Origin of the sequence: Mesorhizobium sp. M2D.F.Ca.ET.226.01.1.1, assembly GCF_004022705.2 — a bacterium.
GTDB lineage: Bacteria > Pseudomonadota > Alphaproteobacteria > Rhizobiales > Rhizobiaceae > Mesorhizobium.
The window spans coordinates 1-53,435 of the sequence record NZ_RZOY02000023.1 but is presented as its reverse complement, the minus strand read 5'-3'; the positions used below and the strand labels follow the sequence as shown (position 1 = coordinate 53,435).

63 protein-coding genes and 1 pseudogene (1 of these 64 running past the window's edge) are annotated in these 53,435 nt (G+C 63.3%); 12 read left to right on the top strand and 52 right to left on the bottom strand.

The annotated features are described in order from the left end of the window. Nucleotides 1–362: the 5' end (the start) of an NAD(P)/FAD-dependent oxidoreductase gene (locus tag EN869_RS32285; protein ID WP_127230276.1), read on the bottom strand. 901 nt of this gene lie to the left of the window's left edge; only the first 362 of its 1,263 coding nucleotides appear in the window; its start codon is at nt 360–362; its stop codon lies off the left edge, out of view. Nucleotides 363–536: 174 nt separating this feature from the next. Between EN869_RS32285 and EN869_RS32280 the strand changes: the two genes are divergently transcribed. Then, nucleotides 537–1,196: a 5-formyltetrahydrofolate cyclo-ligase gene (locus EN869_RS32280; RefSeq protein WP_127230277.1), complete on the top strand. Its 660-nt coding sequence runs from the start codon at nt 537–539 to the stop codon at nt 1,194–1,196. A gap of 12 nt (nt 1,197–1,208) precedes the next feature. On the opposite strand, the gene EN869_RS32275 is transcribed toward EN869_RS32280, so the two are convergent. Both EN869_RS32275 and EN869_RS32270 read right to left on the bottom strand, forming a co-directional pair. Then, nucleotides 1,209–1,559 (bottom strand): hypothetical protein, encoded by a 351-nt coding sequence (locus EN869_RS32275; RefSeq protein ID WP_127230278.1) that lies wholly within the window; start codon nt 1,557–1,559, stop codon nt 1,209–1,211. Between the two features lie 31 nt (nt 1,560–1,590). Further along, nucleotides 1,591–2,064, bottom strand: a complete 474-nt coding sequence (locus EN869_RS32270; RefSeq protein WP_040994689.1) for an Lrp/AsnC family transcriptional regulator — start codon at nt 2,062–2,064, stop codon at nt 1,591–1,593. A 202-nt stretch (nt 2,065–2,266) separates the two neighbouring features. Here EN869_RS32270 and ald point away from each other — a divergent pair, with 202 nt between their 5' ends. Beyond that, nucleotides 2,267–3,382, top strand: a complete 1,116-nt coding sequence (gene ald, locus EN869_RS32265; RefSeq protein ID WP_127230279.1) for an alanine dehydrogenase — start codon at nt 2,267–2,269, stop codon at nt 3,380–3,382. Here ald and EN869_RS32260 read toward each other — a convergent pair. The 6 genes from EN869_RS32260 to EN869_RS32235 form a co-directional block, all read right to left on the bottom strand. Then, the gene (locus EN869_RS32260; RefSeq protein ID WP_127230280.1) at nt 3,343–3,597 is read right to left on the bottom strand and encodes a hypothetical protein; all 255 of its coding nucleotides are present in this window, start codon (nt 3,595–3,597) and stop codon (nt 3,343–3,345) included. The genes ald and EN869_RS32260 overlap by 40 nt on opposite strands. A 268-nt stretch (nt 3,598–3,865) precedes the next feature. Continuing rightward, nucleotides 3,866–4,333 carry a DUF1203 domain-containing protein gene (locus EN869_RS32255; RefSeq protein ID WP_127230281.1) on the bottom strand — a complete coding sequence of 156 codons (468 nt, stop codon included), beginning with the start codon at nt 4,331–4,333 and terminating at the stop codon, nt 3,866–3,868. A gap of 133 nt (nt 4,334–4,466) precedes the next feature. Then, the gene (locus EN869_RS32250) at nt 4,467–5,030 is read right to left on the bottom strand and encodes a GNAT family N-acetyltransferase (RefSeq protein WP_127230282.1); all 564 of its coding nucleotides are present in this window, start codon (nt 5,028–5,030) and stop codon (nt 4,467–4,469) included. Beyond that, complete coding sequence (sseA, locus tag EN869_RS32245) at nt 5,030–5,881, bottom strand: 3-mercaptopyruvate sulfurtransferase (protein WP_127230283.1); 852 nt, start codon at nt 5,879–5,881, stop codon at nt 5,030–5,032. Before sseA ends, EN869_RS32250 begins: the two co-directional genes overlap by 1 nt. A gap of 30 nt (nt 5,882–5,911) precedes the next feature. Then, on the bottom strand, nt 5,912–6,655 hold the full coding sequence (locus EN869_RS32240; RefSeq protein ID WP_127230328.1) for an alanyl-tRNA editing protein: 744 nt from the start codon (nt 6,653–6,655) through the stop codon (nt 5,912–5,914). Next, nucleotides 6,655–7,689 carry a cysteine synthase A gene (locus tag EN869_RS32235; protein ID WP_127230284.1) on the bottom strand — a complete coding sequence of 345 codons (1,035 nt, stop codon included), beginning with the start codon at nt 7,687–7,689 and terminating at the stop codon, nt 6,655–6,657. The genes EN869_RS32240 and EN869_RS32235 overlap by 1 nt, the downstream gene beginning before the upstream one ends. 192 nt (nt 7,690–7,881) lie before the next feature. On the opposite strand from EN869_RS32235, the gene EN869_RS32230 reads away from it, so the two are divergent. Continuing rightward, the gene (locus EN869_RS32230) at nt 7,882–8,730 is read left to right on the top strand and encodes an SDR family oxidoreductase (RefSeq protein ID WP_127230285.1); all 849 of its coding nucleotides are present in this window, start codon (nt 7,882–7,884) and stop codon (nt 8,728–8,730) included. A gap of 68 nt (nt 8,731–8,798) precedes the next feature. Then, nucleotides 8,799–9,788, top strand: a complete 990-nt coding sequence (locus EN869_RS32225) for an alpha/beta fold hydrolase (protein WP_127230286.1) — start codon at nt 8,799–8,801, stop codon at nt 9,786–9,788. Between the two features lie 60 nt (nt 9,789–9,848). Here EN869_RS32225 and EN869_RS32220 read toward each other — a convergent pair whose 3' ends face one another. Continuing rightward, nucleotides 9,849–11,309, bottom strand: coding sequence for a DEAD/DEAH box helicase (locus tag EN869_RS32220; protein WP_127230287.1), 1,461 nt, complete (start codon nt 11,307–11,309; stop codon nt 9,849–9,851). A gap of 385 nt (nt 11,310–11,694) precedes the next feature. Here EN869_RS32220 and EN869_RS32215 point away from each other — a divergent pair, with 385 nt between their 5' ends. The 3 genes from EN869_RS32215 to waaF are packed head-to-tail and all read left to right on the top strand — an operon-like array spanning nt 11,695 to nt 15,273. Next, on the top strand, nt 11,695–13,227 hold the full coding sequence (locus EN869_RS32215) for an acyl-CoA carboxylase subunit beta (RefSeq protein ID WP_127230288.1): 1,533 nt from the start codon (nt 11,695–11,697) through the stop codon (nt 13,225–13,227). Between the two features lie 19 nt (nt 13,228–13,246). After that, nucleotides 13,247–14,188, top strand: coding sequence for a glycosyltransferase (locus tag EN869_RS32210; protein WP_127230289.1), 942 nt, complete (start codon nt 13,247–13,249; stop codon nt 14,186–14,188). A gap of 59 nt (nt 14,189–14,247) precedes the next feature. After that, entirely contained in the window at nt 14,248–15,273 is a 1,026-nt protein-coding gene (gene waaF, locus EN869_RS32205) for a lipopolysaccharide heptosyltransferase II (protein ID WP_127230290.1), read from the top strand. A gap of 1 nt (nt 15,274) precedes the next feature. Here waaF and EN869_RS32200 read toward each other — a convergent pair whose 3' ends face one another. Both EN869_RS32200 and EN869_RS32195 read right to left on the bottom strand, forming a co-directional pair. After that, nucleotides 15,275–17,278, bottom strand: coding sequence for a hypothetical protein (locus tag EN869_RS32200; RefSeq protein ID WP_245489627.1), 2,004 nt, complete (start codon nt 17,276–17,278; stop codon nt 15,275–15,277). Continuing rightward, complete coding sequence (locus EN869_RS32195; RefSeq protein WP_245514661.1) at nt 17,275–18,831, bottom strand: NAD(P)H-hydrate dehydratase; 1,557 nt, start codon at nt 18,829–18,831, stop codon at nt 17,275–17,277. Before EN869_RS32195 ends, EN869_RS32200 begins: the two co-directional genes overlap by 4 nt. 330 nt (nt 18,832–19,161) lie before the next feature. Here EN869_RS32195 and EN869_RS32190 point away from each other — a divergent pair, with 330 nt between their 5' ends. Both EN869_RS32190 and glnA read left to right on the top strand, forming a co-directional pair. Then, a complete protein-coding gene (locus EN869_RS32190; protein WP_018428041.1) occupies nt 19,162–19,500 on the top strand; it encodes a P-II family nitrogen regulator in 339 nt (112 codons plus the stop codon). A 61-nt stretch (nt 19,501–19,561) separates the two neighbouring features. Next, complete coding sequence (glnA, locus tag EN869_RS32185) at nt 19,562–20,971, top strand: type I glutamate--ammonia ligase (protein ID WP_127230292.1); 1,410 nt, start codon at nt 19,562–19,564, stop codon at nt 20,969–20,971. Between the two features lie 136 nt (nt 20,972–21,107). On the opposite strand, the gene EN869_RS32180 is transcribed toward glnA, so the two are convergent. After that, nucleotides 21,108–22,532, bottom strand: coding sequence for an APC family permease (locus EN869_RS32180; protein WP_127230308.1), 1,425 nt, complete (start codon nt 22,530–22,532; stop codon nt 21,108–21,110). 148 nt (nt 22,533–22,680) lie between these two features. Between EN869_RS32180 and EN869_RS32175 the strand changes: the two genes are divergently transcribed. Together EN869_RS32175 and EN869_RS32170 are read left to right on the top strand one after the other, a co-directional pair. Continuing rightward, nucleotides 22,681–23,283, top strand: coding sequence for a TetR/AcrR family transcriptional regulator (locus EN869_RS32175; protein WP_127230309.1), 603 nt, complete (start codon nt 22,681–22,683; stop codon nt 23,281–23,283). Between the two features lie 32 nt (nt 23,284–23,315). Next, on the top strand, nt 23,316–24,482 hold the full coding sequence (locus EN869_RS32170) for a P1 family peptidase (RefSeq protein ID WP_210213861.1): 1,167 nt from the start codon (nt 23,316–23,318) through the stop codon (nt 24,480–24,482). Between the two features lie 117 nt (nt 24,483–24,599). Here the strand turns inward: EN869_RS32170 and EN869_RS32165 are convergent, their stop codons facing one another. Beyond that, nucleotides 24,600–25,637 carry a glutamine synthetase beta-grasp domain-containing protein gene (locus tag EN869_RS32165; RefSeq protein WP_127230310.1) on the bottom strand — a complete coding sequence of 346 codons (1,038 nt, stop codon included), beginning with the start codon at nt 25,635–25,637 and terminating at the stop codon, nt 24,600–24,602. Between the two features lie 308 nt (nt 25,638–25,945). Here EN869_RS32165 and EN869_RS32160 point away from each other — a divergent pair, with 308 nt between their 5' ends. Further along, complete coding sequence (locus tag EN869_RS32160; protein WP_127230311.1) at nt 25,946–26,140, top strand: DUF2735 domain-containing protein; 195 nt, start codon at nt 25,946–25,948, stop codon at nt 26,138–26,140. 72 nt (nt 26,141–26,212) lie between these two features. On the opposite strand, the gene EN869_RS32155 is transcribed toward EN869_RS32160, so the two are convergent. From EN869_RS32155 to tuf, 38 genes and pseudogenes are all read right to left on the bottom strand, one after another. Next, entirely contained in the window at nt 26,213–28,102 is a 1,890-nt protein-coding gene (locus EN869_RS32155; RefSeq protein ID WP_127230312.1) for an MFS transporter, read from the bottom strand. A 187-nt stretch (nt 28,103–28,289) separates the two neighbouring features. Continuing rightward, nucleotides 28,290–29,081 carry an ATP12 family chaperone protein gene (locus tag EN869_RS32150; protein WP_127230313.1) on the bottom strand — a complete coding sequence of 264 codons (792 nt, stop codon included), beginning with the start codon at nt 29,079–29,081 and terminating at the stop codon, nt 28,290–28,292. 10 nt (nt 29,082–29,091) lie between these two features. Further along, on the bottom strand, nt 29,092–29,967 hold the full coding sequence (locus EN869_RS32145; RefSeq protein WP_127230331.1) for a DMT family transporter: 876 nt from the start codon (nt 29,965–29,967) through the stop codon (nt 29,092–29,094). A 44-nt stretch (nt 29,968–30,011) separates the two neighbouring features. Beyond that, nucleotides 30,012–30,992 carry an RluA family pseudouridine synthase gene (locus EN869_RS32140; protein WP_127230314.1) on the bottom strand — a complete coding sequence of 327 codons (981 nt, stop codon included), beginning with the start codon at nt 30,990–30,992 and terminating at the stop codon, nt 30,012–30,014. 107 nt (nt 30,993–31,099) lie between these two features. Next, nucleotides 31,100–31,462, bottom strand: coding sequence for a DUF779 domain-containing protein (locus EN869_RS32135; RefSeq protein WP_127230315.1), 363 nt, complete (start codon nt 31,460–31,462; stop codon nt 31,100–31,102). A gap of 65 nt (nt 31,463–31,527) precedes the next feature. After that, a complete protein-coding gene (adh, locus tag EN869_RS32130; protein ID WP_127230316.1) occupies nt 31,528–33,045 on the bottom strand; it encodes an aldehyde dehydrogenase in 1,518 nt (505 codons plus the stop codon). Between the two features lie 139 nt (nt 33,046–33,184). Beyond that, on the bottom strand, nt 33,185–34,150 hold the full coding sequence (locus EN869_RS32125; protein ID WP_245489629.1) for a helix-turn-helix domain-containing protein: 966 nt from the start codon (nt 34,148–34,150) through the stop codon (nt 33,185–33,187). A gap of 244 nt (nt 34,151–34,394) precedes the next feature. Continuing rightward, on the bottom strand, nt 34,395–35,219 hold the full coding sequence (locus tag EN869_RS32120; RefSeq protein ID WP_127230317.1) for an aspartyl/asparaginyl beta-hydroxylase domain-containing protein: 825 nt from the start codon (nt 35,217–35,219) through the stop codon (nt 34,395–34,397). Between the two features lie 220 nt (nt 35,220–35,439). Next, on the bottom strand, nt 35,440–36,750 hold the full coding sequence (locus EN869_RS32115; protein WP_071073410.1) for a replication-associated recombination protein A: 1,311 nt from the start codon (nt 36,748–36,750) through the stop codon (nt 35,440–35,442). Nucleotides 36,751–36,893: 143 nt separating this feature from the next. Next, nucleotides 36,894–38,381, bottom strand: coding sequence for a DegQ family serine endoprotease (locus EN869_RS32110; RefSeq protein ID WP_127230318.1), 1,488 nt, complete (start codon nt 38,379–38,381; stop codon nt 36,894–36,896). Between the two features lie 193 nt (nt 38,382–38,574). Continuing rightward, a complete protein-coding gene (gene rplQ, locus EN869_RS32105) occupies nt 38,575–39,006 on the bottom strand; it encodes a 50S ribosomal protein L17 (RefSeq protein WP_127230319.1) in 432 nt (143 codons plus the stop codon). A gap of 104 nt (nt 39,007–39,110) precedes the next feature. Beyond that, complete coding sequence (locus EN869_RS32100; protein ID WP_040994640.1) at nt 39,111–40,121, bottom strand: DNA-directed RNA polymerase subunit alpha; 1,011 nt, start codon at nt 40,119–40,121, stop codon at nt 39,111–39,113. Nucleotides 40,122–40,218: 97 nt separating this feature from the next. Further along, nucleotides 40,219–40,608 carry a 30S ribosomal protein S11 gene (gene rpsK / locus EN869_RS32095; protein WP_006205444.1) on the bottom strand — a complete coding sequence of 130 codons (390 nt, stop codon included), beginning with the start codon at nt 40,606–40,608 and terminating at the stop codon, nt 40,219–40,221. Nucleotides 40,609–40,767: 159 nt separating this feature from the next. Beyond that, nucleotides 40,768–41,136 (bottom strand): 30S ribosomal protein S13, encoded by a 369-nt coding sequence (gene rpsM, locus EN869_RS32090; RefSeq protein ID WP_027170351.1) that lies wholly within the window; start codon nt 41,134–41,136, stop codon nt 40,768–40,770. Nucleotides 41,137–41,343: 207 nt separating this feature from the next. After that, complete coding sequence (locus EN869_RS32085) at nt 41,344–41,934, bottom strand: adenylate kinase (RefSeq protein ID WP_127230320.1); 591 nt, start codon at nt 41,932–41,934, stop codon at nt 41,344–41,346. Beyond that, nucleotides 41,931–43,271 carry a preprotein translocase subunit SecY gene (gene secY, locus EN869_RS32080; RefSeq protein ID WP_127230321.1) on the bottom strand — a complete coding sequence of 447 codons (1,341 nt, stop codon included), beginning with the start codon at nt 43,269–43,271 and terminating at the stop codon, nt 41,931–41,933. The genes EN869_RS32085 and secY overlap by 4 nt, the downstream gene beginning before the upstream one ends. Before the next feature lie 258 nt (nt 43,272–43,529). Continuing rightward, entirely contained in the window at nt 43,530–44,003 is a 474-nt protein-coding gene (rplO, locus tag EN869_RS32075) for a 50S ribosomal protein L15 (RefSeq protein ID WP_042642210.1), read from the bottom strand. A 22-nt stretch (nt 44,004–44,025) separates the two neighbouring features. Continuing rightward, nucleotides 44,026–44,223, bottom strand: coding sequence for a 50S ribosomal protein L30 (rpmD, locus tag EN869_RS32070; protein WP_027170355.1), 198 nt, complete (start codon nt 44,221–44,223; stop codon nt 44,026–44,028). A gap of 25 nt (nt 44,224–44,248) precedes the next feature. Then, nucleotides 44,249–44,818: a 30S ribosomal protein S5 gene (rpsE, locus tag EN869_RS32065; protein ID WP_027046810.1), complete on the bottom strand. Its 570-nt coding sequence runs from the start codon at nt 44,816–44,818 to the stop codon at nt 44,249–44,251. 74 nt (nt 44,819–44,892) lie between these two features. Beyond that, entirely contained in the window at nt 44,893–45,252 is a 360-nt protein-coding gene (gene rplR, locus EN869_RS32060) for a 50S ribosomal protein L18 (RefSeq protein WP_040994632.1), read from the bottom strand. A gap of 88 nt (nt 45,253–45,340) precedes the next feature. Further along, nucleotides 45,341–45,874, bottom strand: a complete 534-nt coding sequence (gene rplF, locus EN869_RS32055; RefSeq protein WP_127230322.1) for a 50S ribosomal protein L6 — start codon at nt 45,872–45,874, stop codon at nt 45,341–45,343. Nucleotides 45,875–45,964: 90 nt separating this feature from the next. Next, nucleotides 45,965–46,363, bottom strand: coding sequence for a 30S ribosomal protein S8 (rpsH, locus tag EN869_RS32050; protein ID WP_040994628.1), 399 nt, complete (start codon nt 46,361–46,363; stop codon nt 45,965–45,967). Between the two features lie 12 nt (nt 46,364–46,375). After that, entirely contained in the window at nt 46,376–46,681 is a 306-nt protein-coding gene (rpsN, locus tag EN869_RS32045) for a 30S ribosomal protein S14 (RefSeq protein ID WP_095818136.1), read from the bottom strand. Between the two features lie 26 nt (nt 46,682–46,707). Next, nucleotides 46,708–47,286: a 50S ribosomal protein L5 gene (gene rplE, locus EN869_RS32040; RefSeq protein ID WP_127230323.1), complete on the bottom strand. Its 579-nt coding sequence runs from the start codon at nt 47,284–47,286 to the stop codon at nt 46,708–46,710. Then, on the bottom strand, nt 47,279–47,593 hold the full coding sequence (gene rplX / locus EN869_RS32035; protein WP_042642195.1) for a 50S ribosomal protein L24: 315 nt from the start codon (nt 47,591–47,593) through the stop codon (nt 47,279–47,281). The genes rplE and rplX overlap by 8 nt, the downstream gene beginning before the upstream one ends. 12 nt (nt 47,594–47,605) lie before the next feature. Continuing rightward, nucleotides 47,606–47,974, bottom strand: a complete 369-nt coding sequence (gene rplN, locus EN869_RS32030) for a 50S ribosomal protein L14 (RefSeq protein WP_006205457.1) — start codon at nt 47,972–47,974, stop codon at nt 47,606–47,608. An 83-nt stretch (nt 47,975–48,057) separates the two neighbouring features. Further along, nucleotides 48,058–48,297 (bottom strand): 30S ribosomal protein S17, encoded by a 240-nt coding sequence (gene rpsQ, locus EN869_RS32025; protein ID WP_023675136.1) that lies wholly within the window; start codon nt 48,295–48,297, stop codon nt 48,058–48,060. Nucleotides 48,298–48,308: 11 nt separating this feature from the next. Continuing rightward, on the bottom strand, nt 48,309–48,509 hold the full coding sequence (rpmC, locus tag EN869_RS32020; protein ID WP_127230324.1) for a 50S ribosomal protein L29: 201 nt from the start codon (nt 48,507–48,509) through the stop codon (nt 48,309–48,311). Nucleotides 48,510–48,521: 12 nt separating this feature from the next. After that, a complete protein-coding gene (gene rplP / locus EN869_RS32015; protein WP_127230325.1) occupies nt 48,522–48,935 on the bottom strand; it encodes a 50S ribosomal protein L16 in 414 nt (137 codons plus the stop codon). Nucleotides 48,936–48,962: 27 nt separating this feature from the next. Further along, nucleotides 48,963–49,694: a 30S ribosomal protein S3 gene (rpsC, locus tag EN869_RS32010; protein ID WP_040983028.1), complete on the bottom strand. Its 732-nt coding sequence runs from the start codon at nt 49,692–49,694 to the stop codon at nt 48,963–48,965. Further along, nucleotides 49,694–50,083 (bottom strand): 50S ribosomal protein L22, encoded by a 390-nt coding sequence (gene rplV / locus EN869_RS32005; RefSeq protein WP_010909277.1) that lies wholly within the window; start codon nt 50,081–50,083, stop codon nt 49,694–49,696. Before rplV ends, rpsC begins: the two co-directional genes overlap by 1 nt. 2 nt (nt 50,084–50,085) lie before the next feature. After that, the gene (gene rpsS, locus EN869_RS32000) at nt 50,086–50,364 is read right to left on the bottom strand and encodes a 30S ribosomal protein S19 (RefSeq protein ID WP_006205463.1); all 279 of its coding nucleotides are present in this window, start codon (nt 50,362–50,364) and stop codon (nt 50,086–50,088) included. 16 nt (nt 50,365–50,380) lie between these two features. Then, a complete protein-coding gene (gene rplB / locus EN869_RS31995) occupies nt 50,381–51,214 on the bottom strand; it encodes a 50S ribosomal protein L2 (RefSeq protein WP_126084116.1) in 834 nt (277 codons plus the stop codon). A gap of 22 nt (nt 51,215–51,236) precedes the next feature. Further along, nucleotides 51,237–51,530, bottom strand: a complete 294-nt coding sequence (locus EN869_RS31990) for a 50S ribosomal protein L23 (protein WP_040983033.1) — start codon at nt 51,528–51,530, stop codon at nt 51,237–51,239. Then, nucleotides 51,527–52,147 carry a 50S ribosomal protein L4 gene (rplD, locus tag EN869_RS31985; protein ID WP_127230326.1) on the bottom strand — a complete coding sequence of 207 codons (621 nt, stop codon included), beginning with the start codon at nt 52,145–52,147 and terminating at the stop codon, nt 51,527–51,529. The genes EN869_RS31990 and rplD overlap by 4 nt, the downstream gene beginning before the upstream one ends. Further along, the gene (gene rplC / locus EN869_RS31980) at nt 52,147–52,863 is read right to left on the bottom strand and encodes a 50S ribosomal protein L3 (RefSeq protein ID WP_127230327.1); all 717 of its coding nucleotides are present in this window, start codon (nt 52,861–52,863) and stop codon (nt 52,147–52,149) included. Before rplC ends, rplD begins: the two co-directional genes overlap by 1 nt. A gap of 61 nt (nt 52,864–52,924) precedes the next feature. Further along, complete coding sequence (gene rpsJ / locus EN869_RS31975) at nt 52,925–53,233, bottom strand: 30S ribosomal protein S10 (protein ID WP_006205468.1); 309 nt, start codon at nt 53,231–53,233, stop codon at nt 52,925–52,927. Between the two features lie 68 nt (nt 53,234–53,301). Beyond that, nucleotides 53,302–53,435, bottom strand: a pseudogene (gene tuf, locus EN869_RS31970) (elongation factor Tu); the annotation flags it as partial.

The following is a 53,435-nucleotide window of genomic DNA, read 5'->3' as shown; positions in this document are numbered from 1 at the left end:
GGCTCCCATTCGTCATGGCCGAAATAGGCGTGGCGCGCGCCGGTGGCGAGAACCAGAGTGTCGTAGGCAATAGAGCTGCCGTCCTCGATCAGCACGCGCTTGCCGGCGCGGTCGACGCCAGTGACATTGCCCAGAAGCGTCGTCACGTCCTTGCGCCTGCGCAGCAGATGACGGATCGGCCAGGCGACTTCGGAGGTTGCCAGCGACGTCGTCGCCACCTGGTACAGCAGCGGCTGGAAAAGATGGTGGTTGCGCTTGTCGATCATGGTGATGCGCACCGGTGCGCCGGCCAGCGCGCGGGTGAGCTCGAGGCCGCCGAACCCGGCGCCGACGACAACGACGTGATGCGTGCTTTCGCTCATTTTCATGCCACCTCGCGAAGGTAAAACCGCACCACAGATGTAGGTATTTTTGTGCGCTGCAACAACGTCCTGCCGGGCGGGCAACATGCCCAGAGTCGTCGGGCGGCGTCGTGAATGCACATGTAACGCGCACTGCCGCAGGTATAGCGTGAAGCACCACGACAGGAGCCAAGCATGGCTGACGACCGCGACGATGAAGGACCGGCGCAATACGCCTCACCGCCCTGCTTCCTGCACGAACTCGGCCCGGAATACCGCGAGCCGCTCTCCGACTGGACGGATGTGAAGCGATGGCGCAAGGCCGAGCGTGAGCGGCTTATCAATGCCCGCCTTGCCGTTTCGGCCGATATTCGCTCCGCCATGTCGGCGCGGATCGCCGATGGTCTCGATGCGCTGATCGGCGACATAGCCGGCCGGATGGTCAGCCTTTACTGGCCTTTTCGCGGCGAGCCGGATTTGCGCGGCTGGATGGCTTCGATTAATGAGCGCGGCGGCCGCACCGCGCTGCCCGTCGTCGTCGAGAAGCGGCACCCGCTGGTGTTCCGCGCCTATAGGCCGGGCGACCGGCTGGAAAAAGGCGTCTGGAACATTCCGATCCCGGCCGCGGGCGAACCGGTCCTGCCCGACATCGTGATCTCGCCGATCGTCGGCATCGATCCCGGCAAATACCGGCTGGGCTACGGTGGCGGCTTCTTCGACCGCACGCTGGCGGCGATGCCGTTTCGGCCGCTCGTCATCGGCGTCGGCTATGAGTTGCAGCGGATTGCCACTATCTACCCACAGCCGCACGACATTCCGATGAGCGAGGTGGTGACGGAGGCCGCGACTACCTAGCGCCGCCTCAGGTCAGACGGTCCAAGTCCAGTCGATCGGATAGTTGAAAATCGGGGTAAACGTCACGCCGACCGCCTCCATGTCCCTGCGGCCGTCGACGACCATCTCCTTCAGCGTGTCGAGCTGCGCCGCATGCTCTTCGGTGTCCCAGACACTGACCTGCACGATCGAGCCCTTCGGCGAGACGCCGGCATAAAAGTGAAGGAGCCCAGGTAGCCGTCTGATGGCCGGGATTATGTACTGCGCGGTCTTTTTGCTCGCGGCGTCGACCTCCGCGAACCGGCTCGGGTCATAGCTGGCGCGCGAGACGCGGACGACGGCGGTTGCCGGCAACGACTCGGGCAAGGTAGCTCTTTCTGTCATATCGTCGCTGGCTCCTGCTGGTTATGAGTTCCTAGGCCATTTCCGGTCGCAAGCCGACCGCCGTGCGATCGACGATCTCGCGCAGCGCGAAGGACGAGTTGATCTTCGTCACATGCGGCATGGCCGACAGCCATTCCTTGTGGATGCGTTCATAGTCGACGAGGTCCTTTGCCGCGATGCGCAGGATGTAGTCGTATTCGCCCGACATCAGATGGCAGGAGAGCACGTTCGGGCAACGCTTGATCGCCGCCTCGAAATCCGACAGCGTCTTTTCGAATTGCCCCGACAGCGATATGTGCACGATCGCCGTCATCTGGTGGCCGAGCGCGCTGTTCGAAAGCCGCGCGTGATAGCCGCGGATGGTTCCGGACTTTTCGAGATTGTCGAGCCGGCGCGAACAGGCGGATTGCGAAAGGCCGACCTTCTCGGCAAGCGCCGCGTTAGGTATCCGGCCATCCTTCTGCAAAGTCTCCAGAATGGCGATATCAATCCTGTCGAGCGGCATTTTTCGTGATTCCTGCGAACTTCTTCGTATTTCGCGCAACGATTATCGAAGAGTAGCCATCGCCGCAAGCGCATTCGCAAACACATACGGAACGATTCGTGGTTGACTGCCATTACTGCATGTCGCCTCCGCGTCTGGAGGCTGATGGCATGCACGAGTGACAGGGAGAGCGCCCTTCAAAGGGCGCGCACAGGAGAAGAAAATGCGTGTCGGCTGCCCCAAGGAAATCAAGAACCATGAATATCGCGTCGGCCTGACGCCCGGCTCGGTCCGCGAATATGTCGCGCATGGCCACGAAGTGTTGGTCGAGACGGGTGCTGGCGCCGGCATCGGCGCCGACGACAATGCCTACCGCGCCGCTGGCGCGACCATCGCCAAGACGGCCGCCGACGTGTTCGCCAAGTCGGACATGATCGTCAAGGTCAAGGAACCGCAGCCCAATGAATGGGTCCAGCTGCGCGATGGCCAGATCCTCTATACCTATCTCCACCTGGCCCCGGATCCGGATCAGACCAAGGGCCTGCTCGCTTCGGGCGTCACCGCCGTCGCCTACGAGACCGTGACCGACGACCGCGGCGGCCTGCCGCTGCTGGCGCCGATGTCGGAAGTAGCCGGCCGCTTGTCGATCCAGGCCGGCGCCACCGCGCTTCAGAAGGCCAATGGCGGCCGCGGCGTGCTGCTTGGCGGCGTGCCCGGCGTGCTGCCCGGCAAGGTCACCGTGCTCGGCGGCGGCGTCGTCGGCCTGCATGCGGCCAAGATGGCGGCCGGCCTCGGCGCCGACGTCACCATCATCGACCGTTCGATCCCGCGCCTGCGCCAGCTCGACGACATTTTTGGCGGCCGCGTCCACACCCGTTACTCGACCGTCGAGGCGCTGGAAGAAGAATGCTTCTCGGCCGACGTCGTCATCGGCGCAGTGCTGATTCCGGGCGCGGCGGCGCCCAAGCTCGTGACCCGCGAAATGCTGTCCGGCATGAAGAAGGGCTCGGTGCTGGTCGACGTCGCGATCGACCAGGGCGGCTGCTTCGAGACCTCGCACGCCACGACGCACGCCGATCCGACCTATGAGGTCGATGGCGTGATCCACTATTGCGTCGCCAACATGCCGGGCGCCGTGCCGGTCACTTCGGCGCACGCGCTCAACAATGCGACGCTGCATTACGGCCTGCAGCTTGCCGACAAAGGCCTGAAGGCGCTGGTCGACGACCACCATTTGCGCAACGGCCTCAATGTCCACAAGGGCAAGATCACCAACCGCGCGGTCGCCGAAGCGCTCGGCTACGAAATGGTCGAGCCGAAGGCGGTGCTTGCCGCCTGATATCCGGCAAGAATTCCTCCTGTCACGCCCGCCGGGTCATTCCGGCGGGCTTTTTCTTGGCCAGGAGCAATGTCAGAAAGAACGCGGAGCGGCTTCTGCGGCATTGCGCGCTCAATGGCCTGGAGGCCAAAAACAAAAAAGCGGAGCAAAAGCCTCGCTTCCTCGATGTTGCGATCTGTCGCCGGTCCATCCGCGGTCGACAAATCATCAACCATTACTTTTTAACGCGGTAGTACGACGAGAATACGACAGTGTTGAGGGGGCCTAGATTCTGTCTTTCGACCGTTATGCGTCCCTATGTGAAACGCTTCACATTCGCCCGGCGGGAAAGATGCCTAGACACGCAGTGCTACTGGCGGTCCGTGCTGCTTGCCGGGTTCGGACAATCCCGGCCTGGCAGCACTTGCCGACAGCTTCTGTCACAGACTCCAACGGCCCGCCTGACCATCGGCGGGCTTCTTTTTGGGTCATGCCGGTCTGGGATCATGCCCGCTCGATGCGGCATTGATAGCAATTGTTCCGGGCCGAGCGGACGTGGATGTAGGCGATGTCATCGCGCCCGAACAACATCTCGGCACGGGCGGCGATATCGCCAGTCGGCGTGACGGCGCCGCTGCCGTAGACGATGCGGTCATCCTTGCCATAACCACGCACGATATAGTCGCTGCTTTCGAGCATCTCCGGCAGCGCATCCCCTTCCGCGGCGCGCTCACATTCCTGCGCATGCAGGAAGAGCGGGCCGGTTTCGGCATAAGGCTGCAGTTCCGGAAACGGCCGGTAGGCCACGATCAGGTAGCCCTCACCCGCGGCGACGTTCTTCATGCAGTGTCTGCAGGGCACGCCGTCGCCGTCGGATATCCTGTGCTCGGGAGCGCGGCCATAGGCGTCGGGCCCTCCCCGCTGCAAGGCGCGCACGGCTTCGGTCGGCAAGGCTTTGAACTGGATGCTCATGGCAAAATCTCCGGTGGCGATGTCCGGAAATTATGCCTCGATGCTAGCCTCGCCCACCCGATTCCTGACAGACGGCATCTGCATACGAAAGAGCCCGGCTGTCATGGACACAACCACCGAGCAACTCGAGGCCCTAGGCCCGCATGACGCTGGCCGAGCGCTCGGCGAAGGTCAGCGGATGCACCACTTCCTTCTTCTGCGCCACCGGCGTGAAGCCGAGCTTCTGGTAAAGCGGAAGAGCCGCCGGATGGTCGAGCGTGCAGGTCTGCACGGTGACGCGCCGTGGCCCATGCGCCCAGGCCGCCGAGATCGCTGCGCCGAGGAACCAGCGGCCGATGCCCTGGCCGTGCGCATGCTCCATCATACCGAAATAGGCGAGCTCGACTTCGTCCGGCAGATGCGGCTTGAGGTCGAAGAAGCCGGCCGGCGCGCCGTCGAGATAGAGCACCCTGATGTCGCGGTCCTCGCGATGCAAGCCGGCCGCCAGCTCCTCGTCGCTAAGCCTCAGCACGTTGACCCAGTGCCATTTGCGGCCGACGCGATCGATCAGGTAGCGGTAGAAATGGAGCGGGATATCCTTGGTCTTCAACAGCGCGATCTGGCGGTTGTAGGGGATTGGCGGAGAAACCGCCGGAGCGGCATGCATCTCCAGGAACGTGACCGTGACGTCGATATCTTGCAGCGTGCCGTTTTCCATCATTCTTTCCCCGTCACCACCGGCGTGTCGCCGAGACCGCCCCATTCTGTCCAGGAGCCGTCGTAAAGCCGGTTGTCGGTATGACCAAGCGTCTCCAGCGCCAGCGTGATCGCCGCCGCCGTGATGCCCGAGCCGCAGGAGGTGACGACCGGTTTCGACAGATCGATGCCGGCATCCTCGATCACCTTGCGCAGGCGGTCCTTGGGCAGCAGCTCGCCATTTTCGGCAAGCGAGGTGATCGGGACATTGTGCGCGCCCGGCATATGACCCGAACGGACACCCGGGCGCGGCTCCGGATCGGTTCCGGCAAAGCGGCCGGCCGAGCGCGCGTCGGCGATCTGGCTCTCATGGCTGTCGACGATCCGGCGCATCTCGTCGAGGCTGACGACCCGACCCGCGTCGAAATCGGCGTAGAAGACGCTCGGCGCGATCTTGGTCGGTTCAGAAGTCACCGGCCGCCCCTCGGCCTTCCAGCGGTCGAAGCCACCGTTCAGGATGTAGACCTGGAAGACACCCATGACCCGGAACATCCACCAGGCGCGCGGTGCCGAGAACAGGCCGGGCCCGTCATAGACGACGATGGTGTCGTCGGCCGAAACGCCCATCGAGCCGACATACTGCGCAAAATGCTGCGGCGAAGCCAAGGTGTGCGGCAGCTTGGAGTCGGGATCGGAGACGGCATCCTGATCGAGGAAACGCGCGCCCGGAATATGAGCGGCGTCGTACTCGGCGCGGGCGTCGCGTTTTTGCGCCGGCAGATACCAGGAGGCGTCGATGATGGTAAGACCCGGCTCGCCGAGCCGCTTTTCCAGCCAGTCGGCGTCGACGATGAAAGGACTGTCCTGCGCCATTGTTTTCTCCTGCTCCGCCCCGCTTTAGCGTCAGTTCGCCGGCATCGGCCCGAAGCGGATACGGAAGCGCCGGTTCTCACGGCCTTTCTTCTCGATCTTGCCGATATGGATCTCGCCAACCTCGCCGGTCGACTTCACATGCGTGCCGCCGCAGGGCTGGCTGTCGATCCAACCGTTGTCGCCGATGCAGACCAGACGGATCTTGCCGGTGCCGACGGGCGGGCGGACGTTTTTCGATTTGACCAGGCCGGGATTGGCGGCGAGTTCCTCATCGGTGATCAGCCGGGTGAAAATCGGATGGTCGGCGCGCACCAGCTCCATCAGCCGAGCCGTCACATCTTCCTTGCTGAAACCGGCATCGGGGATGTCGAAGTCGACGCGGCTGTCGTCCTCGGCGACCGCCGCCCCGGTGATCGGGAACGGGCAGACGACGGTGAGCAAGTGACAGGCGGAATGCATGCGCATCAGAAGGTGCCGCCGCTCCCAGTCGATGAGAAGCTTCAGCTTTTCGCCGACCGCAGGCATCGGCTGCTCCGGCGCCGGGACGTGGATGATCTCGTCCTTAGTCTCGCCAGTGATCGTCGCGGCAATCGCCATGCGGCTGCCGTCGGCGCGCTCGAATATCCCGGTATCGCCCGGCTGCCCGCCGGAGGTGGCATAGAAGATCGTGCGGTCGAGCAGGATGCCGCCGCGATCGTTGATGGCGACGACCTCGGCCTCCGCCGCCCTCTGATAGGCATCGTCGCGAAACAGCGCCTCGGTCTTTCCCGCCATCATGCCACCTTTTCAAACGGCACCGAAATGTCGGCCTTCTCTTCCATCCAACCCGGCACCGGAAGGTTCTTGCCTCGTAAAAATTCCGGATTGAAGAGCTTGGACTGGTAGCGCGTGCCGTAGTCGGCAAGGATCGTCACGATGGTGTGGCCGGGTCCGAGCTCGCGCGCCAGCCGGATGGCGCCGGCAATGTTGATGCCGGTCGAGCCGCCGACACAGAGCCCCTCTTCCTGGATCAAGTCGAAGATGATCGGCAAGGCTTCCTCGTCCGGTATCTGGTAGGAGAAGTCCGGCGCGAAGCCTTCTAGATTGGCGGTGATGCGGCCCTGACCGATGCCTTCGGTGATCGAGTTGCCGTCGGATTTCAACTCGCCGCTGGTGTAAAAGCTGTAGAGCGCGGCGCCCAGCGGATCGGCGAGCGCGATCTTGACGTCCTTGCTCTTGCCCTTGAGCCCGAGCGCGACACCGGCGAGCGTGCCGCCGGAGCCGACCGCCGAGACGAAGCCATCGACTTTGCCGCCGGTCTGCGCCCAGATCTCCTGCGCGGTCGTGCGGATATGACCGTCGCGATTGGCGACATTGTCGAACTGGTTGGCCCAGATCGCGCCGTTCGGCTCCGAGCGCGCCAGCTGCCCGGCAAGGCGTCCTGAAAGCTTCACGTAATTGTTGGGATTCTTGTAGGGGACCGCCGGCACTTCGATCAGCTCGGCGCCGAGCAGCTTGATCGTGTCCTTCTTTTCCTGGCTCTGCGTGTCGGGGATGACGATGACGGTGCGGTATCCGAGCGCCTTGGCGACCAGCGTCAAACCGATGCCGGTGTTGCCGGCGGTGCCTTCGACGATGAGCCCCCCGGCCTTGAGCAGGCCGCGCTGTTCGGCATCGCGGATGATGAACAGGCCGGCCCGATCTTTCACCGACTGCCCCGGATTCATGAACTCGGCCTTACCGAGGATCTCACAGCCGGTCGCCTCCGAGGCCTTGTTGAGCCGGATCAGGGGCGTGTTGCCGATGGCTTCGATCACAGAACGAGGCATGCAGGATTCCTTTGTGTGTGCGGCGAGACCCTAAAAACCGGACGCAGCGGTTTCAAGGCAAGATTTTGCCTGGTCCAGTCGCATTCCGGGCACTGCAGTGTTTGCGATGATTTCAACACCGGGCGCAAGAACCGCTCTTTTCATTCGATTTCTTCACCGCTAGAGCAGGCCCGAACATTCACAGGACATCGCATGACACTCTACCGGGCCAATCCGAAGGACGGTGTCGCCTGGATCACGGGCGGCGGCAGCGGCCTTGGCCGCGCGCTGGCCAAGGATCTGGCCAATCAAGGCTATGCCGTCGCGGTGACTTCCCTGCCGGAAGATCCGGTCGACACGCTGATCGTCGAAACGGCGCAAATGCCCGGACATGTGAAGTCCTTTCCCTGCGACGTGACCGACGAGCCCGGCATGGCACGCACGGTCGCCGCGATAGAAGAGCAGATGGGCCCGATCGTGCTCGCCGTGTTCAACGCCGGCAACTACATCGCCACCCCCGGCGAGAAGCTGGTGGTGCGCGATTTCCATCGTTCCTTCGCCGTGAACTATTTCGGCATCGTCAACGGCGTGGTGCCTGTCGTCGAGCATATGCGCGTGCGCGGGCGCGGCCATGTGGTCCTGGTCGGATCTGTCACTGCCTATTCCGGCTGGCCGACCACTGCAGCCTATGGCGGCACCAAGGCTGCGATCAACATCCTGGCGGAGTCGCTCAAATACGACTTCGACAAGCTCAACATCCGCGTCCAGGTGATCAATCCGGGCTTCATCGACACGCCACTGACGGAGAAGAACAAGCTGCCGATGCCAGGGCTCATGCCCGTGCACCGCGCGTCGCGCCGCATGGCGCGCGGCATCAGGAAAGGTGGCTTCGAAGTCACCTTCCCGTACCACATAAGCTGGCCCTTGAAATTGCTTGGCCTGCTGCCGCGGCCGATCTGCCGCTTTGTCATCGGGCTCACCACCCACTGGTGGGGGCGGCCACTGCATTTCGATCGCAGACCGCCTGGCGAAAAAAATCCGTCCCGCGACAAGGCGACATAAGCCGGCGAACAGCGATTGCCTGCCGGTGGGGACGGCCATAGGTTGAGAATCATTGCCTGGAGATTGTAATGGGGCGGCGGATTGTGCTTGCGGTGCTTGGCTTTGCCGTCATCCTCGTCTCCGGCTTCTTCCTCGGCCCGCGCGTGCGGGTCGACACCACGATCCGTTTCGATCCGTCGGTGATCGGCGACGATCCGCAAGCCTATCTGGCGCGTGAAGAGGCGGCCGTGCCCAACATTCGCGACGGGCTCGACAAGGAGATCATCTGGGCGAACCCGATGGTCCATGCCAAGACGCCCTTGGCCATCGTCTACATCCATGGCTTTTCAGCTTCGAAGGGCGAGGTCCGCCCCTTGCCGGACGATGTCGCGGATGAGCTCAACGCCAACCTCTTCTACACGCGCTTGACCGGTCACGGCCAGGACGGCGCGGCAATGGCGCAAGGCAGCGTCAATGCCTGGATCAACGACTATGAGGAGGCCTTGGCCATTGGCCGCGCCATCGGCGACAAGGTCATCGTCATCGGAACCTCGACCGGCGGCTCGCTGGCGGCATGGGCAGCGACGCAGCCTGGCGCTTCCGACGGCGTCGCGGCAATCGCGTTCATATCCCCCAACTTCGGCGTCAAGGCGTCCGGCGCCGAGCTGCTGACCATGCACTGGGGCGGCCAGCTCGCCGAGCTTATCGGCGGCAAGGAGCGCAGTTTTCCCGCGCGCAACGCGCTTCACGAAAGATTCTGGACCACCAAATATCCGATGAAGGCGGTGCTGCCGATGGCCGGGCTCACCGAACTCGCTTACGCCGCGCCGGTCGAGAAGGCAAAGATCCCTGCTTTGTTCATCTTCTCGGATTCCGACAAAGTGGTGCGGCCCGATCGTACTCGCGAGATCGACGGGCGCTGGGGCGGCGCGCATGAACTGGTGCCGGTCGACGACAATGGCGATCCGGACGACCACGTGATCGCGGGCGACGTGCTGTCGCCGCAGACCACACGCTTTCTTACGGAGCGCATCGTGGTCTGGGTGAAGGCGCTGATGCAGCAGCAATCAGGCCAGTGAAACGAGAAACGGCCGGAGCATCGCTCCGGCCGTTTCTTCTTCGATCAGCCTTGGGCGGGCTCAGGCTGCCCGGTTCGCCGGACGCTTGCCGCCGAAACGGCGCTTGTTATTGCCCTTGAAGCGCTTGAAACCGTCGGGCTTGCTCGAGCTATTCGGCTTGGCGGCCGCCGGGCGTTCGCCCTGCGGCTTCGGGCCGCGCTCACCATGAGGCTTGCCGCCGAAACGCTGCTTGCCGCCACCGTTGCCGGGGCGACGACCATCGCGACGGGGGCCGTGATGCTCGCGGTCGTTGGCCGGCTCGAAGTGACGCTCGGTCTTTTCCCTGGGGTCGCGCTGCGGATCAGGGCTACCAAGATGATCGGCGACGACCGGCAGCTTCATGCGGATGATGCGCTCGACCTGCCGCAGCTTGGCGTTCTCCGAAGGATCGCACAGCGTGATCGCGATGCCGTCCCTGCCGTTGCGGCCGGTGCGGCCGATGCGGTGGACGTAGCTTTCCGCCTCATCGGGCAGGTCGAAATTCACAACATGGCTGATGCCGGGCACGTCGATGCCGCGCGCGGCGATATCGGTCGCGACCAGGATGCGAACGGAGCCGTCGCGGAAATCGTTGAGCGCCTTCTGCCGGGCGTTCTGCGACTTGTTGCCGTGGATGACAGCGGCCTCGAAGCCGTCGCGGGCAAGATCCTTGGTGACGCGGTCGGCGCCGTGCTTGGTGCGCGAGAACACGATCACCGAGCGCATCGTCTCGTCGGCCAGCATCTTCGACAGCACCTGGCGCTTCTGCCTGGTGCGAGCAAGCACGACGCTCTGCACGATCTCGGCCGCGGCCGTGCTCTGTGGCGCGACCTCGATGCGGACAGGGTTCTTGAGCAGGCCCTTGGCGAGCTCGGCAATCTCATCCGGCATGGTGGCCGAAAACAGCGCCGTCTGGCGGTCAGGCGCGGTCGCCTTGGCGATGCGCTTGACGTCGTTGATGAAGCCCATGTCGAGCATGCGGTCGCCCTCGTCAAGGACGAGCCATTTGGTGTCGGCGAGGATGAGATCGCCTTCGCGCACCAAATCGGTCAACCGTCCAGGCGTGGCGATCAGGACGTCGACGCCAGGCGCGATCTTCTTAACCTGACTGAAGCGCGACACGCCGCCGAGCACCAGCGCGGTCGAGATATGCGCGCCCTTGGCGAGCAGCTTGATGGTGTCCTCGATCTGCACGGCAAGCTCGCGCGTCGGCGCCAGGATCAGCGCGCGCGCCGTCTTGGGCCTACGCTTGGTGCCGAGACCGATGATCTTCGACAGGATCGGCAGCGCGAAGGCCGCCGTCTTGCCCGAACCGGTCTGCGCGATACCGAAAATGTCGCGGCCTTCGAGCTGCGGCGGGATCGCCTGCACCTGGATCGGCTTCGGCTCGGTGAAGCCCGCGGCAACGGTCGCCTTCAGCAGCGCACCGCTGATGCCAAGGGCCGCGAAACCGGAGAGGTCCGCAGCGTTGCCGGTCGAAACGGTGTTTTTTTCGTTGGTCAAAATAGTCTTCTTTCAGGCGGCCTTGGCCGCAAACATCGACGCGGCAGGGCGCAACCTGCCGTCGAAAATATTGATATGAAACGACAAGGCGGGCGGACGGGTGCGTCCGCTCGGCTGCGCTGTCGTGCCCGCGGGCTTCATGCCCCGGGGCTTTTTCGCCGTCTTGCCGATCGACCGAAGCCGACTTGAAAGAGGGAAAACAGACGCAACCAGTCTCATTCGTGGAGAAAGCCGGACAAGCCGGCCCAAGCGCCTATGTCGCCGCATATGGCCGAGTCCGCGCCGAAATGCAATAGGCCATGTTGCATTGCAGCAAAACAAGGGCGCTTGCGCTGTCCTGCCCTCCCCATTACCACAAATCACTTATCCGTTTTGGGGACCAGCCATGAAAGACGTGCTGAAGGAACTCGAGCGCCGCCGCGAGATTGCCCGCATGGGCGGCGGCAAGGACCGCATCGAGGCGCAGCACAATAAGGGCAAGCTGACCGCCCGCGAGCGTATCGAGATCTTCCTCGACGAAAGCTCGTTCGAGGAGTTCGACATGTATGTCGAGCACCGCTCGACCGATTTCGGCATGGAGAAGACCAAGATCGCCGGCGACGGCGTCGTCACCGGCTGGGGCACGGTCAACGGGCGTCCGGTCTACATCTTCGCCAAGGATTTCACCGTGTTCGGCGGCTCGCTGTCGGAGGCGCATGCCGAAAAAGTCATCAAGGTTCAGGAGATGGCGTTGCGCAACCGCGCGCCGATCATCGGCCTCTATGACGCCGGCGGCGCGCGCATTCAGGAAGGCGTGGCGGCGCTCGGCGGCTACGCGGAGATCTTCCAGCGCAACGTGCTCGCATCCGGCGTCATCCCGCAGATTTCGCTGATCATGGGTCCCTGCGCCGGCGGCGACGTCTATTCGCCCGCCATGACCGATTTCATCTTCATGGTGCGCGACACCTCCTACATGTTCGTCACCGGGCCGGACGTTGTGAAGACGGTGACCAACGAGACGGTGACCGCCGAGAGCCTCGGCGGCGCTTCCGTGCACACCACCAAATCCTCCATCGCTGACGGGGCCTATGACAATGACGTCGAGGCACTGCTGCAGATGCGCCGGCTGGTCGACCTTCTGCCTGCATCCAACACGGCGGAGATCCCCGAGATCGAGTGCTACCAATCGGTGACGGATCATGACCTCTCGCTCGACCGGCTGATCCCCGACAACGCCAACAAGCCCTACGACATCAAGGAACTGATCCTGAAGGTCGCCGACGAGGGCGACTTTTTCGAGATCCAGCAAAGCTTTGCCAAGAACATCGTCACCGGTTTCGGCCGCGTCGAGGGCCGCACGGTCGGCTTCGTCGCCAACCAGCCGATGGTGCTGGCCGGCGTGCTCGATTCCGACGCCAGCCGCAAGGCGGCGCGCTTCGTGCGCTTCTGCGACTGTTTTTCCATTCCGATCGTCACCTTTGTCGACGTGCCGGGCTTCCTGCCGGGCACCGCGCAGGAATATGGCGGGCTGATCAAGCACGGCGCGAAGCTGCTCTTCGCCTATGCCGAGGCGACCGTGCCGAAGATCACCGTCATCACCCGCAAGGCCTATGGTGGCGCCTATGACGTCATGGCCTCAAAGCATTTGCGCGGCGATATGAACTATGCCTGGCCGACGGCGCAGATTGCGGTGATGGGCGCCAGGGGCGCCGTCGAGATCATCTACCGCAAGGACATCGGCGATCCGGAGAAAATTGCAGCCCATACAAAGGTTTACGAGGATCGCTTCCTGTCGCCTTTCGTCGCCGCCGAACGCGGCTATATCGATGAAGTGATCATGCCGCATTCGACCCGCCGCCGCGTGGCGCGAGCGCTGCGCATGCTGCGCAACAAGGACATGCAGAACCCCTGGAAGAAGCACGACAACATCCCGTTGTGAGCAGCTGCATCGGTCCGAAATGCGCATAACCCTTGCAGCTCAGAGCCTCATTCCAGCCAAAGGCTATGGCGGAACGCAGCGCCAGGTCGAATGGCTGGTCACCGAATTAGTCAAGCTCGGGCACCATGTCGTCCTGATTGCCGCGCCGGGATCGTCGCACCCAATGTGCGAGGTCAGGCATGCGGTCAGCGATGCCGAATGCCGGGCGGCGATCCCGAGCGACACGCAGATCGTCAACCTGCACGCCTGGAAGGTCGAGGTCCCCTTCCCGACGCTCAACACCGAGCATGGCCATCTTCCGGATTACCCGCGGCCGCAGCTCAATTGGAACTTCCTCAGCGCCCGCCACGCCGAACTGCATGGCCGCAAGACCTTCGTCTATAACGGCTTTCCGGTGGACGCTTACCGGCTGGCATCGTCGAAGAACGATCACCTGTTCTTCATGGCGGCGATCGCGCGGGCCGGAAAGGGACTGAACCGGGCGGTGGATCTCGCCAAAAAATTCGACTTCACCCTCGATATCGCCGGCGGCTCGCGCTGGAAGCTGCTCGGCCGCAGCAAGACCCGCCGCGAAGGCGTGTTCTTCAAGAGCCTTTCGGTCCGCTACCGCTTTCACGGCATGGTCGATGGCCAGGACAAATTGCGCCTGCTGGGGGAATCGAAGGCATTCCTCAACCCGATCTCCTGGGAGGAGCCTTTCGGCATGGCGCAGGTCGAAGCCATGCTGTGCGGCACGCCTGTGCTCACCACGCCGCGCGGTGCGCTCGTGGAGACCGTCGATGCGGATACCGGCCGCTTCTTCGAGACCGACGAGGAGTTCGCCCGCGGCCTTGCCGAAATCGGAGACCTGCCGGCGAGACGATGCCGCCAGTCGGCCGCGGACAGGTTCCCGATCGAGAAGACGGCGAAAGCCTATCTGGAACTCTATGCGCGCATCCTTGATGGCGAAGCGCTTCCGTGACAAATCACCGTCATATCAGCCATTGATGGCAATTGTTCCGGGTCTAAAGGTAGCGCCTGTTGCGTCCCATCCTCGTCTTCTGCTTGCCGGCGATCGGTGACTTCATCCGTTGCCATTCGGCAATCCAGATCCTTGCGGAGAAGTTTCCGGGGCATCCGATCGACGTCGCCACCTCACGGCTCGCCGCGCCGCTGGCGCGGCTAATGCCGCATATTCGCAAGACATGGATCGTCGAGAAGCACTGGAAGCCTGGGCTGAAAGAGCGGGCTGGCCTGGCGCGCGAAATCCGCAAGGAGGACTACCAGGCGGCCTATATGCTCACCAGCAGCACCAAGGCCGCGCTGGTGCCATGGCTGGCCGGCATACCGGAGCGCATCGGCTATCCGCGCGAATTCCAGTTCGGCATCATCAACCGCCTGCCTGCCGGCTGGCCGAAGAGTTTTCTGGCTTTCGGCCCGCGCAAGACGAGATTGTACGAACAGGTCTGCGCGATCGCGATGCTGGGCGAGAAGCCTGGCGATGAAATGCGGCTGCCGGCGCCGCAAATGGCGGTTCGGGCCGAGGAGCTTTCCGATTGGCGCTCCCGGCAAGGGATCGACCCGGCGCGGCCGGCGCTGGCGCTTTACACGTCCGCTTTCACCAATTTCCGCTCATGGCCGGCGGAACGTTTTATCTCGGTAGCGAAGGATCACGCCCAGCGCGGTTGGTCAGTCTGGCTCATCGGCGGCCCGCGTGAGCGTGAGGCCGCCGCCCAGATCAGGGCGGCGCTTCCCGAGGCGGTGGATTTCACCTCGACGCCGCAACTGACCGACGCCATGTGCCAGATCGCCGCCTCGACCGCCTTCCTCGGCGTCGATGGCGGGCTCTGCCATGCAGCCGCCGCCTTGGGCGGACCATGCGTGCTTATCTTCGGATCGAACCGCTCCTATGAGACAGGACCGGTGAACGACCAGGTGCGCTACGTGGAACCGCCGATTTCGACGCCAAGCTGGGTCCAAGACACGCGCGGCGTCAGCGAGGAACGCGTTCTTTCGGCTTTGGCCGAGGCTGTGATGGCGCAGTCGAGCCGCAGGCAGGAAGCCTGACCTATTCCTCGGCTGCCGCGCCAAAGCCGGCGTGCATGCCGGCGCGCGCCGTGGTCGCCCATGGCGTGGCGTGGTTGTCGATGCGCATCTGGAAAATGAAATAGGTCGGCGAGCAGAAGCCGATGCCCTTGACCTTGGCGGCGCCCGGCGTGTCGGGCGGCAGCGACTGACACATATAATCCTCGCGGCAGAAATGATCGGCCGAGCAGGCCGGGCGGTTGCCGCGGTTGACGGCGCCGCCAAGGCATTGGTCGAAATTGTTGGTCGCCACGCAGATGTCGAATTTCTTGCCGCCGACCAGGCCGCAGATTTCGTTCGGCATCGGCTTGCCTGGCTTGAAGTCAGAGAAGGCTCGGTCCTTGTCGTCGCAGGCCCGGTAGGCGAAGCCGCCTGGGACGCCGATCTTCGGCGGCCGGCAGGTATAGGCGGTGCGCGAAATCGCCGGCGCAATGGCGGCGAACTGGCCGGTGATCCTGTAGCGATCGTTGAACGGCTGCGCAGCGTTGCTGGCGATCGCGCCGGTGAGGCAGGGATGGCCGGAAAACATCGCGGGACTGTCTTTCGGCAGCAGGCATTGCGCCAACTTGGTCCTCACCCCCGAAGCAGTCGCGATCGGCGTGCAGACCGTGCCTGCGCCGCATTGCCAGGTGCCGCCGAAACGGCTCGCGTCTTCCGGCATCAGGCACGGCATCGCTGTTTCAGCTGGTGCATAGGCGACCTCGCCGGTGTCCTTCCAGGCGGCGGGCGGGGCGAAGGAGAGCGGGCGAAAGCGATTGGGATCCGTGCCTTCGGCCGTCGCCGCGAGCCACGCCTCGCGGCGCGGGATCTCGGCATGAAGATGCGGCGATATACCGACCTCGATGCGGTTGAGCGGCGAGGTCGTGGCATCGTCGAGACCGATGAAGTGGAAGCCGGCGGTCGAACCTGCCTGATGGCAGCCCTGGCAGGCGCCGTTGTCGAGCCGCTCGACCAGGCCTTGAGGCGTGCGTGCCAGGGAAAACTTCGAATAGTCGAGCCCGGCGAATTCCTTTGGGTCGAACAGCGGCGTGAACGGGTGATTGGCTTGCCTGGCGCTGCCGAAGGTCGACCAGGAGATGACTTTCCGGGCGAGGAATTCATCCGGGATTTCGTAGACACCGAGATCGATCGCCGCGGCATTGGCGCGGACATAGTCGGCAAGTCGCGCTTTCAGCGCCGCATCTTCCGCGAGCCGCGCCGTATCCGGGGTGTTTTCCAGCGGCTTCTCGCCGACCGTCGCGCCATCGATGCTGAAGATGCGCATCAGATAGGCGGCCTGGCCGCCGAACTCGGTTTCCTGGCCGGAGGGAAAGCGCACCACCTGCGCGTTGAGCTCGAGTTGCTTGAAGGACAGCGACGTCTTTTCGAGCGGCCCGCCGGCCAACCAGCCGGCATCGACCGTTTCGTCGAGCTGCGGCGTCCAGCGGCCTGCCACGCCGGCGCAGCCGCCGTCGGGGTCCGGAGCGACGCGGTATATGGCGCTGAAGTTGAACGGCAGGCGCGATGCCAGCTGCTTGCCGTTCTTCCTGAAGGCGTAGGCAAGGCGGTAGATGAACCGCACCTCGCCGCAGCTCTTGTCATCGCTCGGCGCGGCGAAGTCGCGCCGGTCGAGCCGGTTGACGACGCCGACCAGACGGAAGCGCGCGGCACTCGTCTTCAGCCAGCGCATGTCGATGATGCGACCGACATCGCCGTCGGTCACTTCGTAGAGCATGCGGCCGCCGGCTTTCATATCGGCGCGCAGCGCCGCGACATCGGCCGCCACAGTTTCAACGATTGCGTGGTAGGCCGGCCCCTCACCGTAGAGCGTTTTGAGGTCGTCCTTGCCGGTGGCGCCAAAGAGGCCGGCGAAGCCGTAGCCCTTGGCCTCGAGCGTGGCGAGGACGCGCGGGTCGTCGACGATTGTGACCGGTTGCGCGGCGTACGCGCCTTGCGGTCCGAAAGCCACCACAGTCAGCACGGCGAAAAGGGCAGCGAGACGACTCATCGAAGGTCCGGTTGGGTTTCGATCAGTTCGCGGAGCACAGGTACCATCGCCAATGGCAAGTCCTCGGCGATCAACCCAGGGCCGAACCGGCGGCCGGCTTCGGCATGGATCCATACCCCGGCGCAAGCGGCCTTGAAGGGCGGCATGCCTTGCGCCAGGAGCCCGGCGATAATGCCGGACAGAACGTCGCCTGACCCTGCCGTGGCGAGCCATGGCGCGCCGTTGGCATTGATCGCCGCTTGACCGTCCGGCGCGGCAATCACCGTATCGGCGCCCTTGTAGACTATGACCGCATTGGCGCGCTGTGCGGCGGCCCGAGCCTTCGCAAGCTTTGACTGTTTTTTCGATTTGGCAAGATCAGGGAAAAGCTTGGCGAATTCCCCGTCATGCGGTGTGAACACCAACGGGGGCGCCAAAGCGCGCTGCGCTGCCTGGAATAGAGTGTCGGGACTATCACGAAACGAAGTGAGGCCGTCGGCATCGAGCACGATGCCCCGTAATTCGATCCCACGCTCATAGTCGTAGACTCGGTTCTGCTCCAGCAACCGCAAAGTGAAGTCGCGCGCTCTCTCGCCTACGCCAAATCCGGGGCCGAGCACAAATGCCGAAGGCTGACGCCCCGCAAGGTACTCGCCCACGTCTGCGATCGTGTCGACCTTGCGCAGCATGATCGAGGTCAAATGCGAGGCATTCACCTGCATGGCGCTTCCAGGGGAAAGGACAGTCACCGCCCCCGCGCCAACGCGAGCCGCGGCCATGGCCGACAAACGCGCAGCGCCGGTCGCGCTCGATCCACCGGAAAAGACACCGATATGGCCGCGCTTATACTTGTGCGTGTCGACGGCCGTTCTCGGAAAAGACCATCGCAGCCAGAGGTCCGGCGTGTTTTCGAATGTCGTGACCTTTAGCTGCTTAATGACGGCGTCCGAAATGCCGATATCGGCCACGATAATCTCACCGCATACGCTGCGGCCCGGCATCAGAAGGTGTCCGGGCTTCTTACGAACGAAGGTCACGGTCACCGCAGCATCGAAATAGCCGTTCATCATTCCGGTCTCGCCTGACACCCCCGAAGGCAAATCGATCGAGATTACCGGCACCTGCTCGGCTCCGCTGAGACCAGAGACTGCGAGAGCAAACGTGGAAATGTCTTTCGACAGTCCTGCGCCGTAAAGCGCGTCGACAACGACTTCACCTTCGACCGGGTAACAGCGGCAGAGGTGGTCAACAGGTAGCTTGCAACCTTCAGCGGCCAGTGCCGCATCACTCCCGGGTCTCGGCTTCCCCTCCGCCCAGACCGCCACATCGACGCCCGCCTCGGCCAGCAACCTCGCCACGACATAACCGTCGCCGCCATTGTTGCCGGGACCGCACAGCACATGCACCTTTTTCGCTGCCGGGTAGCGCGCCAGCACGACGGCCGCGACCGCCTCGCCGGCGCGCTGCATCAGCCCGTAGCCGTCGAGCGGCCCGGCCGCAATTGCCAGCCTGTCGGCCTCGGCCATTTCGGTTGGCGACAGAAGTTCATTGCGGATGGGATTGCCGATCTTCATGCGATCAAGCATTGTCCAGTTTTCGGTTCGAAGCAAACCACCGCGATCGCGCATCTTTCCGCAAACGCGGTCGCATCAGAGAGGGGTTCTGCCCGCAAATTGCGCTGTCTGCCCATTTTTTGCGCAGGCGCGAGGAGGAGCGATGTATAGGGTTTGGGCGTCCATGGCGCATCCGATGCAGCGGATGACGCGAATTTGCATCCGAGGGCGGCACGCTATCGAAAACGCCCTGCACCGTGTCTGCTCCACCGGATTGGCACGGTTCGTGCTTGATGGAGGTGCAAGCGGGGCACAGAACCCGTCTTCTTGGCAGTGGAGGCCACTTTTTACATGAAAAAGATCGAAGCGATCATCAAGCCATTCAAGCTGGACGAAGTGAAGGAAGCGCTTCAGGAGGCCGGACTGCAAGGCATCACCGTCACTGAGGCGAAGGGTTTCGGCCGGCAGAAGGGCCACACCGAGCTCTATCGCGGCGCCGAATATGTCGTCGACTTCCTGCCCAAGGTGAAGATCGAAGTGGTGCTCGGCGACGAGGCCGTCGAAGGCGCCATCGAGGCCATCCGCAAGGCGGCGCAAACAGGCCGCATCGGCGATGGAAAAATCTTCGTCTCAAACATAGAGGAAGTCGTGCGCATCCGCACCGGCGAGACCGGCATCGACGCCATCTGACGTCCCCCATCTTTCTGCAACGTCATCAATCAAAACACGTCATCAAACAGGGATACATGACATGACGACAGCCAAAGACATCATGAAGCAGATCAAGGACAACGACGTGAAATTCGTCGACCTGCGCTTCACCGATCCGCGGGGCAAGCTGCAACATGTGACGATGGACGTCGTCGAGGTCGAGGAAGACATGTTCGCTGACGGCGTCATGTTCGACGGCTCCTCCATCGCCGGCTGGAAGGCGATCAACGAGTCCGACATGGTGCTGATGCCCGATACGGACACCGTCCACATGGATCCGTTCTTCGCCCAGTCGACCATGGTCATCCTGTGCGACATCCTCGATCCGGTCTCGGGCGAAGCCTACAACCGCGATCCGCGCGGCACCGCCAAGAAGGCCGAAGCCTATATGAAGTCGGAAGGCATCGGCGACACCATCTATGTCGGCCCGGAAGCCGAGTTCTTCGTGTTCGACGACGTCAAGTACAAGGCCGATCCCTACAACACCGGCTTCCGTCTCGATTCGACCGAACTGCCAGCCAACGACGACACCGACTACGAGACGGGCAACCTCGGCCACCGTCCGCGCATCAAGGGCGGCTATTTCCCTGTGCCGCCGATCGATTCCGCCCAGGACATGCGCTCGGAAATGCTGACCGTGCTCGCCGAGATGGGCGTGCGCGTCGAAAAGCACCATCACGAGGTCGCCGCCGCCCAGCACGAGCTCGGCATCAAGTTCGACACGCTGGTGCGCAACGCCGACAAGATGCTGATCTACAAATATGTCGTGCACCAGGTCGCCAACGCCTACGGCAAGACGGCCACCTTCATGCCGAAGCCGGTGTTCGGCGACAACGGCTCGGGCATGCACGTCCATCAGTCGATCTGGAAGGGCGGCAAGCCGACCTTCGCCGGCAATGAATATGCCGGCCTGTCGGAGAGCTGCCTGTTCTACATCGGCGGTATCATCAAGCACGCCAAGGCCATCAACGCTTTCACCAACCCGCTCACCAACTCCTACAAGCGTCTGGTGCCGGGCTATGAGGCGCCGGTGCTGCTCGCCTATTCGGCGCGCAACCGCTCGGCCTCCTGCCGCATCCCGTTCGGCTCCTCGCCGAAGTCGAAGCGCGTCGAGGTCCGCTTCCCCGATCCGGGCGCGAACCCCTATCTCGGCTTCGCCGCCATGCTGATGGCCGGCCTCGACGGCATCAAGAACAAGATCCATCCGGGACAGCCAATGGACAAGGACCTTTACGACCTGCCGCCGAAGGAGCTGAAGAAGATCCCAACGGTCTGCGGATCGCTGCGCGAAGCGCTGCAGAGCCTCGACAAGGACCGCGGCTTCCTCAAGGCCGGCGGCGTCTTCGACGACGATCAGATCGACTCCTACATCGAGCTGAAGATGGCCGAGGTAATGCGCTTCGAGATGACCCCGCACCCGGTCGAGTACGACATGTACTATTCGGTCTAAGCTTCTGATCGGACATTAGATTAAGCCCTCGGAGGCGAATGCCTCCGAGGGCTTCTATTTTCTCTTTCACCGAACCAAAAAGAACCCCGGCTTTCACCGGGGTTCTCGCATGGACGGGCCGTCGGAGGGCTGACGCCTATCCCGCAAGCTCGTCGGGGCCATGCAGGTTCCAGTCGGCGCGGCGCGCCAGGAACAGCAGGAAGTAGATCGCCGCAACAGCCATGATCGCCAAGGTCGCGATCAGGCTCGGGCGCCCGAAGGCGGCGTCGAGCAGGTTCTGGTAGGCGACGTAGATGAGCGCCACGAAGGCGAGGATCGCCGGCACCGGGAACAGCGGCATGCGATAGTGCCCGCCCGCGGTGGTGCCGTTGCGGCGGCCGGCGAAAACGGCGACGCACAGCAGCGCGTAAATCACCACCAGCGAGGTGCCGCTGACCACGAGCAGCAGGTTGAGGTCGATGAAACAGGCGAGTGCGGCCAGCACGACCACCACGATGGTGGCGACCCACGGCGACGCATAAGTGCCGTGGACGGATGCGACGGCGTTGTTGATCGGGCCGAACCAGGTCCTGTCGCGGCCGGAGCTGAAGAGAAGCCGCGCCGCCTGCAGGATGATGGCGATGACGGCGTTGAAGATGGCAACCGCGATCGCCAGGCTGATCGCCACCGTCAACCAATGGCCGCCGCGCGCTTCGAGGAAATATTCGATCTTCTGGGGGGCTGAGAGCAGGCCGACGAGATCCGGCGCGCCGAGCAGAACGGCGGTCAGCGGGATGAGCTCGGCGGCGACGGTGATCATCAATGCCCAGAGCACCACCTTGCCGATGTTGCGCTTGGCGTCATGCGTCTCCTCGCCGAAATAGGCGGCCGCGCCATAGCCGTTATAGGCGAAGAGCGAGACGGCGGTGGAGGCCAGGATGACGGCGGCCGAGGCCGGAACCAGTGCGTTGGTCGTGGCATCGAGCAGTTGCGGCGCGGTGAACAGGCTGGAGAGCGGCCGCTCGACATGGGCGAAGCCGAGCCCGGTCAGGATCAGCAATGCCAGCATCTCGATGCCGAGGAAGATGCCGGTGACGAAGGCGTTGAGTTTGATGCGCATGGCGGCGACAGCGCCGGCCAGGATGATCGTCACCACACCGACCCATTGCTGGCTGAGATTGGGAATGATGACGCCCAGATAGGTACCGACGCCGAGCGCGATGACGGCGACGATCAAGACGATCGACACGAAGACCAGCACCAGCGTGACAAAACCCCAGAAGCGGCCGAGCGTGCGGCCGATCATGGTGTATTCGCCGCCGGCCATCGGATAGGCCGAGGAAAGCTCCGCATAGACGAAGGCCATGAACAGGCCGATCACAGCCGCGATCACGAAGCTCAGGAATGAGCCGGTGCCGGCCAGCGCGATCACGCCCGGCACGATGATGAAGACGGATGATGCCGGCGTCACCGCCGATAACACGATCATCAGCGTGCCCAGTGCGTTCAGTGCCCGGTCCAGGCCCTTGGCGCCCGTCGCGGCCTTGTCGACGGCCGCGGTTGTGACTTCGTTTGTGGACATTGTTCCTCCCCATTTTTTTAATTGGATAAAAATTATTATCCGAGGTGGAGGCTACCCACGTTGACACATAGCGTCAACAAATTTGCGATATACCGGCTTGCAAAAATCCGTAGGCCATCTTTTATTGAATCAAATTCAGGAAACGAAGATGGGCAGACCCAAGACACAGACCGATCGCCGCCTGACGCTGGTCGCGGCAGCCGAATCGATGATCGCCAAACGCGGCCTCGCCGGTGTCACCTTGCGCGACGTGGCCAATGAGGCCGGCATGAGCTCGAGCGCCCTGCTCTACTATTATCCCGGCCTCAAGGAGCTTCTGGACGACGTGCAGAAAAAGGCGGTCGAACGCTTCTGTACGCAACGCGCGGCTTGCGTCGCCGCGATCGCCGACCCAAGGGTGCGGCTGAAAACGATGCTGGAAAGCGGTCTCCCGACCGATCCGGACGACCAGCTCTGCCGGCTGCTCCTGGAGCTCGGCGCATATTCGCGCTCGGACGCCAGCTACGCGGCCCGCCACATCACTTTGTTTGAGCGTCAGGTGGCGATCTATGTCGGCATCCTCGAAGCAGGCGCCGCCACGGGGATATTCAGGCTGAATGCGGCGAGCGAAGTCATCGCTCGCAGCCTGGTCGTCCTGGAAGACGGTCTCGGCCTCCACCTCGTCAATGTCGTGCCTGCCGTCGACCACGCCTCGGCAATGGCGATCCTCACCGGCTACGCCGAACTTGCCACCGGCTGCAGCCTTCGCTGAGCCGGCTTTCATCAACGGGAGCATTCCTCAGCATGGACCAACGAATAGCCTCGACCACCACGCCGGCCGGCAAAATGCGCGCCCGCGGCCTCGGCATTCCACTGCCGGGCACGCCGGGACCGGCCAACGCCATCACCGATGTCGATGGCGTGCTCGTCGGCTATTCGACGCTGATCAAGGGCGACGGCAGGCTCAGCCTCGGGCATGGACCGGTCCGCACCGGCGTCACCGCCATCCTGCCGCTCGGTCGCGACGGCGTTGGGGTGGCTTTGGCTGCCGGCTATCATTCCTTCAACGGTAATGGCGAGATGACCGGCGCTTCGTGGCTGGAGGAGGCCGGCACTCTGTCGTTGCCGATCCTGATCACCAACACGCATGCGGTCGGCCCCTGTCATCGCGGCGTCATCGATTGGGTGGCGCGCAACAAGCCCGAGGTGGCAAACCAGTGGCTGCTGCCGGTGGTGGCCGAAACCTGGGACGGTTATCTCAACGACATCAACGGCTCGCATGTCACCGTCGACCACGCGATCGAGGCGATCGACAATGCAGCCGGCGGGGCGATCGAGGAGGGATCGGTCGGCGGCGGCACCGGCATGAACTGCTACGCCTTCAAGGGCGGTTCCGGCTCGGCATCACGGGTCGTCGACTACGGCCACCGCTCATACACGGTCGGCGTTTTCCTGCAGGCCAATTTCGGCTCGCGCCAGGAACTCAGCATCGCCGGCGTGCCGCTTGGGGCTCAGCTTGCTGCGGACAATCCGATGGAGGCCTATTTCAGCGACGGCCCGACGGGCGCCGGCTCCTGCATCGGCATCGTCGCCACCGATGCGCCGTTGCTGCCCGGACAGTGCAAGGCGCTGGCCCGTCGCGTGCCGCTCGGACTGGCGCGCACCGGCACCGCAGGCTCGCATTTTTCCGGCGATATCTTTCTCGCTTTGTCGACCGCTAATCGCGATGCGCTCAATGGTCGTTTTCCGAGGGGTGCCCCGAGCGAGCAGAGCTACAGCCGCATGGACTTCATCCCCTGGGGTCGCATGGACGATTTCTACACAGCCGTCGTGCAGGCGACCGAGGAGGCCGTGCTCAACGCGCTCATCGCCAACAAGGAGATGGTCGGCCGCGACGGCAATCGTAGCCCTGCCCTACCGCATGCCAAGGTGGTGGCGGCGCTCAAATCGCGTGGCGTCATTGCCACCTGACGGCAGCGGGCGGAGCTCCTTCGCTGGCAGCTGCCATGCAAAAGGCCCCGGCGAAGAACGCCGGGGCCTTTCACTATTGAAGCTCATCCTAGCGCAGGCGAGGCCTGCAACGAGAAATCAGGCGGCGGCCGAAACGGCAGCGGTCGAAACCTCAGAGATCGTCTTCAGCACCTGCGAAGCGATCTGGTAGGGGTCGCCCTGCGAGTTCGGGCGACGGTCTTCCAGATAGCCCTTGTAGTCGTTCTTGACGAAGGAATGCGGGACGCGGATCGAAGCGCCGCGATCGGCGACGCCGTAGGAGAACTTGTTCCACGGCGCGGTCTCGTGCTTGCCGGTCAGGCGCTTGTCGTTGTCCGGACCGTAGACGGCAATGTGATCCATCAGGTTCTTGTCGAACTGCGCCATCAGCGCTTCGAAATAGGCCTTGCCGCCGACTTCGCGCATATAGGCGGTCGAGAAGTTGCAGTGCATGCCCGAGCCGTTCCAGTCGGTGTCGCCGAGCGGCTTGCAGTGGAACTCGATGTCGATGCCGTATTTCTCGGTCAGGCGCAGCAGCAGGTAGCGAGCCATCCACATCTGGTCGGCGGCCTTCTTGGAGCCCTTGCCGAAGATCTGGAATTCCCACTGGCCCTTGGCCACTTCGGCGTTGATGCCTTCATGGTTGATGCCGGCTGCCAGGCAGAGGTCGAGATGCTCCTCGACGATCGTGCGGGCGACATCGCCGACATTCTTGAAGCCGACGCCGGTGTAATAAGGGCCCTGCGGTGCCGGATAGCCGCTCTCGGGGAAGCCCAGCGGACGGCCGTCCTTGTAGAAGAAATACTCTTGCTCGAAACCGAACCAGGCGCCCTCGTCGTCAAGGATGGTGGCGCGCTTGTTGGAGACATGCGGCGTCACGCCATCGGGCATCATGACTTCGCACATGACGAGCACGCCGTTGGTGCGGGCCGGATCCGGATAGACTGCGACGGGCTTGAGCACGCAGTCGGAGCTGTGGCCCTCGGCCTGGTTGGTGGAAGAGCCGTCGAAGCCCCACAACGGCAGCTGCTCGAGCGTCGGGAACTCGGCGAACTCCTTGATCTGGGTCTTGCCGCGCAGGCTGGGGGTCGGGACGTATCCGTCGAGCCAGATATACTCGAGCTTGTATTTGGTCATTCTAGAGCCTCTCGTTGCTTGATCACCGCATGCGGCGTCGACGCATGGCCGGGCTGGCCGGCCTGCCGGTCGTTAAAATGCAAATCGTATGCCACACCCGCCCCATCGGGTGCGGCAAAATGGTCACGAGATCGTGTTGGTTTTGCTGAGCCGCCTCAGCACTGCGGCGAGATCGATCAGATCCGCTATATGCACAAATAATATGCAAATATTGATCTTTTAATAGGCATATTGCCTAAATGAATCGCAGAACCTACATTGTCGCAAAAGCGAATCGAAAAGCTCATAAAGAAGAAAGGAGACAGGCAATGGAGATCGTCTCCGCCCGTCCCACGGCGAAAATCCTGACGTTCCCGCTGGCAGGACGTAAGTCTGCCTTAAATTTAGGCGCCCAGGCGAAATTCGCGGCAGAATTGGCTTCGTTGCGCGGCGAGCATGCCGACTTCGACGGCTGGTATCACGAAGCGGCCATCGAGGAAGAAGATCAGCAGCGCAAGAGCTGATCTGTTCCTTGGAATTCGGGTATGAAAAAGCCCGGCGCGAGCGATCGCGCCGGGCTTTTGTTTGAGCCAAGGTCAGTCCTTGGCGTGCAGGTCGGTGCCGAGCGTATCCCTGACGAAGATCATTCCGATGATCAGCGACATCGCCGCAATCACCACCGGATACCAGAGGCCATAGTAGATATCGCCCTTGTAGGCACTGAGCGCGAACACCGTCGCCGGCAGCAGGCCGCCGAACCAGCCATTGCCGATGTGGTAGGGCAGCGACATGCCGGTGTAACGGATGCGGGTCGGGAACATCTCGACCAGGATCGCGGCGATCGGCCCGTAAACCATGGTCACAAACAGCACCAGGATGAACAGGATGCCGATCGTCATTGGCCAGTTGATGGCCGCCGGATCGGCGGTCATCGCGAACGCGCCACCGCCCGGGATGGTGTAGACGGTGACTTCCGGCGCGCCGGCTGCCTCTTCCTTGGTCAAGAGCTTGTCGGCGATCGCCTTATCCGTCGGAACAGCCGCTTTCTCGCCGGCGCGGATGGCCGCTGCGTCGAGCTTCAGCTCCGGATTGGCCGCGACAAAGGCGTCTAGCTTCTGGTCCGGAACCTTGGCCGCGGCGCGCTTCAGCGGATAGCCGGCATCCCGCAGCGACATGTTCACCGCCTTGACGAAGGCGGCGTCCTTGGCCTTGGCCTGGTCGCCGGCTGCGACGGCGTCATAGGAATTCAGCGTCTCGTTGCCGATCTTGACCGTGGCCGCAGTCCCAGGTGCCGCCGTCGTGACGACGTCGTAAGGCACCGAGTTCTTGGTCAGGAACGAGGTCGCGATATCGCAGGATGTCGTGAACTTGGCCGTGCCGACCGGATTGAACTGGAATTTGCAGTCGCCGGGCGCAGCCGTCACTGTCGCGCGGGTGTTCTGCTGGGCCGTGGCCAAAGCCGGATTAGCGGCCCAGGTCAGCGCCTTGAACAGCGGGAAGGTGCAGACGATGCCGAGCGCAAGGCCGGCCATGATGATTGGCTTGCGGCCGATCTTGTCGGACAGCCAGCCGAACACGACGAAGAAGATAGAGCCGATCGCAAGCGCGATGGCGATCATGATGTTGACCGACTGCGCGTCGACCTTCAGCACGTTGGTGAGGAAGAACAAGGCGTAGAACTGGCCGTTGTACCAGATCACGGCCTGGCCGGCGGTGAGGCCTAGCAGCGCCAGAAGGGCGATCTTGGCGTTCTTCCACTGACCGAAAGCCTCCGTTAGCGGCGCCTTGGAGCCCTTGCCCTCGTCCTTCATGCGCTGGAAGGTCGGAGACTCCGACAGCGACAGCCGAATCCAGACCGAAATGGCGAGCAGCAGGAAGGAAACGATGAAGGGAATGCGCCAGCCCCAGCTGGCATAGGTTTCCTTGCTGAGCGAGGCCTGCACGATCAGGATGACGATGAGCGACAGGAACAGGCCGAGCGTCGCCGTCGTCTGGATCCATGACGTGTAGTAACCGCGGCGATCGTCGGGCGCGTGCTCGGCGACATAGGTCGCGGCGCCGCCATATTCGCCGCCGAGCGCCAGGCCCTGCAGCATGCGCAGTCCGATCAGGATCACCGGAGCGGCGATGCCCCAGCTCGCATAACCGGGCAGCAGGCCGACCAGGAAGGTCGACAGGCCCATGATCGTCATGGTGACGAGGAAGGTGTATTTGCGGCCGACGAGGTCACCGATGCGACCGAACACGAGCGCGCCGAATGGGCGCACCAGGAAGCCGGCGGCAAAGGCCAGCAGCGCGAAGATGTTGCGCGTCGCCTCCGGGATCGCGGGGCTGAAGAAGGTCGAGCCGATAAAGGCCGCCAGCGAGCCGTATAGATAGAAATCGTACCATTCGAAAACGGTGCCGAGCGAAGAGGCGAAGATGACCTTCTTTTCCTCCCGCGTCATGCCGCGGCTGGTTCCGCCGGCGGTCGAAGCCATTGCCATTTGAACTATCCTCCCGTGAGATCCCGTCTATCCTCGGTGGCTGCGCGCCACCGTCCGTGCTCCTCCGAACGCGGACTCAAAAAACGCAGCCAACGAGAGAAAAAATGACAGAAAGGCCGGGCGAAAGGCACCGCGACGATGGGATTATGACTTTGGTATTAGGTGCGCTGCGAAAACGTGGCAGCGTTCAGGCCTGCAGCGCCTCGAGCAGGCCGACCGCCGCCATCATGTCGCGCTTGCGGGCCGAGCGGCGCGCCACGGCCTCGGCATCCTGGCCCCAATGCTCGATCTGCCAGTCCTCGTCGACGTGGCCGGCGGCCCAGGCTTCCTCGCCGTCGATCTCACCGAAATCGACGGCTAGAGCCAGCAGCGCCGAACCTGTCAGAGCGGTCATGACATGGATGGCCGCCAGTCGCATCGGCTCGGAACGCTGGCCGAGATGCGCGCCGAGGACGGCGATGGCTTCGCGCGGCTGCTCGACGTGGATGACGCCCTCGGCCAGGTTGAAGCGCGCGCCAAGGTGGCTGCGCGCCCAGTCCAGCACCGGGTCCCAGTGCCGGTTCTGACGCTCGACCAGGCCTTGCGGACCGTCGGCGCGATAGCAGAGCAGATCGGACGAGGCGAAGCGCAGGATGTCTTCCAGCACCGCCTGCGGGTCGGAGGCGACGCCGTCGATGGCGGTGTTGACGAGGCGCATGACGGGCATCGTCACCGGATCGATGATCTCGCTTTGCGCGCTGAATTCGTCGGCCACGAGCGCGGCGGCTTTTTCGGTCGGCAGCACCATCACGGCCTTGCCTGGCGTGCGCACCGGCCTGCCGTCGAGATGCACCGCAAAACCGTTCTCCACCGGCACAACCGACACGGCCTTATAGAAACGCTTCGGCAGCGGCGTCTTCATCTGGATCTGCGCGCGGCGCACCGGATCGGGATCGGAAAGCAGTTTCCCGGCTTCCAGGTCTTCGAGGATGTCGCGCATGTCGAACTCCTTAAACTGTTGGCTGCCTGCGCGCCGGCCGGTTGACGATGATCAGGCCGGCGGCGATCAGCGCCAGCGCCAGGAAGATCCGGAGCGTCGGCAGCTCGCCCAGAATCACCGCGCCGCACAGAACGCCGAACACCGGCGACAGGAAGGCGAAGCTCGACAAGCCGGCCGCCGGATAGCGCGTGAGCAGCCAGAACCACAACACATAGGTGAAGGCCACGATATAGAAAGACTGAAACAGCAGCGCCAGTGTCGGCAAGGCTGCGATGGCGCGAATCGGCGGGCCTGCGAGGGGCATCGCCAGCACGCCGACTATCGCCGCGCCCGCCAATTGGTAGAGCAGCAGTTTCTCGGCGCTGGTCTCGACCAGTTTCGAGCGCTTGATGACGATGCTGGTCGTCGCCCAGAGGATGCCGGAACCGAGGCTGAGCAGGTCGCCCGTCAACGTCGCGTCCTTGCCGGCGACGATGCCGTCGGAGAAGACAGCGGCCAGGCCGCAGAAGGCGAGAACAAGGCCACCAAACTTGCGCGCGTTAATGAGCTCGCCAAGCAGGAAATGACCGCCGATCAGCACCCAGAACGGCATGGTGTTGACCAGAAGCGTGTTGCGGGCCACGGTCGTGTATTCGAGCCCGATATAGAGGCACAGGAACTCGACGCCGAAGAGCACGCCGACGATGATGCCGGCGCCAAGTGTGCCGTCCGCCTCGAACAGTCTGATGCCGCGCAGCCGGCACCAGGCGAGCACGCAGAGCCCGCCGAGAACCGAGCGCGCGATCGAGACGAAGACGGGGTCGTAGCCGGCGTAAGAGACCTTGGCGGCGACGTAGTTTAGTCCCCAGGAAAAGGTCAGCCCGATCATGATGGCCGCCGCCGCCATGTCGACCGCGTTGCGGCGATCCACTGCAGGCGCAACAGCCACTATCAGTCCTCCGCGCTCTGTTCGTCGAAACCGAGGAGGTTCCAGCTCTGGCGCATATGCGGCGGCATGGGCGCCGTCACGTCGATGACGCCTTGGTCCGGATGCGGGATGACGATGCGGCGGGCGTGCAGGTGCAGCCGGTTCTGGATGCCGCCCGGGAACTCCCAATTGGTATCGGCCTCGAAATATTTGGGGTCGCCGATGATCGGGCAGCTGATATGGGCTGCGTGGACGCGCAGCTGATGCGTGCGGCCGGTATAGGGCTCCATCTCCAGCCAGGACAGCGACTGCGCCGCCTGCTCGACCACGCGATAGTAGGACACAGCATGGTCGGCGCCCTTCTCGCCGTGCTTGGCAACGCGCACGCGGTCGCCGTCCTCAGTCGGCTCCTTGATCAGCCAGGTCGAGATCTTGTCCTCGCGCTTCGCCGGCACGCCCTTGACCAGAGCCCAGTAGGTCTTCTTGGTCTCGCGTGCCCGGAACGCTTCGGAGAGCTTCATCGCGGCAAGGCGGGTACGGGCAACGACCAGCACGCCGGACGTGTCGCGGTCGAGGCGGTGAACGAGGCGCGGCTTCTCGCCCTTCTGGTTGCGCCAGGCCTCCAGCATGTCGTCGACATTGCGGGTGACGCCGGAGCCGCCCTGCACGGCGAGACCCGCCGGCTTGTTGAAGACGAAGACCTTCGGATCCTCGTGCAGGAGCATCTTGGCGAGCACATCGGCATCGCCCTGGTTGCGAATCGAGTGGCCGGTGAGCGGCGCGTCGCCCTTCTTGTCGACGTCGAGCGGCGGGATGCGCACGGTCTGGCCGGGCTCGACGCGCGTGTCGGCCTTTGCCCGGCCGCCATCGACGCGGATCTGGCCCGAGCGCAAGAGCTTTTGCAGATGACCGAAGCCGAGGCCCGGGAAATGGACCTTGAACCAGCGGTCGAGCCGCATGCCCGCCTCGCCGGCCTCTACCGTGATCTGTTCAACACCTGCCATGGATACGCTTTTCCGTTTGAAAGCGGCGCCATAGCACTAAGGCAGGCATTGTGCGAGCCAAAGACCCAATTAAGCGCGACGATTGCCCCAATCGTCGCACTATCGCGTCATCCGCCCGAAGGCGTCGGCACAGCACAGATGGTCGAGCGCGTCAGGAATCGCTTCTCGCGGCCATTGTCGAGCGAGAACATGCCGCCCCTGCCCGGCACCACGTCGATGATGAGATCGGTATGCTTCCACGCCTCATATTGCGAGGCGCTGATATAGACCGGCGTGTCGCCGATTTCACCGAGCTTGACGTCTTTGTCGCCGATCACGAACTCGCCACGCGGATAACACATTGGCGAGGAACCATCGCAGCAGCCGCCGGACTGATGAAAGAGCACCGGGCCATGATCGGTGATGATCTCGGCAAGCAGCGCCTCGGCCTCCGGAGTGGCCGAGACTTTGCCCAATGAAGCCTTATCCATAGCCTCCTCCTGAAATTCACAGGAGGGCGCGGCTGACCGCGCCCTCCCGCCCTGCCCGTGGAGGATCAGAAGAAGCCAAGCTTCTTCGGGCTGTAGCTGACCAGCATGTTCTTGGTCTGCTGGTAGTGGTCGAGCATCATCTTGTGCGTCTCGCGGCCGATGCCGGATTGCTTGTAGCCACCGAAGGCGGCATGCGCCGGATAGGCGTGATAGCAGTTGGTCCAGACACGCCCGGCCTGGATGGCGCGGCCGAAGCGGTAGCAGCGGTTGGCATCTCTGCTCCAGATACCGGCGCCGAGGCCGTAGAGCGTGTCGTTGGCGATCGACAGCGCCTCGTCGTCGTCCTTGAAGGTCGTCACCGACACGACGGGCCCAAAGATCTCCTCCTGGAAGATGCGCATCTTGTTGTTGCCCCTGAAGACGGTCGGTTTGACGTAGTAGCCGCCGGCGAGATCGCCGGGCAGATGGTTCTGTTCGCCGCCGGCCAACACCTCGGCGCCTTCCTGGCGTCCGATGTCGAAGTAGGACAGGATCTTCTGCAGCTGCTCGCTCGACGCCTGCGCGCCGATCATGGTGGCTGGGTCGAGCGGGTCGCCCTGGACGATCGCCTCGACGCGCTTCAGCGCGCGCTCCATGAACTTGTCATAGATCTTCTCATGCACCAGCGCGCGGCTCGGGCAAGTGCAGACCTCGCCCTGATTGAGCGCGAACATGACAAAACCCTCGATCGCCTTGTCGAAGAAATCGTCGTCTTCGGCCGTTACATCCTGGAAGAAGATGTTGGGCGACTTGCCGCCGAGCTCGAGCGTCACCGGAATGAGGTTCTGGCTGGCATATTGCGAGATCAGGCGACCCGTCGTCGTCTCGCCGGTGAAGGCGATCTTGGCGATGCGGTTCGAAGAGGCGAGCGGCTTGCCGGCCTCCAGACCGAAGCCGTTGACGATGTTGAGCACGCCCTCGGGCAACAGGTCGCCGATGAGATCAGCCCACAGCATGATCGTGGCCGGTGTCTGCTCGGCGGGCTTGAGCACCACGCAATTGCCGGCGGCAAGCGCCGGCGCAAGCTTCCATACCGCCATCAGCAGCGGGAAGTTCCATGGGATGATCTGGCCGACGACGCCGAGCGGCTCATGGAAATGGTAGGCGACGGTGTCGTGATCGATCTCGGAGATCGAGCCTTCCTGGCTGCGCAGCACCCCGGCGAAGTAGCGGAAATGGTCGATGGCCAGAGGCAGGTCGGCGGCGGTCGTCTCGCGGATTGGCTTGCCGTTGTCCCAGGTCTCGGCCAGCGCCAGCAGATCGAGATTGTCTTCCATCCGGTCGGCGATGCGGTTGAGGATCAGCGCACGCGCCGCCGGGCTGGTCTTGCCCCAGGCGTCCTTGGCCTTATGGGCGGCGTCGAGCGCCGCCTCGATGTCGTTTGCATCTGAGCGGGCGATCTCGCCCAAGGGCCGTCCGGTGACCGGCGAGATGTTTTCGAAATATTTGCCGGAGTGCGGTGCCGTCCACTTGCCGCCGATGAAGTTGTCGTAGCGCTTGGCGAAGGGAACCTTGGCCGTGCGTGAGAATTCCACCTTGTTCATCACTTCCTCCCGAAGAAGCACGCCGCGGGATGCGGCGCGTCAGGAGGAAAGGGTTGCCGATGGACTGCGGTTTGTCAGCCAGGGGTCTATCGATCGTGGAAGCGGACTGTCGCAGAACTGCGACAGTCCGATCGTGAAATCAATGCGGGCGGCGGATTTCGAAACGGGCGAGCTTGCGATGCAGCGTCGCGCGCGAAATGCCGAGGTTTTGGGCGGCCGCCGAGACATTGCCGCCCGCGCGCGCCAGCGCCCGCTGCAGCACGCCGCGCTCGGCATCGTCGAGGACTTCAGCGCCCTTTGCCGGATCGCCGAGGACGTCGGCGGCCAGCAGCCCTTTGGCGAGCGTTTCACGGGTTATGCCCAGAGCGAGGCGCGCGGAGCGTGTCGCACCGATCACCAGATCGTCCGCATCGACCGCGATGAGCGCGCCGGCGCTGCGCTCGGAGACTGGCGCGAGCAGGATGCGGGCGCCTGAAAACACCATGCGGAAATTCTCGGCCTCGATGCGGCGCGCGGCATCGCCTACGGCAACGGCGATGAGCTGGACGAAGCCTTCGGTCAGGTCCGAGCGGCATGACGACACGTCGAGCGCGGCGGCCAGATTGCCTTCGTGGTCATAGACTGGCGCCGTGGTGCAACTAAGCAGCGTGTTGCGAGTAAAAAAGTGCTGGTCACGGTGGATGGTCAGGGCCCGCTGGTCGGCAATGCAAGTGCCAATGCCGTTGGTGCCTTCGCTGTCCTCGCTCCACACGGTGCCGGTCCACAAGCCCCACTCATCGAACGTCTCGTCGTCGGCGACCGCGCCCCGGCGCTCGACAGGGATGCCGTCTCGGTCGGCCAGCATGACACAGCAGCCGACGCCGCCGACCGCCTGATAGAGCCGGTTGAGGCTTGTCACCGCAGCGCGGATCATTTGCTCCATGCGCTGCCGGGCCGCTCTGAGCTCGCCTTCAGTCAGTCGCCTGGGCGCCTTGCGCTCGGCGGGGTCGAGATGATGCAGTTGCAGGGAGCGCCGCCATGAGGCGACCAACGCCGAATGGGCCGCCTCGCTCTTAGCGATCGAGGCCTGAACCAGATCCGCATGCACGGCTGCTTGCCGTCCGATCAATCTCGTCCTCCCGGTGAGCGGAACCTCCTCCCGCTCCGTCGTCATGCTCACAAAGAACATATCCGACAACCCGAAGCGGTCAGCCTTCAATAAGATTGCTGACCGCGCAGGTATTTGATTTGCGCAAATCCGGGCGGAAACCGCTCCGTTTTCGCGGATTGCTCTGGACTTCTAAAGGCCGCAGCCCGTCAGCGCCATAGGACGTTGGTTTTAGATGAGCGAACCTTCGGTTCTGCCGCGGTCAGTTGGCGGCCTTCGGCTTGGACGAGCCGATCATCTTCCAGTTCTTGTAGAAGATCGAATTGATGCGCTCGACGCTGACAGAGACGATGGCGAGAAGGCCGGCGATCAGGCCCGGGAAAGGAGACGGGCGAATGATGTCGACGAAGACGCAATAGCGGCGGCCGTCATACTCGTTGACCGAGCGGTGGAAGAGCGTGTCGTCGAAAATGAACAGTGGATTGTCGTACCAGTAGTTCTTCTTGCTGCCGCACTGGACGAAGATCTCAGCCTTCACCGGAATCAGATTGTAGAGGATGCGCAGGCTTAGCCGCAGCGGACCGAAGTGCCAGGAGGTGGATTCGCGCTTGCTGAAAACGGATACCGCGATCGTCTTGATGTATTTGTAGTCCTTGTTGAATTCCGGAACGTTGTCGATCTTGTGCTTGCCGTACCACTGGTAGACATACATGCCGCGCCGGCCGGCGCCGAAATTGGCGTCGATATCTGCAATGATCTCATCCTTGCGCGCCTTGAACACGCCCAGGACCTCGTCGATCTCGCGCTGATAGTCCTCGGGGAACTGTTCAGGCTTCCAGACGCCGGGGTTTCGATAGCAAAGAAGGTCGACGATCAGGTTGAAGGGCGACAGCAGCCATGTGAACAGGCCGTTGCCGAGGAAATAGCGCTCGAACAGATTGCGGTCCTTCTGGTCGTTGCGCATGACATCGATCAGGCCACAGACGACCCAGATCGTGGTCAGGATCGGGATAAAATAGAAGGCGAGCGCGAGCACCACGACCGCGATGGCGGCCTTGCGGAGCATCTTGACGGTTTGTTTTGTCATTGTCTTTCGCGCGGGAGCGCGATCCTGTTCCATGAGCCAAAATCACGGCGACCCCCGCCAGCCGTGCGTCTTGATAAGATTTTTTGTTTCCCGGCACAATGCCGTCGCATGGGCCTGAGCGGCCTGTCAGCGCAAATATTTGGAGTACGCTACTCCACTTCAACTCCATGCCCGCCGTCAGGCCGAGCGATGGAGCGTGCCGACCGCCGGGCCGCGCAACTCAGCTGTTCCGTTCGCTGCGCAGCTTTGCCCAGTATTCCAGGCGCTTGCGGATATCGCGCTCGAAGCCGCGTTCCGGCGGGTCGTAGAACGTATGCCGGCCCATCTTCTCCGGGAAATAGTCCTGGCCCGAAAACGCGTCCGGCTCGTCATGATCGTAGCGATAGCCGGCGCCGTAGTCCTCCTGCTTCATCAGCTTGGTCGGCGCATTGAGGATGTGCTTGGGCGGCAGCAGCGAGCCGAACTCCTTGGCGGCCGCGGTCGCGGCCTTGAAGGCGGTATAGACGGCGTTCGATTTCGGCGCGGTGGCGAGATAGACGGCGGCCTGGGCGAAGGCGAGCTCACCTTCCGGCGAGCCAAGATAGTCATAGGCGTCCTTGGCGGCATTGGCGACGACCAGCGCCTGAGGGTCGGCGAGCCCGATATCCTCAACCGCCATGCGCACGAGCCGGCGGCCGAGATAGAGCGGATCCTCGCCGGCATCGAACATGCGGGCGAGGTAATAAAGGGCGGCATCCGGATCGGAGCCGCGCACCGATTTGTGCAGCGCGGAGATCAGGTTGTAGTGGCCGTCCTGGCCCTTGTCGTAAATCGGCGCGCGGCGCTGGATGACGCGCTGCAGGCCTTCCGGACCGAACACCTCGCCCTTCTTGGCGGCGCGCCAAACCTCCTCGGCCAGCGTCAGCGAGGCGCGGCCGTCACCGTCTGCCATGCGGATGAGCATCGCGCGCGCCTCGTCGTCGAGCGGCAGCGCCCTGCCCTCGGTTTCTTCCGCCCGCGCCAGAAGCTTGGCGATGCTCTCCTCGCCCAGCGAGCGGAACACCAACACGCGCGCTCGCGACAGAAGCGCGGCATTGAGCTCGAAGGAAGGGTTCTCCGTGGTGGCGCCGACGAGCACCACGGTGCCGTCTTCCATCACCGGCAAAAAACCGTCCTGCTGGGCGCGGTTGAAACGATGGATCTCGTCGACGAAGAGCAGCGTCTGGCGGCCGTTGGCACGCCTGAGCTTCGCCGCCTCAAAGACTTTCTTGAGATCCGCGACGCCGGAAAATACCGCCGATATCTGCTCGAAGGCGAGATTGGTCTCGCCGGCGAGCAGCCGGGCCACCGTCGTCTTGCCGGTGCCGGGCGGACCCCAGAAGATCATCGAGCCGAGCGAGCCGGAATCGATCAGCCTGGTCAGCGCGCCATCCGGGCCGGTCAGGTGCTCCTGGCCGACGACCTCGCCGAGGTTTTTGGGGCGCAGCCGATCGGCCAGCGGCCGCCCGGGCGGCGCCTTTTCCGGCTCATCGGAACTGAACAGATCGGCCATGCAAGCCTTTTGGTTGAAATGCGATCCCGCTCATTTTGGAGCATGATCTTATCCGAACCGAAGTCCGCGTAGCAAAAACCGGTTCCCCCTTTTTGCTGCGCGGACCTTCGGTTCGGGATCATGCTGTAGATGGGAAGACCGCCTCAGTAGCGCAACACCTGGCGCAGTATCTGCCCGCCGCGCTCGACGGTAAAGCGCCACCAGCGCGTGTCCTGCTGGGCAACCTGTGCCAGCGTCGCCGCGGTTTCGATGGTGGTTCCGTTCACCTCACGCACGATATCGCCGGGCTGGAAGCCGAAATCGGCTGCAGGCGAATCCCGGCTGATATCGATGACGGTGACGCCCTTGAGATCGGTGCGCAGGCCAAGCCGCTGGGCAAGCCTGGGCGACAGTTCCGCGACCTTGGCGCCGGAAAAGGGACTGCGGCCCCGCAAGGTGACTTCGCTGGGCTTGGCGCCCTCCGGCGCCCGCTCCAGCGGGATTTCCATGGTGGCCTGCTTGCCCTTGCTCAGCACGGCAAAGGTCGCCTTGGTGCCGATCGACAGCGTCGCCATGCGGTAGTCGAGCGCTTCGATGCTTTCGACTGGCGTGTTGTTGAGCGACAGGATGACATCGCCCGGGTTCAGCCCTGCCTTGCCGGCAGGCCCGGCGGGGTCCACTGACGACACCAGTGCGCCGGTCGGCTTCTCCATGCCGAGGGATTCGGCGATCTGCGGCGTCACCAGTTCGAATTCCGCGCCGATATAGGGCCGCTCGAAGAAGTCGAGCCCGGCCTTGGCGGCGTCGGCAAAGGCGCGCACCATGTTGGAGGGAATGGCGAAGCCGATGCCGATCGAGCCGCCGCTGCGGCTGTAGATCGCTGTGTTGATGCCGACCAACTGGCCGCCCATGTTGATCAGCGCGCCGCCGGAATTGCCGGGATTGATGGCGGCGTCGGTCTGAACGAAATAGCCCGAATCCGAAACGCCGATATGGCTGCGGGCAAGTGCGGAGACAATGCCGCTGGTGGTGGTCTGGCCGACGCCGAACGGATTGCCGATTGCCAGCACCAGGTCGCCGACTTCGAGCGCATCGGAATCGCCGATCGCGATCACCGGGAACGGCTTGTCGGCCGAAATCTTCAGCACCGCAAGATCGAGCGTCTCATCCTTGAGCATAACCTTCGAGGGGAATTCGCGCCCGTCGGCAGTCGCGACCTTCACCTCGTCGGCGTCCTTGATGACGTGGTAGTTGGTGACGATGACGCCGCTCGGATCGACCAGCACGCCGGAGCCCAGCGAGGACTGCGCGCGCGGCTGGGCGCGGCCGAAGAATTCCTCGAAGAAGGGATCGCCCTCGAAAGGCGACGTCACCTTGGCGGTCTGCGAGGCATAGACGTTGACGACCGCCGGCGCGGTCTGCTTGACCAGCGGCGCGAAGGAAAGCTGCACCTCCTCGCGACCGAACGGTACGCGCTTGTCGGGGCCGGACGTGCCGTTCTCGCCCTCGACGCCATGCAAGAGATCGGTCAGCACGTCGGAGAGGCCCGGATCCGCCGGCTTGGCGGCATCCTCGGCAAAAGCCTGTCTTGCGGCCGGTGCCGCGGCGAAAACGGCCAGCGCGGCAACAAGAAACAGTCGCTTGAGGTGCATTTTCGAATCCCTCCTGATCGGGCGCCATTGTCCCGACGAATGTGCAGAATGAAAGGCTAATGCACACAAATGCGACGCTTGTCGCGCAAAAGCGTTCGCACAAGGGCGAAAAATCTGCATCCCTTCCGGCTTCGTTCGGCAAATGCAAAAGGGGCCCGTAGGCCCCTTGAAGTCATTGATGAAACCGCGTGCCTCAGGCGGCCGCGGCTTCCTCGTTGCCACCTTCGGCCTCGAGGCGGGCGCGGTCGGCGGCGCCCTTGGCCGAGGTGTCGCGATCGACGAACTCAATGACCGCCATGGCGGCGTTGTCGCCCTTGCGGAAACCTGCCTTCATGATGCGCAGGTAGCCGCCGTTGCGGGTGGCGTAGCGCGGGGCGAGGGTTTCGAACAGGCGCTTCACGACCGGCTCATTACCGATCTGCGCGATCACCTGGCGGCGGGCGTGCAGGTCGCCGCGCTTGCCGAGCGTCACCAGCTTCTCGACGATCGGACGCAGGTCCTTCGCCTTCGGCAGGGTGGTGACGATCTGCTCGTGCTCGATCAGAGACACGGCGAGGTTGGCGAACATCGACTTGCGATGGCTGATGCTACGGGCGAAGCGGCGGCCTTTGAAACCGTGGCGCATGGCTCTTTTCCTTCTTTAGTTGTTCAAGAGGCCACGGCCTCTGATGGTTTTCCGCATGACCGTCGGATCGAGCGGCTCGCGCCGCCGATCCTTGGAATTCATGCTCAATATTGGTCTTCGTAACGCTTTGCGAGGTCTTCGATGTTTTCCGGCGGCCAGTCCGGCACTTCCATGCCGAGATGGAGGCCCATGGCGGCCAGCACTTCCTTGATCTCGTTAAGCGACTTGCGGCCGAAGTTCGGGGTGCGCAGCATCTCGGCTTCGGTCTTCTGGATCAGGTCGCCGATATAGACGATGTTGTCGTTCTTCAGGCAGTTGGCCGAACGCACCGAAAGCTCGAGCTCGTCGACCTTCTTGAGCAGCGCCGGATTGAAGGCGAGCTCGGTGACGGCTTCGGTCGCGACTTCCTTCTGCGGCTCGTCGAAGTTGACGAACAGCGCGAGTTGGTCCTGCAGGATGCGGGCGGCGAAAGCCACCGCGTCCTCGCCCGAGATCGAGCCGTTGGTCTCGATGGTCATGGTCAGCTTGTCGTAGTCGAGCACCTGGCCCTCACGGGTGTTCTCGACCTTGTAGGAGACCTTCTTGACCGGCGAGTAGAGACTGTCGACCGGGATCAGGCCGATCGGCGCGTCCTCGGCGCGGTTGCGCTCGGCCGGCACATAGCCCTTGCCGGTGTCGACGGTGAACTCCATGCGGATCTCGGCGCCCTCGTCCAGCGTGCAGATGACGTGGTCGGGGTTGAGGATCTCGACGTCGCCCACGGTCTGGATGTCGCCGGCGAGCACCGCACCCGGGCCCTGCTTGCGCACGACCATGCGCTTGGGACCATCGCCTTCCATGCGGATGGCGATTTCCTTGATGTTGAGCACGATGTCGGTCACGTCCTCGCGCACGCCGGCGATGGACGAGAATTCATGCAGCACGCCGTCGATCTGCACGGCGGTGACGGCCGCGCCGCGCAGCGAAGACAGAAGCACGCGCCGTAGCGCGTTGCCCAGCGTCAGGCCAAAGCCGCGTTCGAGCGGCTCGGCCACCAGCGTGGTCAGCGTCTTCTTCTTCGACGAGAACTCGATCTTGTTCGGCTTGATCAGTTCCTGCCAGTTTTTCTGGATCATAAATGTCTTCCTTCCTTTGCCCCGCCACCATCCAATCGTGGCGGGCGACACGGAAAGCCGCGGAGGAACGCCTTGGCGTTCGCGCGGCGCTTAAAAATCAGACGCGGCGCTTCTTGCGCGGACGGCAACCATTGTGCGGGATCGGCGTCACGTCACGGATCGAGGTGATGGTGAAGCCGGCCGCCTGCAGCGCGCGAAGCGCCGATTCACGACCGGAGCCGGGTCCGCAGACCTCGACCTCGAGCATGCGCATGCCGTGTTCCTGCGCCTTCTTGGCGACGTCCTCAGCGGCCATCTGCGCGGCGAACGGGGTCGACTTGCGCGAACCCTTGAACCCTTGCGCGCCGGCCGACGACCAGGCAATCGAATTGCCCTGCGCGTCGGTGATGGTGATCATGGTGTTGTTGAAGGTCGAATTGACGTGGGCAACGCCCGACGAGATGTTCTTGCGTTCGCGACGGCGAACACGAGCGGCTTCCTTGGCCATGGTAGTCCTTTCAGTTGATCTCTACACCGCCGTAATGCCAGCGGCTCCACCTTAGGGAAGGGAGTAGGGGAATAGGGAAGTAAGGGAGTAGGGAAACAAAGCGTCCGGTTCTCGGACCACTCCCTACTGCCTTACTCCCCTACTCCCTTATTCCCCTAATTACTTCTTCTTGCCGGCGATCGCCTTGGCCGGGCCCTTGCGGGTGCGCGCATTGGTATGCGTGCGCTGGCCACGGACCGGCAGCGAGCGGCGGTGACGCAGGCCGCGATAGCAGCCGAGGTCCATGAGCCGCTTGATGTTCATCGAGACTTCGCGGCGCAGGTCGCCTTCGACCTGGTAGTCGCGGTCGATCGTCTCGCGGATCTGCAGCACTTCCGCGTCGGTCAGCTGGTTGACGCGGCGGTCTGCCGGGATGCCGACCTTGTCGACGATCTCCTGGGCAAACTTCTTGCCGATGCCGTGAATGTACTGAAGCGCGATGACGACGCGCTTGTTGGTCGGAATGTTGACGCCGGCTATACGAGCCATGTTCTTCTCTTTCTCCATGTAGGCCGGACGAGCCGGCGTTCAAGTTAACCCCGCGTCCGGTGGAGGCCGGCCCTTGCGGGAGTTTCCTGGTTCAAAGCGGACGCCTTGCCCGCAAGGGCAAGCAAAGTCCATGCCTGATAGGAAGACGGGCCGCCATAACCCAATGGCGGCCTTCCGTCAAGCGCAATCTTCAATTGCCAGCCCGGCCTACTTCGCCGCCGCCGAGAGCACCTTGCCGATCTCCGCGGTCACCGCATCGATGCTGGCCATGCCGTCGACCGTCTTGAGCTTGCCTTTGGCGTAGTAGTAGCCGGTCAGCGGCGCCGTCTTCTTGTAATATTCACGCAGGCGCTCTTCGAACACCGCCGGGTTGTCGTCCTTGCGCACCGGCTGGCCCGCGGCCTTGGCCTCCTCGGCGCGCTTGACGATTCGCCCAACCAGCGCCTTGTCGTCGACGACGAGCTCGATGACGGTGTCGAGCGCAATGCCGCGTTCGGCAAGCATGGCATCGACCGCGTCGGCCTGGACCAGCGTGCGCGGATAGCCGTCGAGGATAAAACCCCTGGCGCAGTCCGGCTGATCTATGCGTTCGGCGACGATGGCGTTGACGATTGCATCGGAGACCAGCTCGCCGGCATCCATCACCGCCTTGGCGCGTTTGCCGACCTCGGTTCCGGCCTGGACGGCGGCACGCAGCATGTCACCCGTCGAGAGCTGGGGTATGCCGTGTTTTTCTACCAGTCTTTGTGCTTGCGTCCCCTTGCCCGCTCCTGGCGGCCCAAGCAATATCAGCCTCATCTGCTCCTCTTCCCCCCGCGCAACTTCGACTTCTTGATCAGGCCCTCATACTGGTGCGCGATCAGGTGACCCTGAATCTGCGCCACCGTGTCGAGCGTGACACTGACCACGATCAGAAGCGATGTGCCACCGAGGTAGAAAGGTACGCCAGTCGCCGAAATCAGGAACTCCGGCAGCAAACAGACCAGCACCAGGTAGATGGCGCCGATGACGGTGATACGCGTCAGAACATAGTCGATATATTCGGCCGTGCGCTCGCCCGGACGATAGCCCGGAATGAAGCCGGAATGCTTCTTGAGCTGGTCTGCCGTGTCCTTCGGATTGAAGACGATCGCCGTGTAGAAGAAGGCGAAGAACACGATCATGCTCGCGTAGAAGATCATGTAGAGCGGCTGGCCGTGGCCGAGCGAGGCCAGGATGGTGCTTGCCCAAGCCGGCAGGTTGGTCGCCTGCGAGAAGCCCGCGACCGTGGCCGGCAAAAGCAGCAGCGAGGACGCGAAGATCGGCGGGATAACGCCCGACGTGTTCAGCTTCAGCGGCAAATGCGAGGTGTCGCCCTGGAACATGCGGTTGCCGACCTGGCGCTTCGGATACTGGATAAGCAAGCGGCGCTGCGCGCGCTCGAAGAAGACGATCAGCGCGATGACGATGATGGCCAGCACGATGATCGCGAGAATGAGGCCGGTGGACAGCGCGCCGGTGCGGCCGAGTTCCAGCGTGCCGGAGATGGCGCGCGGCAGCCCGGCGACGATGCCCGAGAAGATGATCAGCGAAATGCCGTTGCCGATGCCGCGCGCGGTGATCTGCTCGCCGAGCCACATCAGGAACATGGTGCCGCCAACCAGCGTCACGACGGTCGAGATGCGGAAGAACATGCCGGGATCGTTGACGATGCCGTTGCCGCCTTCGAGGCCGATCGAAATGCCGTAGGCCTGGATCAGCGCCAGGAGCACGGTGCCGTAGCGCGTGTACTGGTTGATGATCTTGCGGCCCTGCTCGCCTTCCTTCTTCAGCGCTTCCAGCGTCGGGATGACCGAGGTCATCAACTGCATGATGATGGAGGCGGAGATGTAGGGCATGATGCCCAGCGCGAAGATAGCCATGCGCTGCACGGCGCCGCCGGCAAACATGTTGAACATGCCGAGCACGCCCTTGCTCTGCGAGGAGAAGGCTTGGGCGAAAGCGTCGGGATTGATGCCGGGCAGCGGGATATAGGTGCCGAGGCGGTAGACGAGCAGCGCGCCAATGGTGAACCAGATGCGCTTCTTCAAATCCTCGGCCTTGGCGAAGGCCGCAAAATTCAGATTGGAGGCTAGTTGTTCAGCAGCCGAAGCCATGCCTGATTCTCCGCTAGAGCATGATGCCGAAAAGTGTGGAGAGGTCTTCGGACAACATCATGCTCTACTTCATTGATTTCCGTGTCACGCTCGATGCCTGCAGCTCAGGGCGGCGCGTGTCGCCGAAGCTCACGAGATAAGCTCCGGACCGTAAACATGCAAGCGGCCGCGTTGACGCGGCCGCTCAATTCATCTGGTCAAAGCGCGGTTCGACGGAAAATGCGAAATCATCCCTGTCGACCGCGCTTCAAATCGCCGTTACTCGGCGGCGGCCGCTTCCGGCAGCTTCACCGAACCGCCGGCCTTCTCGATCTTCTCGATCGCCGCCTTGGAGGCGCCGGCGACGTCGAAGGAGAGCTTTGCCTTGAGTTCGCCGTCGGACAGCACGCGCACGCCGTCCTTGGCGCGGCGGATGACGCCGGCGGCAACCAGGGCCTCGGCCGTCACGGCAGCCTTGGCGTCCAGCTTCTTGGCGTCAACAGCCGCCTGGATCTTGGCCAGCGACACGACCGCGAAGCTCTTGCCGAACAGGTTGTTGAAGCCGCGCTTCGGCAGGCGCCGGTAGAGCGGCATCTGGCCACCCTCGAAGCCGTTGATGGCAACGCCCGAACGGGCCTTCTGACCCTTGACGCCGCGACCGGCGGTCTTGCCCGAGCCGGAGCCGATGCCGCGACCGAGGCGCTTCCTGGAATGCGTGGCGCCGTCCTTGTCACGCAGATCGTTGAGTTTCATCATTCTTCTCCTGCGCTTCCGTTCAGGCCTCGTCCACGACGCGGACGAGGTGCTGGACGGCGGCGATCATGCCGCGCACGGAAGGGGTATCTTCCAGCGTGCGCCGCTTGTGCATCTTGTTCAGGCCGAGGCCGACCAGCGTCGCGCGCTGCTCCTTCGGCCGGCGGATCGGGGAGCCGATCTGCTCGACGGTGATGGTCTTGGTAGCTTTCTTGGCCATGGTCGAAATCCCTGGTCAGCGTCGACTATTCTTCAGCCGCAACGGCGGTGCCGCGGCGGGCCTGAAGGGTCGAGTACTTGATGCCGCGCGCGGCAGCCACATCCTTCGGATGCATCTGGCTCTTCAGCGCGTCGAAGGTGGCGCGAACCATGTTGTAGGGGTTCGACGAACCCATCGACTTGGCGACCACGTCATGCATGCCGAGCGTCTCGAAGACGGCGCGCATCGGGCCGCCAGCGATGATGCCAGTACCCTGCTTGGCGGCGCGCAGCAGAACGCGTCCGGCGCCCCAACGACCCTCGACGTCGTGATGCAGCGTGCGGCCCGAACGCAGCGGCACGAAGATCATGTCGCGCTTGGCCGACTCGGTCGCCTTGCGGATCGCTTCCGGCACTTCGCGCGCCTTGCCGTGGCCGAAGCCGACGCGGCCCTTCTGGTCGCCGACGACGACGAGAGCGGCAAAGCCGAAACGACGGCCACCCTTCACCACCTTGGCGACGCGGTTGATGTGGACAAGCTTGTCCACCATGCCGTCGTCACGCTCTTCGCGTTCACGCTCGCGGCCGCGGCCGCCTTCTCTACGTTCCTGTGCCATATCCTAGTCCTTGTTCTTTTCCGGAAGCACGGGTTGCTGTTTGCCGATGCCGCTTTGGGTCATCGGCGGCGAAATTAGAAGCTGAGGCCGCCTTCGCGGGCAGCTTCGGCCAGCGCCTTGACGCGGCCGTGATAGATGTACGGCCCACGATCGAAGACGACTTCCTTGACGCCGGCCTTGGCGGCGCGCTCGGCGATCAGCTTGCCGACGGCGGCGGCGGCGGCGGTGTCGGCGCCGGTCTTGAGCGAACCCTTGAGGTCCTTCTCGAGCGTCGAGGCGGCGGCCAGCGTGTGGCCCTTGGCGTCGTCGATCACCTGGACGTAGATGTTCTTCGAGGTGCGATGCACCGACAGACGCGGACGCTCGCCGGCGACCTTCTTGATCTGGCGGCGGATGCGCTGCGCGCGGCGCTGGGTGGCTTCTTTCGTGCTCATACTGTCAGTTCCCTGCCTTCAGAAAACGGGGGCAACCTTGTGCGGTAGGCCAGGCCTCCCGCGGCCGCTCCCCGCGGCGTTACACTTCTTACTTCTTCTTGCCTTCCTTGCGCACGATGCGCTCGTCGACATGGCGCACGCCCTTGCCCTTGTACGGCTCCGGACCGCGATATTCGCGGATCTCGGCGGCGACCTGGCCGACCTGCTGCTTGTCGATGCCCGAGACCGTGATTTCGGTCGGCTTCGGCACGGTGATGGTGATGCCCTGCGGCGTCTGGTAGATCACGTCATGGCTGAAGCCAAGCGCCAGTTGCAGGTTCTTGCCCTGCAACGCAGCACGATAGCCGACGCCGGTGATCTCGAGCTTCTTCTCGAAGCCGTCCTTCACGCCCTGCAGGATGTTGACGATCTGCGTGCGCGACATGCCCCACTTGGAGCGGGCGGTCTTGGTCTGGTCGCGCGGCTCGACGGAGATTTCGTTATTCTCCATCTTCACCAGCACTTCGTCGTTCACCACGAACTTCAGCTCGCCCTTCGGGCCCTTCGCCGTCACGGTCTGGCCGTTGACGGTCGCGGTCACGCCCTGCGGCAGCGAAACGGGTTTCTTTCCGATACGAGACATTTTGTTGTCCTCGTCACTTCTTTGGTTTCAGGTTCCAGTTCCCGGGCGCGATCCCGAGAACCGAAGCCCATTCATCAATCTCTTGGCCGATCAGAAGATCTGGCAGAGGATTTCGCCGCCGACATTCTGCTCGCGCGCTTCATGGTCGGCCATGACGCCCTTCGGCGTCGAAAGGATGGCAATGCCGAGGCCGTTGGCGACCTGCGGGATCGACTTGGCCGAGACATAGACGCGGCGGCCAGGCTTCGAGACGCGCTCGATTTCGCGCACGACCGGAGCGCCGTCGAAATACTTCAGCTCGATCTCGATTTCCGACTTGCCGTTTTCGAAATCGGTCTGGCTGTAGTCGCGGATATAGCCTTCCGACTTCAGCACGTCGAGAACGCGGGCGCGCAGACGCGAGGCCGGAGTCGAAACGCTCGACTTCTTGCGGCCATAGGCGTTGCGGATTCGGGTCAGCATATCGCCGAGAGGATCGCTCAATGACATCTCAGTGTCTCCTTACCAGCTCGACTTGACGAGGCCCGGGATCTGGCCGGTATTGCCAAGATCGCGAAGCGCGATACGCGAAAGCTTAAGCTTGCGATAGTAGGCGCGCGGACGGCCCGTGACTTCGCAGCGGTTGCGGATGCGGATCTTGGCCGAGTTGCGCGGCAACGCCGAAAGCTTCAACTGGGCACGGAAACGCTCTTCCATCGGCTTGGACTGATCCATGACGATGGCCTTGAGCGCCGCGCGCTTGGCGGCGTACTGGTCGGCGAGCTTGCGGCGCCGGTTGTTCTTCTCGACTGAGCTGGTCTTTGCCATTTCAGATTTTTCCTTTTTCGCTGCCGTTACTGGCGGAAGGGGAAGTTGAAGGCCTTGAGCAGGGCTCTGGCCTCGTCGTCCGTCTTCGCCGTCGTACAAACGATGACGTCCATGCCCCAGACCTGATCAACCTTGTCGTAGTTGATCTCCGGGAACACGATGTGCTCCTTGATGCCCATGGCGTAGTTGCCACGGCCGTCAAAGCTCTTCGGGTTCAGTCCGCGGAAGTCGCGAACGCGCGGCAGCGCGATGTTCACGAGGCGGTCAAGGAACTCGTACATGCGTTCCTTGCGCAGCGTGACCTTGGCGCCGATCGGCATGTTCTCGCGCACCTTGAAGCCCGCGATCGACTTGCGCGAGCGGGTGACGACGGCCTTCTGGCCGGCGATCAGCGCGAGATCCTCGGCCGCGACCGAGGGCTTCTTGGAATCGGCGGTAGCTTCGCCGACACCCATGTTCAGCACGATCTTGTCGATGCGCGGAACCTGCATGTCGTTGTCGTAGCCGAACTGCTCCTGAAGCGCCTTGCGGATGGTCTCGTTGTAGACCTTCTTGAGGCGCGGCTCGTTCTTGGCAGCCGCCTGCTTGGTTTCAGCCTTAGCCATTGATGACTTCTCCCGAACGCTTGGCGACGCGCACCTTCTTGCCGTCCTTCTGGATGGTGAAGCCGACGCGGGTCGGCTTGCCGTCCTTGGGGTCGGCCAGCGCGATGTTCGACAGGTGGATCGGCGCTTCCTTGGTGATGATCCCGCCCTCTTGGGACTGGGTCTGCTTCTGGTGACGGCGAATGAGGTTCACGCCGCGGACGACCGCGGTATCTTCCTTCGGCTGCACCGACAGGACTTCGCCCGAACGGCCCTTGTCCTTGCCGGCAAGCACGACGACCTTGTCGCCTTTTTTGATCTTTTGCATTGGTCCGGCTCCTTACAGCACTTCAGGCGCGAGCGAGATGATCTTCATGTGGTTCTTGGCGCGCAGCTCGCGCGGAACCGGTCCGAAGATACGGGTGCCGATCGGCTCTTTCTTATTGTCGACGAGAACGGCCGCGTTCTTGTCGAAACGGATCACGCTGCCGTCCGGGCGGCGGATGTCCTTGGCCGTGCGAACCACGACCGCCTTCATCACATCGCCCTTCTTAACGCGGCCGCGCGGAATGGCTTCCTTGATCGACACCACGATGATGTCGCCGACGGATGCGTACTTCCGCTTCGAGCCGCCCAGCACCTTGATGCACATGACACGACGGGCGCCGGAATTATCCGCGACGTCGAGGTTTGTTTGCATCTGAATCATGACTGGCCGCCTTCTTCTTTTTTCACGGGACGGGTGCTTTCACCCCTCCCCGGTCTGTCCAAAATTCGGTTCGTTCGCCCGGATCAAGCCTGATCCGAAGAGACGACAACCCAGCGCTTGTCCTTCGAAATCGGCTTCGATTCCTGGATGAACACCTGGTCGCCGACCTTGTGGGCGTTGTTCTCGTCGTGCGCCTTGTACTTCTTGGTCATGCGCACGGTCTTCTTCATCACCGGATGGGTGAAGCGACGCTCGACCTTGACCACGACCGTCTTCTCGTTCTTGTCGCTGACGACGGTGCCCTGCAGGATGCGCTTTGGCATGGTTCTCGTCCTTAAGCCTTCTTGGCCGCGGCTTTTTCCGCGGCGATGGTCTTGATGCGCGCGATGTCCTTGCGGACCTGCTTCACGCGCGCGGTCTTCTCGAGCTGGCCGGTGGCCTTCTGGAAGCGCAGGTTGAACTGCTCCTTCTTCAGCGCCGCCAGGTCGTCGCTCAGCTGATCCTGGGTCTTGGTCCGGATGTCTTCGGCTTTCATGATCGCCTGTCCTTATTCTGCGATGCGCTGCACGAAGCGCGTCTTGACCGAGAGCTTGGCGGCGCCGAGGCGCAGCGCTTCACGCGCGGTCTCCTCGCTGACGCCGTCGATCTCGAACATGATGCGGCCAGGCTTGACGCGCGCCGCCCAATAGTCGACGCCGCCCTTGCCCTTACCCATGCGGACTTCGGTCGGCTTCGAGGTGACCGGCAGGTCCGGGAACACCCGGATCCAGACGCGACCGGCGCGCTTCATCTCGCGGGTGATCGCGCGGCGGGCCGCCTCGATCTCACGCGCGGTGACGCGGTTCGGCTCAAGCGCCTTCAGCCCGAAACCGCCGAAATCCAGGTTGGTACCGCCCTTGGCGTTACCGTGGATACGGCCCTTGAACTGCTTGCGGAACTTTGTGCGCTTTGGCTGCAGCATCGTTCTAACTCCAAATTCTCAAATGTCTCAGGCGTTCTCGCGACGACGGCCGCGTTCACGCTCACCACCGGCGCCGCCGCCATGCGCTGCATCACCCTCGGTGGCGCGACGCTCGGAGGCCATCGGGTCGTGCTCGAGGATCTCGCCCTTGAACACCCAAACCTTGACGCCGCAGATGCCGTAGGCCGTGTTCGCCTCGGCCGTGCCGTAGTCGACGTCGGCGCGCAGCGTGTGCAGCGGCACGCGGCCTTCGCGGTACCACTCCATGCGCGCGATTTCGGCGCCGCCGAGACGGCCGGAGCAGTTGATGCGGATGCCTTCGGCGCCGAGACGCATGGCCGACTGAACGGCACGCTTCATGGCGCGGCGGAACGCGATGCGGCGCTCGAGCTGCTGGGCGATCGACTGGGCGATCAGCGTGGCGTCGATTTCCGGCTTGCGCACTTCAACGATGTTGAGGTGCGTTTCGGACTTCGTCATCTCGGTCAGCTTCTTGCGCAGCTTCTCGATGTCGGCGCCCTTCTTGCCGATGATCAGGCCCGGACGCGCGGCGTGGATGGTGACGCGGCACTTCTTGTGCGGACGCTCGATCACGACCTTGGAGATCGCGGCCTGCTTGAGTTCCTTCTCGAGATACTTGCGGATCTTGAGGTCCTCGTGCAGCAGCTGGCCGTACTCGCCGGTGTTCGCGAACCAGCGCGAATCCCAGGTACGGTTGATGCCGAGACGCAGCCCGATCGGATTGACTTTCTGGCCCATTATGCGGCCTCCCCTTTTTCCTCGACTTCACGAACGACGATCGTGAGGTGCGAGAACGGCTTTTCGATACGGCTGGCGCGACCGCGGCCACGAGCGTGGAAACGCTTCATGACGATCGACTTGCCGACATAGGCTTCCGCCACCACCAGCGCGTCGACGTCGAGGTCGTGATTGTTTTCCGCGTTGGCAATCGCCGATTCCAGCGTCTTCTTGACCGTGCCGGAAATCCGCTTGGCCGAGAATTCGAGGTCGGAAAGCGCTGTCGCGACCTTCTTGCCGCGGATCAGCGCGGCAACCAGGTTGAGCTTCTGCGGGCTGATGCGGATCGTGCGCAGAACGGCACGCGCCTCGTTATCAGCAAGCCTGCGCGGAGCTTTGGCCTTGCCCATGATTATTTCCTCTTCGCCTTCTTATCCGCGCCGTGACCGTAATAGGTCCGGGTCGGAGCGAATTCACCGAACTTGTGGCCGACCATGTCCTCGTTCACCGAGACCGGGACGTGCTTCTGGCCGTTGTAGACACCGAAGGTGAAGCCGACGAACTGCGGCAGGATGGTGGAGCGACGGCTCCACATCTTGATCACCTCATTGCGACCGCCTTCACGAACTTTGTCCACCTTCTTGAGAAGGTAGCCGTCGATGAAGGGGCCTTTCCAAATCGAACGAGTCACTTGGCGTTACCTCTTCTTAGCTCTTGCGCTGATGACGCGAGCGCAGGATGAACTTGTCGGTCGCCTTGTTGGACCGCGTCTTCTTGCCCTTGGTCGGCTTGCCCCAGGGCGAAACCGGATGACGGCCACCCGAGGTGCGGCCTTCACCGCCGCCATGCGGATGATCGACCGGGTTCATGGCCACGCCGCGATTGTGCGGACGCTTGCCGCGCCAAACGGTGCGACCGGCCTTGCCGTCATTGATGTTGCCGTGGTCGGGGTTCGACACAGCACCGACGGTCGCCATGCAGGAACCGTGCACGACGCGCTGCTCGCCCGAGTTGAGGCGCAGGATCGCCATGCCCTGGTCGCGACCGACGAGCTGGGCGTAGCCGCCAGCCGAACGGGCGACCTGGCCGCCCTTGCCCGGCTTCAGCTCGATGTTGTGGACGATCGTGCCCACCGGCATCGAGGCCAGCGGCATCGCATTGCCCGGCTTCACGTCGACCGCTTCGCCGGCCACGATCTTGTCGCCGGCAGCAAGGCGCTGCGGGGCCAGGATGTAGGACAGCTCGCCATCGTCATACTTGATCAGCGCGATGAAGGCGGTGCGGTTCGGATCGTATTCGATACGCTCGACCGTGCCGACGACATCGTACTTCTTACGCTTGAAGTCGATGATGCGGTACGAACGCTTGTGACCACCGCCGATGAAGCGGGCCGTGATGCGGCCGTAGTTGTTGCGGCCGCCCGACTTGGTCAGGCCTTCGGTCAGGCCCTTGACGGGCTTGCCCTTGTAGAGGCCCGAGCGGTCGACGATGACCAGCTGGCGGGTGCTCGGCGTTACCGGGTTGAATTTCTTAAGTGCCATTGTCCTGTCCTCGCGGCCTTGCTCAGAGACCCGTCGCGACGTCGATCGACTGGCCGTCGGCCAGCGTCACAACCGCCTTCTTGACGTCGCCCTGGCGGCCAACGGTGCCGCGGAAGCGCTTGATCTTGCCCTTGCGGACGAGCGTGTTCACAGCCGTCACCTTGACGCCGAAGAGAGCTTCCACGGCAGCCTTGATTTCCGGCTTCGACGCCTTCTTGGCGACGTTGAAGACGACCTGGTTCTGCTCGGAAGCCATGGTCGACTTTTCGGTGATCGCCGGCGAGACGATCACGTCGTAGTGACGGAGGTCAGTCATTTAAAGCGCTCCTCGAGAGCCTCGACGGCGGCCTTCGAAAGGACCAGCGTGCCGCGGCGCAGAATGTCGTAGACGTTGATGCCCTGGATGGGCAGCACGTCGATGTTCGGAATGTTGGTCGCCGCTAGCTTGAAGTTCTGGTCAAGCTCGGCGCCGCCGATCACCAGGGCGTTGGTCAGCCCCAGTGTCTCGAGGTTCGCCGCCAGCGCCTTGGTCTTGGCTTCGGCAAGCTTCAGCTCGTCGATGATGATGAGCGAAGCGCTCTTGGCCTTGGCCGAGAGAGCATGCTTCAGGCCCAGCGCGCGCACCTTCTTCGGCAGCTCGTGCTCATGGCTGCGCACGACCGGGCCGTGCGCCTTGCCGCCGCCGCGGAACTGCGGAGCGCGAGCCGAATGGTGACGGGCGCGGCCCGTACCCTTCTGCTTGTACATCTTGGCGCCGGTGCGCGCGATTTCGGCGCGGCCCTTGGCCTTGTGCGTGCCCTGCTGCTTCTTGGCGAGCTGCCAGCGCACGACGCGCTGCAGGATGTCTTCGCGCGGGTCAAGGCCGAAAATCTCCTCGGAGAGTTTCACCTTGCCGGCGTCCTTACCGCCGAGCGTTGTAATCTTGAGGTCCATTATTCCGCTCCCTCAGTGGCCGGGGCTTCGTTCTTGGCGGCAGCGGCACGGATCGCGGCAGGCTTCGGCGCATTGGCCGGCAGCGCAACCTTGGCGGCGTCGCGAACCAGGATCCAGGCGCCCTTGACACCGGGAACCGCGCCGCGGATCAGGATCAGGCCGCGATCGGCGTCGGTCGAGACGACCTCGACATTCTGCGTGGTGACGCGAACGTCGCCCATGTGGCCGGCCATCTTCTTGCCCTTGAACACCTTGCCGGGGTCCTGGCGCTGACCGGTCGAACCGTGCGTGCGGTGCGAGACCGAGTTACCGTGGGTCGCGCGGCCGCCACCCATGTTGTGCCGCTTGATCACGCCCTGGAAACCCTTACCGGTCGAGGTGCCGGTGACGTCGACCTTCTGGCCGGCGACGAAATGCTCGACGGTCAGCTCGGCGCCGACGTCGATCATGTTGTCGGCCGAGACGCGGAACTCGGCGAGCTTCGCCTTGGGCTCGACGGAAGCGGCGGCGAAATGGCCGCGCAGCGCCTTCGACGTGTTCTTCACCTTGGCAAGGCCAACGCCGAGCTGGACGGCGGTGTAGCCGTTCTTCTCCTGCGTGCGCTGAGCCACGACCTGGCAGTTCTCCATCTGGAGAACGGTGACGGGAACGTGTTCCCCGGCATCGTTGTAGATGCGGGTCATTCCCACCTTCTTTGCAATAACACCTGAACGCATCGGTTCAATTCCTTTAGAGTTCCGGGCCAGGGGCAGCGCCCCTTACCGCGCTCTCAATCCCTTAGAGCTTGATCTCGACGTCGACACCGGCGGCCAGATCGAGCTTCATCAAAGCATCGACCGTCTGCGGGGTCGGATCGACGATGTCGAGCAGACGCTTGTGCGTGCGCATCTCGAACTGCTCGCGGCTCTTCTTGTCGACGTGGGGCGACCGGTTGACCGTGAATTTTTCGATCCGCGTCGGCAGCGGAATGGGGCCGCGGACGTTGGCGCCGGTGCGCTTGGCGGTCGACACGATTTCGCGCGTCGAGGCGTCGAGCACCCGGTGGTCAAACGCCTTAAGGCGGATGCGGATATTCTGTCCGTTCATGCGTCAATTCCTTGTTCTGGCGCGGCGCGGGCAGCTCCCGCGCCCGCGACAGATCCGTTTCAGTCCAATTACTCTTTGATGGTGACGACGATGCCTGCACCGACGGTGCGGCCGCCTTCACGGATGGCGAAGCGCAGCTTCTCTTCCATCGCGATCGGCACGATCAGCTCGACGTCGACGGTGATGTTGTCGCCGGGCATCA

What these genes read in the sequence shown, in the direction of transcription:
- rplN (WP_006205457.1), bottom strand. Translation starts at nt 47,974, where the DNA reads ATGATTCAGATGCAAACAAACCTCGACGTCGCGGATAATTCCGGCGCC.
- ald (WP_127230279.1), top strand. Translation starts at nt 2,267, where the DNA reads ATGCGTGTCGGCTGCCCCAAGGAAATCAAGAACCATGAATATCGCGTC.
- EN869_RS32225 (WP_127230286.1), top strand. Translation starts at nt 8,799, where the DNA reads ATGGGGCGGCGGATTGTGCTTGCGGTGCTTGGCTTTGCCGTCATCCTC.
- EN869_RS32085 (WP_127230320.1), bottom strand. Translation starts at nt 41,934, where the DNA reads ATGAGGCTGATATTGCTTGGGCCGCCAGGAGCGGGCAAGGGGACGCAA.
- EN869_RS32115 (WP_071073410.1), bottom strand. Translation starts at nt 36,750, where the DNA reads ATGGCCGATCTGTTCAGTTCCGATGAGCCGGAAAAGGCGCCGCCCGGG.
- EN869_RS32140 (WP_127230314.1), bottom strand. Translation starts at nt 30,992, where the DNA reads ATGGCAGGTGTTGAACAGATCACGGTAGAGGCCGGCGAGGCGGGCATG.
- EN869_RS32195 (WP_245514661.1), bottom strand. Translation starts at nt 18,831, where the DNA reads ATGAAGATCGGCAATCCCATCCGCAATGAACTTCTGTCGCCAACCGAA.
- EN869_RS32165 (WP_127230310.1), bottom strand. Translation starts at nt 25,637, where the DNA reads ATGACCAAATACAAGCTCGAGTATATCTGGCTCGACGGATACGTCCCG.
- EN869_RS32190 (WP_018428041.1), top strand. Translation starts at nt 19,162, where the DNA reads ATGAAAAAGATCGAAGCGATCATCAAGCCATTCAAGCTGGACGAAGTG.
- rplF (WP_127230322.1), bottom strand. Translation starts at nt 45,874, where the DNA reads ATGTCTCGTATCGGAAAGAAACCCGTTTCGCTGCCGCAGGGCGTGACC.
- rpsC (WP_040983028.1), bottom strand. Translation starts at nt 49,694, where the DNA reads ATGGGCCAGAAAGTCAATCCGATCGGGCTGCGTCTCGGCATCAACCGT.
- EN869_RS31990 (WP_040983033.1), bottom strand. Translation starts at nt 51,530, where the DNA reads ATGACTGACCTCCGTCACTACGACGTGATCGTCTCGCCGGCGATCACC.
- secY (WP_127230321.1), bottom strand. Translation starts at nt 43,271, where the DNA reads ATGGCTTCGGCTGCTGAACAACTAGCCTCCAATCTGAATTTTGCGGCC.
- EN869_RS32200 (WP_245489627.1), bottom strand. Translation starts at nt 17,278, where the DNA reads ATGAGTCGTCTCGCTGCCCTTTTCGCCGTGCTGACTGTGGTGGCTTTC.
- EN869_RS32255 (WP_127230281.1), bottom strand. Translation starts at nt 4,333, where the DNA reads ATGAGCATCCAGTTCAAAGCCTTGCCGACCGAAGCCGTGCGCGCCTTG.
- rpsK (WP_006205444.1), bottom strand. Translation starts at nt 40,608, where the DNA reads ATGGCCAAGGAAGCCGCTCGTGTTCGCCGTCGCGAACGCAAGAACATC.
- EN869_RS32260 (WP_127230280.1), bottom strand. Translation starts at nt 3,597, where the DNA reads ATGGTTGATGATTTGTCGACCGCGGATGGACCGGCGACAGATCGCAAC.
- EN869_RS32150 (WP_127230313.1), bottom strand. Translation starts at nt 29,081, where the DNA reads ATGCGCGACATCCTCGAAGACCTGGAAGCCGGGAAACTGCTTTCCGAT.
- rpsQ (WP_023675136.1), bottom strand. Translation starts at nt 48,297, where the DNA reads ATGCCAAAGCGCATCCTGCAGGGCACCGTCGTCAGCGACAAGAACGAG.
- rpsH (WP_040994628.1), bottom strand. Translation starts at nt 46,363, where the DNA reads ATGTCATTGAGCGATCCTCTCGGCGATATGCTGACCCGAATCCGCAAC.
- rplQ (WP_127230319.1), bottom strand. Translation starts at nt 39,006, where the DNA reads ATGCGCCACGGTTTCAAAGGCCGCCGCTTCGCCCGTAGCATCAGCCAT.
- EN869_RS32280 (WP_127230277.1), top strand. Translation starts at nt 537, where the DNA reads ATGGCTGACGACCGCGACGATGAAGGACCGGCGCAATACGCCTCACCG.
- EN869_RS32250 (WP_127230282.1), bottom strand. Translation starts at nt 5,030, where the DNA reads ATGGAAAACGGCACGCTGCAAGATATCGACGTCACGGTCACGTTCCTG.
- EN869_RS32215 (WP_127230288.1), top strand. Translation starts at nt 11,695, where the DNA reads ATGAAAGACGTGCTGAAGGAACTCGAGCGCCGCCGCGAGATTGCCCGC.
- rpsJ (WP_006205468.1), bottom strand. Translation starts at nt 53,233, where the DNA reads ATGAACGGACAGAATATCCGCATCCGCCTTAAGGCGTTTGACCACCGG.
- rplP (WP_127230325.1), bottom strand. Translation starts at nt 48,935, where the DNA reads ATGCTGCAGCCAAAGCGCACAAAGTTCCGCAAGCAGTTCAAGGGCCGT.
- EN869_RS32230 (WP_127230285.1), top strand. Translation starts at nt 7,882, where the DNA reads ATGACACTCTACCGGGCCAATCCGAAGGACGGTGTCGCCTGGATCACG.
- EN869_RS32270 (WP_040994689.1), bottom strand. Translation starts at nt 2,064, where the DNA reads ATGCCGCTCGACAGGATTGATATCGCCATTCTGGAGACTTTGCAGAAG.
- EN869_RS32120 (WP_127230317.1), bottom strand. Translation starts at nt 35,219, where the DNA reads ATGACAAAACAAACCGTCAAGATGCTCCGCAAGGCCGCCATCGCGGTC.
- EN869_RS32210 (WP_127230289.1), top strand. Translation starts at nt 13,247, where the DNA reads ATGCGCATAACCCTTGCAGCTCAGAGCCTCATTCCAGCCAAAGGCTAT.
- rplC (WP_127230327.1), bottom strand. Translation starts at nt 52,863, where the DNA reads ATGCGTTCAGGTGTTATTGCAAAGAAGGTGGGAATGACCCGCATCTAC.
- sseA (WP_127230283.1), bottom strand. Translation starts at nt 5,881, where the DNA reads ATGGCGCAGGACAGTCCTTTCATCGTCGACGCCGACTGGCTGGAAAAG.
- EN869_RS32145 (WP_127230331.1), bottom strand. Translation starts at nt 29,967, where the DNA reads ATGGCGGCGGCGGCCATCATGATCGGGCTGACCTTTTCCTGGGGACTA.
- EN869_RS32170 (WP_210213861.1), top strand. Translation starts at nt 23,316, where the DNA reads ATGGACCAACGAATAGCCTCGACCACCACGCCGGCCGGCAAAATGCGC.
- rplE (WP_127230323.1), bottom strand. Translation starts at nt 47,286, where the DNA reads ATGGCTAAGGCTGAAACCAAGCAGGCGGCTGCCAAGAACGAGCCGCGC.
- rplR (WP_040994632.1), bottom strand. Translation starts at nt 45,252, where the DNA reads ATGAGCACGAAAGAAGCCACCCAGCGCCGCGCGCAGCGCATCCGCCGC.
- EN869_RS32135 (WP_127230315.1), bottom strand. Translation starts at nt 31,462, where the DNA reads ATGGATAAGGCTTCATTGGGCAAAGTCTCGGCCACTCCGGAGGCCGAG.
- glnA (WP_127230292.1), top strand. Translation starts at nt 19,562, where the DNA reads ATGACGACAGCCAAAGACATCATGAAGCAGATCAAGGACAACGACGTG.
- rpsM (WP_027170351.1), bottom strand. Translation starts at nt 41,136, where the DNA reads ATGGCTCGTATAGCCGGCGTCAACATTCCGACCAACAAGCGCGTCGTC.
- rplB (WP_126084116.1), bottom strand. Translation starts at nt 51,214, where the DNA reads ATGGCACTTAAGAAATTCAACCCGGTAACGCCGAGCACCCGCCAGCTG.
- EN869_RS32110 (WP_127230318.1), bottom strand. Translation starts at nt 38,381, where the DNA reads ATGCACCTCAAGCGACTGTTTCTTGTTGCCGCGCTGGCCGTTTTCGCC.
- rplV (WP_010909277.1), bottom strand. Translation starts at nt 50,083, where the DNA reads ATGGGCAAGGCCAAAGCTCCGCGCAGGCTTGCTGATAACGAGGCGCGT.
- rplD (WP_127230326.1), bottom strand. Translation starts at nt 52,147, where the DNA reads ATGGACCTCAAGATTACAACGCTCGGCGGTAAGGACGCCGGCAAGGTG.
- EN869_RS32180 (WP_127230308.1), bottom strand. Translation starts at nt 22,532, where the DNA reads ATGTCCACAAACGAAGTCACAACCGCGGCCGTCGACAAGGCCGCGACG.
- rplO (WP_042642210.1), bottom strand. Translation starts at nt 44,003, where the DNA reads ATGAAACTCAACGATCTGCGTGACAAGGACGGCGCCACGCATTCCAGG.
- EN869_RS32240 (WP_127230328.1), bottom strand. Translation starts at nt 6,655, where the DNA reads ATGGCGGGAAAGACCGAGGCGCTGTTTCGCGACGATGCCTATCAGAGG.
- EN869_RS32235 (WP_127230284.1), bottom strand. Translation starts at nt 7,689, where the DNA reads ATGCCTCGTTCTGTGATCGAAGCCATCGGCAACACGCCCCTGATCCGG.
- EN869_RS32160 (WP_127230311.1), top strand. Translation starts at nt 25,946, where the DNA reads ATGGAGATCGTCTCCGCCCGTCCCACGGCGAAAATCCTGACGTTCCCG.
- adh (WP_127230316.1), bottom strand. Translation starts at nt 33,045, where the DNA reads ATGAACAAGGTGGAATTCTCACGCACGGCCAAGGTTCCCTTCGCCAAG.
- EN869_RS32100 (WP_040994640.1), bottom strand. Translation starts at nt 40,121, where the DNA reads ATGATCCAGAAAAACTGGCAGGAACTGATCAAGCCGAACAAGATCGAG.
- rpmC (WP_127230324.1), bottom strand. Translation starts at nt 48,509, where the DNA reads ATGAAAGCCGAAGACATCCGGACCAAGACCCAGGATCAGCTGAGCGAC.
- EN869_RS32155 (WP_127230312.1), bottom strand. Translation starts at nt 28,102, where the DNA reads ATGGCAATGGCTTCGACCGCCGGCGGAACCAGCCGCGGCATGACGCGG.
- rpsE (WP_027046810.1), bottom strand. Translation starts at nt 44,818, where the DNA reads ATGGCACAGGAACGTAGAGAAGGCGGCCGCGGCCGCGAGCGTGAACGC.
- EN869_RS32275 (WP_127230278.1), bottom strand. Translation starts at nt 1,559, where the DNA reads ATGACAGAAAGAGCTACCTTGCCCGAGTCGTTGCCGGCAACCGCCGTC.
- EN869_RS32175 (WP_127230309.1), top strand. Translation starts at nt 22,681, where the DNA reads ATGGGCAGACCCAAGACACAGACCGATCGCCGCCTGACGCTGGTCGCG.
- rpmD (WP_027170355.1), bottom strand. Translation starts at nt 44,223, where the DNA reads ATGGCCAAGAAAGCTACCAAGACCATCACCGTCGAGCAGATCGGCTCC.
- rplX (WP_042642195.1), bottom strand. Translation starts at nt 47,593, where the DNA reads ATGCAAAAGATCAAAAAAGGCGACAAGGTCGTCGTGCTTGCCGGCAAG.
- rpsN (WP_095818136.1), bottom strand. Translation starts at nt 46,681, where the DNA reads ATGGCAAAGACCAGCTCAGTCGAGAAGAACAACCGGCGCCGCAAGCTC.